Source organism: Actinomadura sp. NPDC048955 (genome assembly GCF_040649435.1).
GTDB lineage: Bacteria > Actinomycetota > Actinomycetes > Streptosporangiales > Streptosporangiaceae > Spirillospora > Spirillospora luteofluorescens.
Genome location: NZ_JBEZJI010000031.1, coordinates 1 through 56,893, shown reverse-complemented (window position 1 = coordinate 56,893; position 56,893 = coordinate 1). Strand labels below are relative to the sequence as shown.

Below are 56,893 nucleotides of genomic sequence, written 5' to 3'. Positions count from 1 at the left end.
CCTTCTGAGCGGGACTCCCCTGGGCGCCCCCTTCGTGCATGGGGCGCCCAGGGTTCGCGCGCGCCCGGACGACGACAAGGCAACGCCCCCGGCAGATTGGTGCCCGGTCGGATCCGACCGGACGACCGCCCTGCCGGGGGCGTTCGCTAACCGGGTCCTGTCACCCGCGGGCGGCTCTTCCGCGCGGCCGGCCGATGCTCGCCATGCCCACCGCCACCAGAAGAGCGGCACCGTTGAAGACCTGGCTGACCCAGGAAGGGGCACCGACCAGGGTGAGGCCGCTCACGCTGACCGCCACGAAGAGCACCCCGATGACGGTCCCGAGGACGGAGGGACGCCCCATCTCGATCACGATGGTGCTGAGGAAGACCGCCGTGAGCGCCGGGAAGAGCAGGCTCATGCCGCTGTCGGAGGTCGCCGCGCCCTGGCGCGCTAGAAGGAGCACCCCCGCCGCCGCGGCGACGAGGCCGGACAGCACGAACGACAGGAACTGGACACGCGTGACGTTGACGCCGACAAGCCGAGCCGCGTTGGCATTGGAGCCGACCGCGAAGAGATGGCGGCCGAGCGGCGTCTGGCCGATGACGAACCACACGACGGCTCCCATGCCCGCCGCCGCCAGCACGATCCTGGGAACGCCGAGCCACGTCAGCGACCCGAGGTCGGTCAGCCCCGCGGAGATGCCCTCGGTGATCTGCATGCCGTCGGTATAGGCGAAGATCGCGCCGCCCAGCAGCGTCGCCATGCCCAGGGTCGCGATGAAGGGGTTCATCGCGAAGCGCGCCACCAGGACCCCCAGCACCACACCGATCAGGACGCCGGCCGCCAGCGCGAGCGCGACGGCCACCGGCATCGGCAGGCCGAACCGGGACATCCCGGCGGCCGCGACGACGCACGCGGTCGCGCTGACGGCCCCGACCGAGAAGTCCAGGTAGCCCGCGGCCATAGGGAACAGCAGCGCCAGCGCGACGGCCAGGCCCACCGCCTGGTTGGCCAGCAGCGCCTGGACGTTCGCCGAGCTGCGGAACGCCGCTCCGGACTCCGGCAGCACCGCGAACACGACGACCATGAGGACGAGCATCAGCAGCAGGCCGTAGCGTTCGACCACGGCGACGGCGGAACGGGACCTCCGGACGCCGGGCGCCGCCCTCCTCCCCGTGCCGCTTCCGGGGGGCGTCGCAGCCGGTTCCGGGGCCACCCCCGTGTCGACCGAGCCATTGACATCGACCATCTTCAAGTCCCTTTCACGTGGTCTGGGTCGCGGCGGCGATGGCGGCCTCGGTCAACCAGTCACCGCTCAGCTCGCCGGCGTCGACGCCCTCGCGCAGGATGACGACCCGATCGCAGAGCCCTTCGAGCTCCTCGAAGTCCGACGACACCACCAGTGCCGCTCCGCCGCCCGCGACCTGCTCGCGGACGAGCGCGTGGATCTCCGCGCGCGCCACCGCGTCGACTCCCTGTGTGGGCTCGTCGAGCAGCAGCAGCCGCGGATTGAGCCGGAACCACCGCGCGAGCACGGCCTTCTGCTGGTTGCCGCCCGACAGGGCACCGAAGGCGACGTCGGGACCGGCGGCCCGGACCGCGAAGGGCCCCAACAGGGCCGCGGCGTCCCGCCGCTCGGCACGACGCGCCATCCGCCAGCCCGTCCAGTAGTCGCCGACGACGGTGGCGGACACGTTCTCCCACACCGGGCGGTCCGCGAACGCCGCGTCCCGCGCCCGGTCCTCGGGCACCAGGGCGACGCCCGCACCGATCGCGGCGGCGGCGGTCCGGTGCCGGCCCGGCGCGCCGCAGATCTCGATCCGGCCGGCGTCCACCGGCAGGACCCCGAAGAGCGCCCGGAGGAGACTGGACCGGCCCGATCCGAGCAGGCCGGCCACTCCCACGATCTCTCCCTGCCCGACGTCGAGGTCCACTCCTCGGAGCGGCCCTCCGGCGAGGCCGCGCACGCGCAGGACCGGCGTCCCGGCCGACCGGCCCCGCGGCGGATCCTTCCGCCCGCGGGCACCCCGCGCGGCGCGCCCGCGGGCCGCCTCGCCCGCCATCAGCGCGACCACCCGGGCCTCGTCCAGTTCCCCGGGCGGGGCGGTCGCCACCACCGCGCCGTCGCGCAGCACGCTGATCCGGTCGGCGATGCTGAGCACCTCGCGCAGCCGATGACTGACATAGATGATCGTCTGGCCTCGGGCCCGGCAGCGCCGCAGCGCTTCCAGCAGAAGCGAGACCTCATGGTGGGGCAGGCTCGCCGTGGGCTCGTCCAGCACCAGCGTCACGCGCTCGCCCTCGTCGACGTCGCGCAGTGCCCTGGCGATGGCGACGAGGGTCCGGTCGCTGGGACGCAGGTCGCGGACGAGGGTCCGCGGATCGAGGTCGACCTGGGCTCTGCGCAGCCGTTCCTCCGTCCGGCCGTGCAACCGCCGCCACGAGATCGCAGGTCCCGCCCACCGCGGATACCCCTCGTCCAACGCGAAGTTCTCACTGATCGTCAGGTCGGGGATGAGCCCGAGATCCTGGTGGACGAACCGCAGACCGGACGACCGCGCCACCGCCGCCGTGTACGACCCGGTGGCGTACCGCTCGCCGTGGATCGCGATCGTCCCGCCGTCGTCGGCGCCGTACACGCCGGCCAGGATCTTCAACGTGGTCGACTTCCCCGACCCGTTGCCGCCGAGGAGGGCGTGGACCGCCCCTTCTTCCACCCGCAGGTTCAGGGCGTCGAGCACCCGGACGTCGTCGAAGGACTTGGAGACGCCGGTCAGCTCGACCGCGGCGGGACCGGCTCGTTCACGAGACGCGGCGGACATCATGGCGCCTCTGCTCCGCCCTGGCGGTTCCACGCCTTCTTGTAGAGGGCGCTGTAGTCGACGGGACCGGTGTACTCGGTCCCGGGCGCGGGCATGTTGCGGGTCCTGTCGATGATCTGCAGGCCCACACCCGCGGTCGCCGGTGGGCTTCCCTGGAAAGCCCGGTCGAGCGCGTCGACGGTCGCGTAGGCCCGGTAGCCCGCGGAGGCGCCGTAGCAGATCTCCTGCCCCTTGCCGCTGCGGATGTAGTTCATGTTGTCGATCTGGCACTCGCCGCCGACCACGAGGAGGCCGGGCCGGTTCGCCGCGACGAGGGCCTGCTGGACGCCCGCCACGAAGAAGTGATCGATGTCCACGGTGACCACGTCCACCTGAGGATGCTTCAGCAGAGCGGTCTCGAACTTCTGGCGAATGCCGGGAACGTCGGCCGGCGATATCTTCACCGAATCGACGATCCGGCAGCCTCCGCAGGCGGCGATCCGGTCGGTGAAGCCCTTGGCCTGGTACTCGCCCATGGCCACGTCCTCGAACGACACGTGCAGGATCTTCGCCTCGCCCTTCGTCTTGGCGATGACGGTGTCGGCGCGCAGGCGCCCCATGCGGGTATAGAAGTCGGCGAGCGTGGGCGTGGCCGCCGAGAACCGCGCCGGAGCGTCGAACAGTGCCTTGCTGCGGCCCTGCGACGGGTCGTCGCAGTCGAAGCCGCTGAACGACGCGATCTTGACGCCGGCGCGTCTCGCCTCGACGAGCGCCTGCCGCACCGGGGCGCAGTCGACCGCCAGCAGGACGATGCCGTCGGCCCGGGCCGCGGTCGCCTGGCGGACGCAGCCGCCCCACCCGCCGTTCTCATTGTTGCGTCCGTCGCAGACCTGGGTCTTCCAGCCGAGCGAGGCGGCGGCGGCCGACACCTCCTGGCCCTGGTAGACCAGCGCGTGCACCTGCTGCCAGGCGGAGATCACCCAGATGTTCTTGCCCGAGGCCGGTCTGGGCCCGTCCGCCCCGGGCTCGGTGTAGTCGGCGGTGCCGTACGCGCGAGTGACGGCGTCGGTCGACTCCTTGAGGACCTGGGCGGAGGTGACCGTGCCCGCCGACCCCTCCGAGCGGGCGGACCCGCAGGCCGCGAGCGTGAGGGACAGCGGAAGAGCGAGCAGCACGGCCAGGAATGGCGCGCGTCTGCGGGTGGGGTGATACATGCCGTGCGTTCCTAACGTGGTCGGGGTGGGTTCAGCAGAAGTCGGCAGGGACGGTGAGGGGCCAGTTCGTCCGGGCCTCCAGCGCCGCGGCCAGCCGCAGCAGGGTCGCCTCGTCGAAGGGCGCGCCGATCAACTGCACTCCGACGGGCAGCCCGGTCGGCGCGACATGGACCGGCAGGCTGATCGCGGGCTGGCCCGTGATGTTGGCCAGGAGCGTGAAGGAGACCATGAGCAGCGCGCTGGGCTGCGCGACCGCCACGTCACGGTTCGCGTCGGCCCGCACGACGCCGAGTTCGGGCGGCTGGCAGGCCATGGTGGGGGTGAGGAGCACATCGAAGTCGCGCCGCCATTGGGCGACGATCCGGCGCGTCTCGGTTTGCAGCAGGGCCGCGGTCCGGACGTACTCTCCGGCGCTGACCTGCTTCATCCGTTCCCAGCGGTACCGGTTGTACGGCTCGGCCCGGTCGGGGTCGTCGAAGGGGTTCACATAGAGAGAGCCTGGGATGACCCGGTCGACGTAGCCTTGCGCGGCCTCGGGGCTTAGCAGCTCCGGTGAGACCGGACGCACGTCGTGGCCCATCTCGTCGAGAAGCGACGCCGCGGCCGTCGCGGCCTCGACGCATTCCGCATCGACGGGAAGGCCGGTGGGGGCGTCGACCATCAGGCCGATGCGCAGCCGGCCGGGATCCCTCCCCGGCTCGTCGGCGAAGGGCCGCGCCGGCGGCGGCGCCTGGAACCAGCCGTGCGGGTCCGGGAGGGACATGACGTCGAGCATCGCGGCGGAGTCCTGCACGTAGCGGGTGATCACGCCTTCCGTGCTGCAGTACTCCCACCAGGACTGGACGAGTTGCGGGACGCGGGCACGGCTGGGCTTGAGCCCCACGAGGCCGCACGCCGACGCGGGCATCCGGAGCGAGCCGCCGCCGTCGTTGCCGTGCGCCAGCGGGGCCAGTCCCGCCGCCACCGCCGCGGCGGCGCCCCCACTCGAACCTCCCGGCGAGCGACGAAGGTTCCACGGGTTCGCCGTCGGGCCGTAGCGGGCGTTCTCGGTGTCGGGCAGGGTGCCCATCTCCGCGGAGTTGGTTCTGCCCATGAGGAGGCAGCCCGCTTCCAGGAACCGGTCGACGACCAGCTCGTTCCCATGGCGGGGCGTGTCAGGGAACCCCAGCGACCCCATGGTGTTGGGCTGCCCGGACACGGAGGTGAGGTCCTTGATCGGCAGGGGCACACCGTGGAAAGGGCCGAGGTCCTCGCCCGACATGACGGCCCGGGCGGCCGTCTCGGCGGCGTCCATGACCCGCTCCGCGTCGTACCAGATGAACGCGTTGAGCTCGTGGTCGTAGTGCTCGATGCGCCCGAGATAGAACTCGGCGACCTCCACGGGGCTCACCTTGCGCGACCGGACCGCTTCAGCGATCGAGACCGCGGAGCTGAAGGGTTCCATGGTCCTTCCTTTCACTCGTGTCCGCTCGTGCAGAGGGAGGCGCCTCTGTAGAGCCAGGCGACGTGCCGGTAGTCGTCAGGGGCGGGTGGCGAACAGCCCGATACGGAGCGAACCCGACGGGCCACCGGCGGCTGTGTGCAGGCGGCCATGCGGTGACGAATCGGCGGCGTCCGAGGGGACGAGACTCCACTCGGAGGGCGCCCCACCCATGCCGGAGCTCGGATGTGAACCAACTGGCATAGCCGCACCATACGAGCGGAGTTCCAGATACCGGTACGGTATTCTGCTATGGAGAACAAGCCGCCCTACCCGCTCCGGTCGGTGGACAACGCCCTGCACCTGCTGCAAGTCCTGCGCGACCAGGGTGGGCTGCGCGTCAGCGAAGCCGCGGCAGAGCTGGGAACCGCCCGCTCCACGGCGCACCGGCTGTTGGCCATGCTCGTGTACCGCGGTTTCGCCGTGCAGGACGACAACCACACCTACCTGCCGGGGCCCGCCCTGTCTGCTCCCAGCCTGCTCGGCGGGCCGCGCATGCAGCGGCTGCGCCGTGCTCTGCTTCCGCATATGGAGGCCCTGTGCGACCGTGTGAACGAGTCGGTCAACCTCATGGTCCGAGTCGGCACACAGACGCGTTTTCTCGCCACCGTCGAATCCCACCAGGCTCTGCACGTGGGTGATCGGCAGGGCACGATCCTGCCCGCGCACCTGTCGTCCGGCGGCCGCGCCCTGCTGGCCGAACTCGACGATGCGCAACTCGCCTCGCTGTACCTGATCGAGGACGCGTCGAGTACCGCCGAACCTCCAGACACGTCCGCCGAGGCCGGCGACGGAAAGATCTCGACAGCCGATTTCCAGCGGCTTCTGGAGGGGCTGCGCGGCGTGCGCAAGAGCGGCTACGCGTTGAATCTCGAAGCCACCGAGGCCGGGATATGCGCCATCGGGAAATGCGCGGTCGACCGCTCCGGCCAGGTCGTCGGAGCCCTCACCATAGCGGCGCCCACGCCACGTTTTCCCCGGAGCCGGATATCTCCGCTGGCGGCAGAACTCCGCCTCACGATCGAACGCGCCCGCCAGGACATAGACCCACACATCATGTAAGGCCACCACCATCCGGCCTACAGCGGCCGCCCATTCGACGGTCATCGGACGGGGACGAGCGACGTGACGGGGACGAGCGACGTCGTCGTGCAGGATCGGCGGCCGCACATGAGCCATTGAGCGGGGCAGTACGCGCGGGCCTTCCATGGTGGGGCGGGGCCGGTGGTCGGGGCCGCGCCGCGAACGGCCCCCAAGGCCCGCCGTCGTCTGTGCTGTCCGGCGAGGTGTGCCTACGAGCGGCGCCTCCGTCCACGCTCCGGTGCTCAGGGGTGAACTGGCCGGGGCTTGGTGAGTGGGGACTGTCCTTGGTGAGCCCTCTCCGAGATGCTCCCGCGTCGACTGCGCGGCCAAAGCAAAGCAAGGACAGATCATGAAAAACAAGACTCCTCGCCTGTCCGTTGTGTCCGCCGACACGATCGCTTACTTCGCGATCGTCACCTTCATGACCGAGACCGGGCCGAAAACCTTCGCGGAGACGGTGCACCTCGACCCGAAGATGGCGGACATGAATCGGTGCCGCGCGGTGTTCTCAGCCATCCCGGGGTTCCCCGGGAGGCAGGCGGTCACGTTCTGCTCTGTGGAACCCAACCGGCTCAGCGAGGTGGACGAAGAGTACGAAGCCTTCGTGTTCTCCAGCTACGTTGCCAAGGGTGGCGGAGTCAAGTACTCCAGCAACCGGGTCACCAACTCGGATTCGGCTCCTGAAGAGAACATCCAGAGCCAGATTGCCACCTGGACCGATCACCATTCCGACGGGATAACCCGAGAGCTGCTCTACTCAGAGTTTGTCTCAAGTGCTCCCTATGGCATGGTGGCCGTTCTCGGATTCTCGATCGCCTTCAGCAAGATCGATTAGGTCGGCGACGCTGGACGGTCGACGAACCGCCGGATGCTGGGTCCTGAACAAGACACTCCTTGGTCGTGAGGCCATGGGGCTGCGCGCCGTACTGGGCGCGTTCGACTCGGGGCCCGGCAGATGCCGGGCCCCGACTTGTGTCCAGGCGACGCGTAGCAGCGCCCTTGACCTTGTTCTGGGCACCGCTCCTACCGGGGGTAGGCGCGTCCTACTGGCCGTCGCTTCCCAGGCCCCCGGGCCCAGTGCTCGTTGACGGCAGTCGTTCCCGCTCACCGCTGCGGGACAGTCCCGGCCCGAGGTCGCCGCGTATTCGGCGCGCGGGCGGTCGGGTGCTTGGGCGAGGGCGGAGTCGCCCAGCACATCCAGTGTCGCGATTCTCACCCTGCCTCGCCGGCCCTTGCTTTGCCGTGCACCGGCCGGACGGTCCCCCCGTGGCGCCAAAGCGCCACGGCAAGACACACAAACGAAAGGAACGAGAATGTCCGACATCTCGGGTGCAGGTGGAGCAGGCTCCGCCGGGGAAGGCCCGCCGAGCAGCGATCCTGAAGCGGCTCGGCAGGACCTCAAGCTGTTCCGCTCATTACGGAACCACCGCAACTACCGGCTGCTCATGCCAGCTCAGGGCATCTCCAGCATCGGCGCTTGGATGCAGATGACCGCCCAGGACTGGCTGGTGCTGGAACTGACGCACGGCAGCGGCGCCGCGGTCGGCATCACGGCCGGCCTGCAGGTACTGCCGGCGCTGCTGTTCAGCCTGTACGGCAGCGTGCTGGCCGACCGGTACCCCAGGCGCCGCATCCTCATGGTCAGCCAGGCGGTGATGGGCACGCTCGCACTGGTGCTCGGCCTGCTCACCGTCACCGGCTCCGTGACCGTGTGGAATGTGTACGCTCTGGCGTTCGGCCTCGGCCTGACCGTCACGCTGGACACCCCGGCCCGGATGGCGTTCACCTTCGAGGTGGTGGGGCCCCGTGACGTGTCCAACGCCATCGGCCTGAACAACGCGCTGTTCAACACGACGATGATCCTCGGCCCGACCGTCGCCGGCGTACTGATCGCCGCCGTCGGAACCGGTCCGGTCTTCCTCATCAACGCCGCGTCGTTCGGCGCCATGGAACTCGGGCTCTACCTCATGCGTGAGGACGAGCTGCATGTCAAAGAACCGGTGCCGCGGGCCAAGGGCCAGCTGCGCGCAGGCCTGCGCTACGTCCGGAAGCGCCGCGACCTGGTCATGCTGATGACGGTCATGCTGCTGGTCTCCGCGTTCGGCATGAACTTCGCGGTGACCGACGCCCTGATGAGCCGAGAGGTCTTCCACACCGGAGCCTCGTCCTTCGGCGTCATCACGGCGATGATGGCCGTCGGCGGGCTGGCCGGCTCCCTGCTCTCCGCCCGCCGGAGGCAGCCGAGCTTGCGGGACATGATGGCCGCGGCGGCAGCCTTCGGGGTGCTCGTGACCGCGAGCGGACTCATGCCGGTCTACTGGGCGTTCGCGGCCATGCAGCTGCCGACCGGCATGGCGATGATGACGTTCACCACGGCGGCCTACTCGATCACACAGCTGAGCGCTCCAGAGGAGATGCGCGGCCGGGTGACGGGCCTCTACCTGCTGGTGATCACCGGGAGCTCCCTGATCGGGTACCCCCTGATCGGCTGGCTGGCCGAGACCTTCGGGCCACGCTCGACCCTGATCATCGGCGGCCTCGCGTCCCTGGCCTCAGTGGTGGGCACCGTCACCCTCATGGCGCCGGTGGCCACAGGACTGCTCGCCCGCGGAACGGCACCGCGAGCCTGACCGACACCGTCGGCACTCTGCCGACTCAACACACACTCGACAAGTGATCCACAACCAAAGGCCCGGCGTCAGCCGGGCCTTTCTCATATATGAGCAGGCCGTCCCCCGTTTGGCTCGTGGACGTTGAAACGCTTCATGGGTGACGGGCGCTCGCTCAGCGGTGAGGGTTCGGGTGGGCTTCGAGCTGGACGGGCAGTGTGCTGGGGCTGTTGGTGAACAGGGAGCGGGCGTTCCGGAGTTCGCTGTCCGGGACGGCGAGCCGCATCTCGGGGTGGCGGCCGAACAGTTCGCACAGTGCGATACGGGCTTCGAGGCGGGCGAGGGGCGCGCCCAGGCAGTAATGGCTTCCGGCGCCGAAGGCGACTTGCTGGGTGTTGGCGCGGGAGATGTCGAACCTGCCGGCGGTGGGGCCGTGGACGCCGGGGTCGCGGCCGATGCCGGCGTACAGGCTGACCAGGAGCTGCCCTGGCGGGATGCTGGTGCCGCCGATGGCGATCGTGTCGGTGGTGTAGCCGGCCACCAGGTAGTTGATCACGCCGTCCCACCGCAGGGTCTCCTCCACGACGGCGCTCCAGCCGGCGGGCGGGAGCGTCCTGGCGCGGGCGAGCTGGTCGGGGTGGGTGAGCAGCGCGCGGACCGCGTTGGTGATCAGGTTGAGGGTGGTCTCGTGCCCGGCGACCACCAGGGACCACAGTGTGTCGAGCAGTTCCCGGTGCGACAGGGTGTCGCCGTCGCCGTCGCGCACGGTGATCAGGCTGCTGGTGAGGTCGGTGCCGGGTCGGGTGCGGCGGAGGTCGACCAGTTCGTCCAGCAACTCCAGACGGCCCCGTTCGAGGGCGGCGGCGTCCTCGGCCGTCTTGCCGTCGGTGTCGAGCAGCATGTCGACCAGGGCCCGGAACCGGGGCCGCATCGGTTCGGGGATGCCGAGCAGGTGGCAGATCACGCCCATGGGGATCGCGTAGGCGTAGTGGGCGCGCAGGTCGACGGCGCCGTCCGGGCCGCGGTGGCCGGGCAGGGCGTCCAGGGCGTTCCGCACGACGCGCGTGATGTCGCCGCCCATCCGCTCCACGCGCCTGGCGGTGAACACCGAGCTGATCATCCGCCGCTGACGCTGGTGCTCGGGGTCATCGAGGAAGAACATGCTGGTCAAGCCGATGAACATGCCGGCCAGCGGCCAGTCGGAGGGGACGAGGCCGTCGCGGTGGGCGGCCCAGTGCCGGTGCGCGACCCGGGACACGGCGGGATGCCGTCCGAGCTGGGCGAGCAGGTCCGGCCGGGTGACCATCCAGGCGTGCACGGTGTCGGGCAGGCCGGGCAGCACGGTCCGCACCACCGGCCCGGCGGCGCGCAGCCGGGCCATCTCGGCGTGCGGGTCGGCGCCGAGGGGGTCGATGGTGACGATCGGAACCGACGGGTGCCGGTCGCTGTGGGGAACGTCGAGTTGTGTCACGGGCTTCCTCCGGTGCTGTGGACCGGACGGCGCCCGCCGCGGGGCCGGGGCCGGGCCGGTGATCGGTTGGACGGGGCGGGCCGGTGAAGCAGGGCCGTGGCTGGCTTCACGGTGGTCCCGCCGGGGTGCCGGCCCAGGCCGGGCGCTCCAGGATGTCGATCACGGCGGCCGACCACGTGAAGCCGGCGCCGACGCTGACGAGCAGGCAGCGGTCCCCGGCGCCGAGCGCGCCGGTCAGCATCAGGTGCTCCAGCCCGGCGATGGGGTCTCCGGCGCCGAGGTGCCCGATGTGCCGGCTCCACGGCCAGGTGGTGATCTCCGGCCGGAGGCCGAACCGTCGCAGGTAGCTGCCGTTGAGCCGGTGGAGGCCGAGATGGGGAAGGACGACGCGGTCGATGTCGGTGAGCCGCGCCCCCGCCCGCGCCAGCGCCTCGGTCAGCACCGCCTCCTGCCCCGCGCTCACGCGCGCCGCCACGTGCCGCATCCCGGCGCTGGCGAGGAAGTCGCGCTGGCACGCGTCGAGGTCGACGATGGAGCGCGCGCTCAACGGAGCGGGCCCGAAGGAGTCGTCGCCGCGGTGCATGCCCTCCAGTTCCGGGTCGCTGACCGTCACGAGGCTCCGCAGCAGGGCGAACCCTCGCCGGCGGGACAGCGCGAGCGCGGTCCCGCCGTCGGCGTAGACGGTTCCCGGATCGCTCCGCCACCGGTCGAAGGCCGGCGGGCCGAACTTGTCGCCCGTCGTCACGAGCGCGGCCTCGCGGCCGGGTGCGGCGACCAGGAAGGCGCGAGCCAGTTCGACCGCGGCCATGCCTCCGTTGGACGCCTGGCGTATCTCCACCGCCGGGCAGTCGTTACCCACGGCGACGCGCTGGACGTAGGAGGCCGGGGCCCACACGTCATGGCCCTGGTAGAAGAAGTTCGCGTGCAGGATCAGGGCGATGTCCGCACCGTCGTAGCGCGCTCGGCGCAGTGCGATCCGGGCGGCCCTGCCGGCCATCTCCGGCGCCGCCTCGGCGCCGGCCACGGCGACCGACACCATTCCCGTGCGCCGGGCGAGCCTCTCGTCACACTGGCCGTCGGCGACGGCCTGCGCGACCGGCAGCAGCGGCGGCAGCCAGGTCGCGCAGGCCGTGATGTAGATGTCCGGCTCGCTCACCGAGCACCCTCTCCACGTCCGTAGGGGCGTACCGGAGGCGCGGCCCAGGCGGGCCCGTGAGGCCCCGCCTAGGCCGCGACGGCCTCGATGATCGAGTACTCCCCGAGCGTCCGTACCGGGAGGACGGTGCCGATCCGCAGGCCCGCGGCGTTGAGGATCTTCTCGAACTCCTGCCGGGTGCGTTCCTTACCGGTGAGGGTGCTCAGCATGACCAGGTCGAGCGCCCAGCCGAAGTGGGGGGTGCCGGGGTCCGGCAGGACGGGGTCGATGATCAGTACGCGGGCGCCGGTCTTCATCGCCGACCGGCAGTTCCGCAGGATGGCGGTGGCCTGCTCGTCGCCCCAGTTGTGGATGATGTGCTTGAGGATGTAGACGTCCCCGCCGACGGGGACGGTGTCGAAGAAGCTTCCCTCCTCCAGGCGCCAGCGCTCGGCCGTCTGCGGCGTGTCGAGGACGTGCTCGCGCAGCGCGCTCCGGTCGTCCTGGAGAACGCCCTTCAGCCGCCGGTTCCGTTCGAGGATCGCGCGCAGCAGCGAGCCCCGTCCCCCGCCGACGTCGACCACGGTGCCGGTGGCGGGGAAGTCGTAGGCGTCGATCACCTTCTCGATCCCCGTCTCGGAGAGCCCGACCATCGACGCGTGGAAGGTCGAGGCGGCCTCGGGGTCGGTGCCCAGCCATTCGAAGAACGGCTTCCCGTACAGCTGCTCGAACGCGCTGGACCCCTCCCGGACCGCGTCGCCGAGATGCCCGGCCGATCTCCACATGTAGTCCTCGGAGAACATGATCACGGCGCTGCGCAGGGACGGGCTCGCGTCGGAGCGCAGGAGAACGGCCGCCGGCGTCAGGTGGTACAGGCCCTGGGCGTCCTCCCGGAAGATGCCCTGGGAGGCGAGCATGCGCAGGACCCGGCGCAGCGACGCGGCGTCCATGCCGGTCATGTCGGCCAGTTCGGCGGCCGTGCGCGGCCGGTCCAGGTGGTCGGCGACGCCGGCCCTGGCCGCGACGGCGAGCGCCGCGGTCCGGTAGATCCCGACGGTCTGGTCGAGGATGACCGTCGCGGCGGCGATGTCGTCCTGGGCTGGTTCCATTCCGATCCTCCGTACTCGTCTTCTCGGATCTGCCCTGACTCGTGAGCCGGCCGCGCCCTACGGGACGGACGTGTCGATGGCGTGCCGCCCCTCCGGCGGACCGCCGGCCGGGGCCTGCCTGCGCGCCAGGACCAGGCCGTTGCAGGAAGGGGCGTCGAGCGGCCGTACTTCCGGCGCCTCGAATCCCGCCTCCCGCAGCCAGGCGCCGTACTCGGCGGCGGTGTAGTTGCGGCCCCGGGTGGTCACGAGCATGTTGAGGCTCATCAGCGCCGCGTCGGCGGGCCCGGACTTGTCGTCGTCGACGAGGAGCTCGCTGATGATCGCCTGCCCGCCGGGCACCAGCGCCCGGTGGCATGCGCGCAGGAGCCGGCGGCATTCGTCGGGCGTCCAGTCGTGCAGGATCATCGAGAGCAGGACGGTGTCGTAGCCCGACGGCAGCTCCTGGACGCGGAAGTCCCCGCCGATCGCGGTGATCCTGTCGCTCAGCCCTTCGGCCTCGATCCTGGCCCTGGCGAGCTCGCACACGGGCGGCAGGTCGTAGATGGTGATCGTCAGCTGCGGGTTCGCGGCGGCGAGCTCGATGGCCCAGGCCCCGGTCCCGCCGCCGACGTCGAGCAGCGTCCGGGCGCCCGACAGGTCGATCCGCCGGGCGGCCGAGGCCGCCGACTGCCGCGACAGGGAGTGCATCGCGTCCTGGAACCGCGACGTGAGCTCCGGGTCGACGATGTCGAAGGGGGTCTCCTCGTGCCTGCCGGACTGCCAGCCCATGGGCCGGTCGGCGCGTATCGCCTCGGTCAGGTTGGCCCATCCGGGGTAGTTGCGCTGGTCGAGATGCGCGATCCAGCCGCCGAAGTAGTACCTCCCGCCCTTGACCAGGTAGGTCTCGGCGAGCGGGCTGTTGCCGTATCGGCCCCCGTCGACGTCGAGCAGCCCGACCGCGGCCAGGGCGGTCGCCAGCGTTTCCGCGGGCCGTTCCCGCACGTCGAGCCGCCGTGCCAGGTCACTGATCGATTGTGCGCCCGTCTCGTGCAGGAGATCGAAGAGCCCGAGCTCCTGCGCGCTGGCGATGGCCTTGAACGCCCAGAACCCGGTGCAGATCTCCATCAGGTTCTTGATGGAGCCGGGCGGTGTGGTCTCCACGGTCACTGGTCCCCTCTGGTTCGCGACGTCCCGGCCGGCGTCACCGGGCGGGCGCCGCGATGTGCTGGTTGATCATGTCGGTGGCCCGGGTGATGCTGAGGTGGAGCAGTTCACCGAGCAGGGGGTCGGGGAGCTTGACCTTGTAGCGGAGCTCGATCTGCGACATCAGGTCGGCCATCGCGATCGAGTCGTATCCGAAGTCGGCGAGGCTGCGGTCGCCGGTCGTCGCGCTGTCGGCGGACGGCGCGGGCGCGCCGTCCAACGGCAGCATGGCGATGAGGTCCTTCTCGTTCAGCCGGGCATCTGGGTCCATGTCGGTGCCCTTTCTAGGCGGACGTTGGAGTGCGGGTCAGTTCAGGGCGCCGACCACGAGGGCCGAGTTGTGGCCGCCGTGCCCTCGGGCCAGGACCAGTGCGTTGCCCAGCCGGGTCTCGCGCGGGCGGTCGTAGACCATGTCGACGCCCGGCGGCCGCCGCACGCCCTCCGGCCGGGCGGTCGGGGGGATGACCTGGTGGTGCAGCGACAGGAGCGCGGCCGCGACGTCGAGGGCGGCTCCGCCCGCCCCCATCTCTCCGGTAAGGGTCTTGGGCGAGGTCACGGGCACCGCGCGGCCGTCGAAGACCTCGGCGACGGCCGCCGTCTCGACGTCGTCCAGGCCGGGGCCCGAGCCGCCGGCGAAGACCACGTCGATGTCGGCGGGATCGACTCGGGCGTCGATGAGGGCGGCGCGGACCGCGCGTTCCAGCCCCGAGTCGCCCGGCCGTGGCGCCACCGGGTCGAAGGAGGTTCCGTAGCCCTTGATCTGACCGTAGGGGGCGGACGGCCGCGGGTGCGCCGTGTCCGTTTCGAGGACGAGGGCGGCGCCCCCCTCCCCGACCACGCTGCTCGCGTCCGGGCATCGCGCGTCCGCGGCGGCGAGGTACCCGGACGCGACCTCCCGCCCGATCGGGTCGAGGAAGGAGTCGAAGCCGCCGGTCATGGCGACGCGGCCGCCCCTGCGGAGGTGGCGGCACGCCTGCGCGACGGCGTCCAGCCCGCCCGCCTGCCCGCTCACCAGCGTCCAGGCCGGGCCGTGGGCGTCGTGCCGGATCGACGCCTGGCTCGAGTTGGCGGCGTAGAACCAGGCGTAGGACAGGTAGGGCTTGACGTGCCCGGGCCCCAGCGTCCAGAGCTTCCGCAGTTCCTGCCCGACGTAGTCGGTGCCGCCGAAGGCGTTGGCGAACACGGTGCTCCGGCCTTCGGCCGGGACATCGGACAGTTCGAGCTCGGCGTCAGCCAGGGCCCAGTCCGTCCCGGCCAGTGTCATCTGGGTGACCCGGGCGGTCTGGGGCAGCAGATGGGCGGGGATGTGGGCCGCCGGTTCGAAGGAGCTGGCCAGGGTGACCTGCCGTGCGCCGGCGAGCCGGCTGGTGTCGCAGGCCAGAGCCGCCTTCCAGAAGTCGGCGTGGCCGAGACCCGTCGGGCTCAGCACACCGAGCCCCGTGACGATGATCCTCTCCTGGCGCGTCATCGGCGGCCTCCGGGAGCGCCCATCAGGATGGCCGTCTGGAGGCCTCCGAACCCGCTCCCGGTGCACAGTGCGACGTCGGTGCGGTGCTCGCGCCCGATCAGGGGCACGTAGTCCAGGTCGCATTTCGGGTCGGGGTCGTACAGGTTGGCGGTGGGCGGGATGAGGTGGTCGCGGATCGCCATGGCGCAGGCGATCAGCTCGATCGCGCCCGCCGCGCCGAGCGAGTGGCCGACCATCGACTTGATCGAGCTGATCGGGACGGTGAAGGCCCGCGGTCCCAGCGCCTGCTTGAGCGCCGCCGTCTCATGCTCGTCGTTGTGCCCGGTCGCGGTGCCGTGGGCGTTGACGTAGTCGACCTCGCTCGCGGCCACCCTGGCGATGCGCAGCGCTTCCTGGATCGCCTCGGCCAGGTCGGACCCTCGCGCCTCAAGGCCCGTCATGTGGTGGGCGTTGGCGCGGTGGCCGCAGCCGAGCATCTTGGCCAGGACCTCCGCACCCCGATCGCGGGCGCTGGCGGCCTCCTCCAGGACCAGGACGCCCGCGGCCTCGGCCACCACCATGCCGTCGCGGTTGCGGTCGAACGGGCGGCACGCCTCCGCCGGGTCGCCGTCGTGGGCGGAGGTGGCCCGGATGGCGTCCATCGAGGAGACCGCGACCGGCGTCAGGGGCGCCTCGGTGCCTCCGGCGATCACGACGTCGGCCAGCCCGTCCTCGATCAGCTGGACGCCGTGGGAGACCGCGTCCAGCCCGGAGGTGCAGCCGTTGCTCACCACGCGCACCGGTCCGCGCGCCCCCACCAGCTGGGCGACCACCTGTGCGATCACGCTCGGCTCCGCCTCGGACAGCGGCCGCCCCCTGCCGCCGGGGCCCCCGAGGGCCATGGCGAACCGGTTGGTGGTGTCGCACGCGGTCCAGTGGTCGAAGGAGCTGACCCGGCCCAGCGCGCTGCCCATCGAGACTCCGATCCGGTCCCGGGGGATCCGGTCCGGGTCGAGCCCGCTTTGGGCGATCGCCTGCCGCGCCGCGACGTGGGCGAACTGGCCCGAGCGGTCCAGCCGCCGGGCTTCGTCCGGCCCGATGCCGTGCTCCTGCGGATCGAAGTCGCATTCTCCGGCGACTTTGGAACGAAACTCGGTCGCATCGAAGGATGTGATCTTCCGAATGGCCGAGTCGCCATGGAGGATTAAATCCCAGAACGGTTTGATCCCGACTCCCGCCGGCGTCACGGCTCCCAGTCCCGTGACGACCACACGGCGGGGATGATCCCCGGTCATCGAAGCCTTCCGAAATGTAGATGACGACGCACGATCTCCTCCACTAGCCGGATGAGTCGGCAATGCCGTTGCCGTTGTCGCGTTTGCGACGATGAGAACACTAGCACTGCAAAAAGTTGCTTTGCCGCTACAAAAGCTTGTTAGATTTCGCAGGACATCGTGTCGTGTGGCAATTTGCAGCGAATATGGCGCACAAGTCATGGCGCGCGGTCGACAAAGGGCGCCTGGGCCGGGAAGTTGTGAGAATAAAGAAGAACGCCCGACTTCAGGCGCACTACTGTTCCGGATCATTGACGAATTGACGGAAATGCCAAAGTCCGCTCAGTCGACAACTCTCTGTCCGGCCACGTAATACCGGAACTCAGGCACGGGCATTACCGATCCGGCGGTCTTGCCGGCGATGGTAGTCAGGGCATCCCGGATGCGATCACCGCCCCGGAGGCGCACCTGTGAACGGCCGTGTCACCGTGTCATCGTTCGTCACGCATCTCGGTGAGCTGCCGGCTGAGCGTCTGCACCTGCAAGGCCAGTTCACGCAGGAACCGCCGGTGGTGCCTGTCCCGCTTCTTGCTGCCCTTCTTGCCGTGCCACCTGTGGGGTGTGGTGGCAGAGAAAAGCGCCGGAGGGGCCTGCACGGGCTGTTCGTGTCGGCCGCATGCGCAGCCGAGCCGGCAGATGCAGGGGGCAGGGCCGACGCTCTGCCTGTCAGCCGCTGCGCAGGCAGTTCGTGCATGGGGACACACCGCGACGCTCGCGGTCGCGGTGCCGTGGCCGGTGCGGTCGGGCTCGCCGGGAAGGTCGGCGGTGACGGTGGCGGTACAGGACAGCGCGCCCGGAGCCGTGGCCGTGGTGCGCAACTGGAGCTCGGCTGTGTTGCCCGCAGCCAGGGCCTCGATCGCCCACCGGCCGGTGGGCCGGTCATAGGACCGCGCTCCTTCGGCCGACACGAGCTCAAGGTCCGCCGGGAGATGGACGGAGACGACGACGCTGGTGGCCTCGACGGGCCCGGGGTTGCTCACCGCGAGGTGGAAGGTGATGTCCTCGCCTACGGCGGCGTACGGCGGGTCGGCGACGATCGTCGCGGTGAGTTCGGCCGCCTCCGCTTCGGTTGCGGGATCGACGGACACGTGGGTCGTGTTGGAGGTGGAGGTCAGTTGCTCACCGGCGTCGCCGCGGGCGCCCGCGTAGGTGGCGGTGGACTGATGAGCGAGCGTCCGACCGGCGCCTTCTCGCTCCACCTGGACCGCGAACTGGGCGGTGACACCGTCGGGCAGCTCGACGGTCGAGGCCAGGGTGCCGCCCTGGGCCGCGGTGGCGCCCTGCCCCAGCGGCAGGGTGAGCCGGCCGGTGGTCGAGTCGTACCAGCCGTTGCCGCTGTTCTGTCCGGGCCCCTCATCGAGTCTCAGGGATCCGGGCACGTAGCTGGTCCCTGCGGGGATGGTGCTGCACAGGATGAGGTTCTCGGCGGGGATGCCGCCGTGGTTCTTCAGGTTGACGGTGTAGGTGATGGTGTCGCCGACGGCGGCTCCGGACTCCGGTTCGGCGGCGGTGGTCACCACCACGCTGGGCGCGGTGCCGAACACGACGTCGTCCAGGAAGTTGCCGACGGTGGGGTCGCCGGTGGCGGTCGCGGCGGCCTCGAAGGCGAACCGGGTCACCGTCTGCCCCGCCGGGACCTTGTAGGAGTCGGCGTGCGGCACCCATTCGGCGGTGCCGTCGGTGAAGGTCCAGGTCTTGTTCGGCTTCCTGCCGGGCCGGCCGATCTTCACCGACATCGTGTCGTCGCCCTCGCGGCCGCGGTGCCGCAGGCTCCAGTACAGCGTGGTTCCGGGCGTGGTCTCCAGATCCTGGTACAGCGCGGCGGACTCGTTGGCGTTGAGCTCGGCGAACTGCTCTCCGTGCGCCGCGGGCACGCCCCTGCGGCTGTGCCAGATCTCGATCACGTGGTCGGAGGCCGTCGTCAGCCAGCCGGGCACCGAGCCCGCTCCGGGCTCGGAGGCGTCGTGCAGCATCTGGTTTCCACCGGCGATCTTCGGCTCCTCGAAACTGCCGTTGACCAGGGCGACCCGTGAGGGCACGTCCAGCGGCGTGGGGAACTGGGGGGCCGGCTGCTGATCGGCGGGATCGGCGCCGGTCGCGATCTGGGGGGCGACCGCGGGGGTGTCGGCGATGCGAGGGGACATGTGATCCTTCCACCGAGCGGGAGCGATGAGAAAGGTTCTCACTCAGAGTAATCGATCCTTGGCTTTGAGCAACCAGGGGGTTCGGGGCGGGCAACGGTCGGGCGGTCCGCGAACGGACGCGGGTCCTTACCGTCCGACCAGCCCTTTTGCGCCTTGCGAGTCGCATTCCTCGACGCGAGCCCGCGTGAGCGAGAGGGAAAGGGAATAGGCACGGCCGGTAAGGACGACATGGCCGCGCAGTCGGCAGGTCACCGCCAGGATCGCCGCGTCGATGACGGCGGCGGGGGCGTAGAGGTCCGTTCCGTGCCACAACGGCGGGTGGCCCGTACCGGTCGCGACCAGGCGCTCCAGAGCGGCGGCGCCCCTCGCCAGAAGGTCCTGGGGGACGCGGTGCGGCGCTGCCAGCAGCGTCTGCAGGGCGTAGGCGGTCTCCTCGGCGGTGCCCCTCCAGACTCCCCAGGACCCGTCGGGCCGCTGGGTGCCGCGAACCCACCAGACCGCACGGGCGACCGCGGAGGAGGCGCCGCGGCGACCGAAGCGGCTCAAGGCCGCTGCGGCATGGGACGTGGCGTAGTAGGGGGAGGCGTGGCGCGGATCCTCCCAGCGGCCGCTCAGCTGCTGGCGTCCGCACAGCCAGCGTGTGAGCGCGGAGATGGCGGGCGAGTGGCGCCTGAGGTGGGCGGGCCGGGCCGCGGCGTGCACCCCGAACGCCTCGAGCATGTGGGCGTTGGCGACGGGCGACCAGACCGGGTCCCCGAGCGGGCGCTGGAAGCGCGTCGCGGTCTCGAAGGGCCGCAGCATCTCCGCGGGGCACCGTCCGCCCAGCTCGCCGAGCTCGGCGAGGGTGTACAGCGCGGTGCTCACGGTCCCGTAGTCTCCGGTCGTCCCGCCGACCTGCCGTCGCAACTGCTCCCGCAGGCGTGGCGGCACGGCGGTGCCCAGCCCCGCACGGACCAGCGTGCCCGCCAGTTCCGCCTGCTCGCCGGCGATCGCCGGACCCAGGCCGGGCACGGGACCGCCGTGCCGGCGCGCCAAGCGGTCGAGCGCGTCCACGCACACCTCGTCGCGATCTCCGGCCGGCCGGCGTGCGAGCCACGCCGCGGTCGCGGCGGGCGAGGCGCCGATCGTCCAACCGTCGGGGCTCCCGGCGGCCGCCTCGCGCGCCGGGTCGGTGGAGCCTTCCCAGAGACGGCCCGCCGGGAGCGGCGGTCCCCCTGGCGGGACGGACGAGGGCGCGGTCCCCCGGGCCGCGCGGCCCGCTAGAGGGGCCCGCAGCGCGGCATGGCGCCCCAGCGGCCGCGGCACGCTTCCCCGCGAGGCGGGGGCCTCGCATCGGAGCAGCGTCCGGTTGATCTCGTCGACCAGGTACGGCACGAGCAGGTCGGCTCCGAGCGTGCGCGGCCACGGGCTGCAGGCTCGGTCGAGCAGGCGCCGCGACGCCGCGAGCCCGCGGTCGGCAGCGGCCGTCAGAAGGTCGGCGGCCTCGGTCCGGTGCTCGGCTCTGATCGGCGAACGGTCCCGAGCGCAGGCCAGATGCAGTAGTGCCTCCGTCGCGCTGAGGGTGGGAACCAGCGCGTAGAGGTCGGGCCCGCCCCAGGTGCCGTCCCGGCGCTGCAGAGCCACGAGGTAGTCGACGCGCGCGTGATGCCCCCACACCCACGGCGCCAGCCGCACCAGCCGGGCGGTCTCGTAGACCGAGAGCGACATCCCTGCCCCCGGCCCCGGGGCGGCTCGTCCCAGCAGCCGCTCGGCCGCCGCTCGGTCCGCCGCGGTCACCGCATGGGCCCCGGGTACGGCGGCGGCCACCCCGCGACCGCCCCTGCCCCGCGTCCACCAGTTGTGCAAGGACCCCGCGACGGCGCCGGCCCGGAACGCCCTATCCAAACCGCCCATGAGCGCCTTTCTGGTCGGCCAACAGTGTGTGGCCCTCAATATTTTCAGCAAACAAGTATTAATCGTGCTATTTGGGGCGAAGTGAGCTCGTCCGAGCGCGGCCCCGTTCGAAGTACGCGGTGAAGGCTCCGCCGGAGTGTTGACAGTCGGCGGGCTACCCGATGCATACTCGCATTCGACAAGGCTCCCCCGGAAAAAGATCCACGTCAATCGGCGATCTCCGCGGATTCGGAGCCGAGGCCCTACCATGTGAGAAAGGTGGCGTCGTGGCAAGAAGATCCGTCTTCGACGACATGATAAGGCGCTCCGAAAAGGCCGGAAACCGTCACGCCAAGGCCGTGCGGAAGAGTCTCGGCGTCAAGAAAAAGAAGAAGAGCGCGAAGAAGCGCGCCAAGCGGAACGAGCAGGATATCCGCGAGCTCGCCGGTCAGATCAGCGTGCTCAGTCAGCAGATCGCCGACATGAAGAAGTAGCCGGAGCCGAACACTGTGCCGTCGACCGATCACACCGGCGGGTAGGGAGAACGCGTGCCCGCAGGCAGGGCCAGCCGCACCATCAAGATCGCTTCTCGGGCGGCCGCCCAGGAGGCGGCCCGCGGCCTCCAGGCGCGGCTGGCCCGGTCGCAGGTCTCCGCCGACGGTCTGCGCAGGCAGGAGCGGGCGAGGGCGCTGCGGGCGATGCTGGAGGACCTCGGCCCGATCTACATCAAGCTCGGGCAGATACTGGCGACCAGGCCCGACATCATGCCCCAGTACCTGATGGACGAGTTCGCCAACCTCAACGATCAGGCGCGCATCGAACCCTTCCCGGTCTTCGAACCCGTCATCGAAGCCGAACTGGGCGGGCACTGGCGCTCCCGCTTCCAGGAGATCAACACCGAGCGGCCGCTGGGCGCCGCCTCCGTCGCCCAGGTCTACCGCGCCGTCTGGACCGACGGCCGTCCCTGCGTGCTGAAAGTGCAGCGCCCCGGAACCTCCGCGGCCATGCTGGGCGACATGGCCGTGCTGCGCAGGATCGCCGGCCTTCTGCACCGGGCGGCCCCGCACATGTGCGAGGTCATCGACGTCAAGTCGATGATGGAAGTGGTGTTCACCGCCATGGAGGCCGAGGTGGACTTCACACGCGAGGCCCGCAACATGAAGGACGCGCGCAAGGCCGCGCGGCACTTCAAGCAGGTCAAGGTCCCCAAGGTCATCGAGGCGACGCCGCGCGTGCTGGTCCAGACCTTCGTCGACGGCACGCCGATCAACCGGGTGAAGGACGACCAGCTGTCGGACAGGCAGCGCAAGAAGATCGCTTACCAGCTGATGGGATTCATGTTCCGCGGGTACTTCGTCGACCGCGCCTTCCACGCCGACCCCCACCCGGGGAACATCCTCATCGACCAGGACGGGAAGGCGCACGTGATCGACTGGGGGATGTACGGAAAGATCGACAGAAACGCGAGCCTGACCCTGCTCAAGGGCCTGGTCGGGATGGCCCGCGGTGACGGGGCGGCCCTGGCGAGAGACTGGATCAAACTGGGCTCGCTCACGCCCTGGAGCAACAGCACCCGTTTCGCCAACGACGTGTCGAACACCATTCCCTACTGGGCGAACGCCACCCTGGAGGAGTTGAACCTCGGGGTCGCCCTGATGTCGCTCGCCCGCTACTCCACCGAACGCGGAATCCAGGTCAGCCCGCTCGTCTCTCTGATCGGCAAGTCGATGGGGAACATCGAAGGATCAGTGCGGTCCATCTACCCCAAACTGAAGTTCGACAAAGCTTTGGGCAGGGTGATGGAGGACATCGCCCGCGAGCTCCTGGCCGACAGCCTCGGTCCGGAGAACGGGATGCAGATGCTCCTGGATTCGATCTACTCGTTCAACAACTCGTCCTCCCAGATGCAGTCCGTCCTCGGCGACATGACGACCGGCCAGCTCGGCATCAACGTCCGGACCAACCAGGCCGACCCCCTCGGCCCGAGGCGGGGGCACCGCCTGAAGCACCATGTCTCCCTCGGTTCCACCGCCGCCGCGACCGCGGCCGAGACGGTGGTCCGGCGGACACTCGGTGGTTGACCGCTCCGCGCCCCCGCGCCGCCCGACCGGAAGGAAGATCCCGCGACATGCCACCGACGAACCCGCCGACCGGTTCGGCGAGCAGGCTCCAATGGCTGGTCGACCGGGCGGCGATCAGCGATCTGCTCATCGACGTCGCCCGCGCGCTCGACGACCGGGACTGGCAGGGCTACGCGGCCGACTTCACCGAGGACGGCGTGCTCACCGTCTCACCGCTCATCGCCCAGACCATCACCCACCGCGGACGCGAGGGCATGGCCGAGTTCGTCGCCGGCAACCTCGGCCGATACGCCGGCACCCACCACCTCAGTACCAACCACGAGATCACACTGGACGGTGACACGGCCGAAGCGCGGTCCTGTTTCTTCGCCGCGCACCTGATCGACGCGAACGACCCGCGACGACACGCCGACGGAGCCGGATGGCACCACTGGAAGCTCCGCCGCACCCCCGCAGGCTGGCGCTGCTCCCACCTCACCCTGGAGATCCGCTACTTCTCCGGCGAAGTCCTCCTGTCCTAGCCGGAGTCCTGCCTTCGGGCCTCTTCCAGTTGGCCATTGTCGCGTAATCTGAGCATCAGTCGGGCAGGGCCCCTGCGTTATGCAGGGGCCCTGCCCATTCCACGGAAGAAGGGATTGCGTCATGGCCGTCGGCTCCAGGCATCCGATTTCGATGACCGTTGCCCAGTGGGGAGTCGTAGACGGTTCGACCGACAACGAAATCGACGGCGCGGTCGTGGCCGGGGACCTCAAAGGCATCGAGGCACTGGCCACCAGCATCCGCGAAGACGCCTGGGACCAGGTACTCCATAGCAAAGGCCGCCAGGACTGGCCGCCGCGAGAACAGGAGATCGTCGTTGCGTTGACGCTCCCCCAGTGGGCGTTGGCCCACGCGATCGTCGATCGCTGGGCGCAGACGGCCGAAGAAATCGGAGACACCGAAAGCGCGGACACTGAACGGCGAGTACGCGACCGCATCCAGGACGCCATGGCCCAGGTGCCTGGGTGGATGCAGACCCGGGACGGCTTCCTCGATACCGATGCCGTGCACGACTACCGTGCCCCCGGCCCCGACCTCTCTGCCATGCCGACGTTCGACACCCACGGGATCATGCTCGATCCGCGAGGACGGGTGCCGTCAACGGCGACCGACACCACCACTTCAAAGAAGCAGGACCGCTCCTGAAGTGCTTGTTCGGCTGATGCCTGGAGGCTTGCTGTCATGGAACCCGTCGCTGGGTGTCTCGCGTGCGATCTTCTTGTCGGGGTACGGCCTCTTCCCGGAGGTCGTCTGGCGGAGTCTTCGGGTTGGGTCGTCGAGCACTCGGTGGGGCCGCTCGGCCTGGGGACGCTGGTGGTCAAGCCGGTGCGGCACGTCGTCCATGTCGCCGAGTTGAGCGTGGTCGAGAGTGCGGCTCTGGGTCCGTTGCTGCAACGAGTGGCCGCAGCGGTGACGAAGGTCGTCCAGCCGGAGCAGGTCTACGTATGCCTCTGGTCCCATGCGGATGCCGTGCCGGGCCACCTGCATTTCGTGGTCCAGCCCGCGACGAAGGCCGACATGGCCCGGTTCGACGCGTTCGGCCCAGCACTGCAGATGGCGATGTTCCGTGAAGGGGCAGTGCCAGACGAGACCGAGGTGGAAGCGTTGTGTGAGCGACTCGGAGCGGCCTTGTCCCTCTCGCCTCATGGAGCGTGAGACGTCGGCAAGGGCACGGTGCCCTGAACACCGTCTCACCCTCATGAGGAGGCTGAGGCGACGGTGGCGGGGGGCGTCGCGTGGTGGGGGTCGCATCGGGCTCGTCGTGTCGGGGAAGGTAGGCCCAGAGGACGGGGTTCGTTCGGCCCGACGAGAGGGGGCTCTGATGGGGATCGTTTCGCCTGGGTTCCACGGGCGGCGGCGCGAATCCGCGGTCCAGTTGCCGCCTGGGCAGTACCTGACCGAGGACTTTCCCGTGCTGTCGGCCGGTCCGACCCCGCGGATCCCAGAGGAGGGGTGGGAGCTCACGGTGGCCACGGAGACCGGGGGCCAGTACCGGTGGACGTGGCGGGAGCTGCTGGATCTGCCGTTCGAGACACCGCACGTGGACATCCACTGCGTCACCAAGTGGTCCAAGCTGGGCACGGACTGGCAGGGGGTGTCGCTGGACGTCCTGCTGGAAGACGTGGAGACCGCGGCCGATTTCGCGCTCGTCTCCTCGTACGGCGGGTACACCACCAACCTGCCGCTTGAGGATCTGCTCAACGGCCAGGCATGGATCGTCTACCGCTATGACGGCGAGGAGCTGGCACCAGAGCACGGGGGGCCGGTGCGGCTTCTTGTACCGCATCTTTACTTCTGGAAGTCGGCGAAATGGTTGCGGGGCATCGACCTGCTGACCGAGAACGAGCCGGGCTTCTGGGAGACCGCCGGATATCACGACTACGGGGACCCATGGCGAGAGCAGCGGTACCAGGGCGACTAGCGTGGCGCGTCGCGCGGCTGGCCGAGACGCGTCGGGAGACGGATACGGCCCGCACGCTCGTCTTCGATGTGCCGGGGTGGCCGGGCCATCTGGCCGGTCAGCATGTCGATGTGCGGCTGACCGCGGCGGACGGCTATACCGCGCAGCGCAGCTACTCGCTCTCCGCGCCTGACCGGGTCGAGCTCACCGTGCAGCGGATAGCGGACGGTGAGGTCTCCCCGTATCTCACCGATGTGCTCGGCATCGGCGATCCCGTCGAGATCCGGGGCCCGGTGGGCGGCTGGTTCGTGTGGCGGCCCGATGCGGGACGGGACGTCCTGCTGATCGCGGGCGGGTCCGGCGTCGCGCCGCTGATGGCCATGGTCCGTGCTCGCCGCCTGGCCGGGAGTGGCGCGCGGTTCCGGCTGGTGTACTCCACGCGCACGCCCGGGGACGTGTTCTACGCCGACGAGCTTCGGCGTCCCGAACCCGGCCTGGATGTCGCGCACGTCTACACCCGGGTGGCACCCGAGGTCTGGCCCCGCCCGCCCGGCCGGCTGGCGGCGGCCGATCTCGGGGACGGGCCGCCCGACCGTGACTGCTTCGTCTGCGGGCCGACGGGGTTCGTGGAGTCGGCGGCCGACCTGCTGCTCGCCCGCGGTCACGACCCGCGCCGGATCAAGACCGAACGGTTCGGCTGAACGGAGGCTGAGCGAGATGAACGTGACCCGCCGGGAGGACACCTCGATGGACCATGTGGACGGCAACGCCTTGGCCGGTCCCCTGAGCGAGCTGTTCGCCGTGGACATCACGGCGGCCACCGGCCGCTGCGTCAACTGCGGCCTCACCGGCCCGATCGCCGAGCTGCGGGTGTACGACCGGGCGCCCGGCCTGGTCGCCCGCTGTCCCGGATGCGGCCACGTCCTCCTGCGCTACGTCCGGACGCCGGACTCCGCCTGGATCGACCTGACCGGGACCGTCTCCCTGCGTGTCCGGCTACCGGACGCGGACGAGGAGGAGCGCGGATGAGCGTCCAGCGGTGACGGAACGCGGAGCAGGCCCGCCCTCCGGCTCGTTCGCCGACCGGACCGCGTGGGCACGCAACCTGCGGACCCCGCTGCGGGAGTTCCTGTACACCGAGACGGGCGGCGCCGTAGTGCTGCTGGCCTCGACGATCGCCGCACTGGTGTGGGCGAACGCGGACGCCTCCTCCTATGACCGGGTGTGGGGGACGCAGCTGTCGATCCGGTTCGGTGGCGCCGGCCTCTCGCAGGATCTGCGGGGGTGGGTCAACAACGGCCTGATGACGGTGTTCTTCTTCGTGGTCGGTCTCGAAGCGCGCCGCGAGTTCGACATGGGAGAGCTCCGCGACCGGCGGCGGTTCGCGCTGCCGCTGGCAGCCGGTGTCGGCGGGATGGCCGTGCCGGTGGCGATCTACCTCGCCTTCAATGCCGGCGGCCCGGCCGCCCACGGCTGGGGCATCGCGATGTCGACCGACACCGCGTTCGCGCTGGGCGTGCTCGCGCTGGTCGGACGGGGCCTGCCCGCACGGCTGCGCACGTACCTGCTCACGGCCACCGTCGTGGACGACGTCATCGCGCTCGCGGTGATCGCGATCGTCTACAGCGGCGACATCGCGCTGCCGCCGCTGCTGCTGGCGATCGGCATCCTCGCGGTGACCGTGCTGGTGCGCGCCCTCGGGGTGCGGCAGATCCCGGTGTACGTCGTGCTGGGCGTCGCCGCGTGGGCGGCGGTCCAGTCCGCCGGGGTGGAGCCGGTGGTCGTCGGCCTGGTCATGGGACTGCTGACGTACGCCCACCCGGCGGCGCGCGACGACCTGGAACGCGCCACCGAGGTGTTCAGGCTGTTCCGGGAACAGCCCACCCCGGAGTTCGCCCGGTCGGCGCGGACCGGGGTGGCGGCGGCGATCTCCCCGAACGAACGGCTCCAACTGCTGATCCACCCGTGGACGAGCTACGCGGTCGTCCCGCTGTTCGCGCTGGCCAACGCGGGCGTCACGATCACCGCCGGGTTCCTGGGCCGCGCCTTCACCTCGACGGTGACGCTCGGCATCGTGATCGGCTACGTGGTCGGCAAGCCGCTCGGGATCCTCGGGTCCTCCTGGCTGGTGACCCGGGTGAGCCGGGGCCGGTTGCGTCCGCCGGTCGGCTGGGCCGCGGTCGGTGCCGGCGGCACGATCGCCGGCATCGGCTTCACGGTCGCCCTGCTGATCGCGACGCTCTCCTTCACCGGTGGGAGGCTGGAGGAGGCCAAGATCGGCATCCTGTCGGCTGCGCTGTGCGCCACGGTCGTGACCTGGGTCGTCGTCCGCGCGACCGCGCTGCTGCCACCGCGCAGGCGGCTGCGCGCGCTGCTCGGGACGGCGGAGAGCATCATCGACCTGGCCGCGCCGGTCGAGCCCGGTCGCGACCATGTCCGCGGTCCCGCGAAGGCGCCGGTCACCGTGGTGGAGTACGGCGACTTCGAGTGCCCGTACTGCGGGCGGGCGGAGCCGGTCGTCCGGGAACTGCTCGCCGACCACGGGGACGTCCGGTACGTGTGGCGCCACCTGCCGCTCAACGACATCCATCCCCGGGCCCAGCTCGCGGCCGAGGCCGCGGAGGCGGCCGCCGCGCAGGGCCGGTTTTGGGAGATGCACGACCTGCTGCTCGACCGTCAGGAGGCGCTGAGCCCCCGGGACCTGGTCCGCTACGCCGGCGACATCGGCCTCGACGTCGACCGTTTCCGTGCCGACCTGCGCCGGCATGCCGGTGCCGGACGGATCGCCCAGGATGTCGACTCGGCCGACCTGAGCGGCGTCTCCGGAACCCCGACCTTCTTCGTCAACGGACGGCGCCACGTCGGCGCCTACGACATCGCCACCCTCTCCGCGGCGGTCCGGGGCGCCCGCAAACGCGCGGCGATCGGCACCTGACACGAGCGGCCGCCTACCACGAGCAGGCTTACCCCGTCAGTCGAGGCTGCTTGCCGAAATTTCGGCTGGCAGGTTCGGGCGCCATCCTGCCCATGGAGTCGCGTCCACGTACTCGAGGAACAACTGGGTGAACTCGGGTCGTGCCAGCGTGGCGCCGGGTTTCATGTCGCCGAGGAAGTGGATGATCGCCGGTCGGTCGCTTTTGCGCTCCGAATAGTGATTCCATCTGCTGGGCAGCGGCTTCCACTGGTTCTGCAACACGACGTTGAAGCCGTACTGGTCGTGCTGGTTCCAGCGATTTCGGATGAGGAGGCGGTGGCGATCGATCTGGCAACGTTGGAGCACGCGTTCGCCGATCTCTTCGGCTCGCCACCGCGCCAGATCGATCACCATCACGCCGGAGTTGAAGTAGGGCGCGTCGCCGTCGAGGCCGATCTCCTGCCAGTGGCTGATGGCGTCCTTGATGACCGACACCAGATCACCGGCCGCGGCGACGGGGTTGCCGTCGAGCGGCATACTCCACAAGGGGAAAAGGTCTTCGAGGACGAGCGTGTCCGAGTCGATGTAGACGGCGCGACTCACGGTGTCAGGATAGATCTTCGGCAGGAGGCACCGGAAGTAGTGGGGATCCAGTATCAGCGGATCGGCCTCTATCCCCCACCCCCGATAGCTGGCGGGATCCATCGAAACCCAGCTTACGGCGATCTGATCGGCCAGGCTCTCCAGCCTCTCCTGATCCTGTTTGGAAACACCCTTGTGCATAATTGTCAGCTCAACTTGAGTGCTCGCACTCCGGTTGGTCGCCAGCGAATGGACCATGGCGGCGGTGTACGGCAGATAGTTCTCATCAGTCGCCGTGGCCACCCATATGACTGGATCCTTCGACCGCGTAGAGCTGTCTTCGGCAGAGGCATCACCAGTCACGGACTCTCCCCGGATCGGTGGACATTACGCGCCCATCAATGCGTCCGCATATTACATCACCATGAGTATATTTGTCCAGCAAAGGTTCGGCGACCATCGTGTCCGCCGCGCCACCCCAAGATGATGACAGTGAAGCCATATAAGGCAGGTGCGGCGCCCCCAGTTGCGGATGTCCGAAATTCGGTCGCCATTACGTGACCTGGGAACACATGGTATATCGTAGCGGCGACCAATGGAGCCTCCCAAGGGGCCGGCTGCGAGGCCGTGTCGCCGCACCGTTGATGGTATCGACCTTTCTCACGCCCCCTCCCCCAATGGTTTCTGCTCGGTTGCGGCGGAGCCGACGGCCCTTCTCATGCCAGCACGGACATCCGTTCAATGAGGCGTGACCTTAAGCGACCGGCTCCTGTTGGAGCATCGCTTCGGTAGCCGGAAGAGTTCGGCGCCAGAGTTTCTGTGCAGCCTCGATGTTGCGAGAGGAAGCAGAATGACTCGAGTACTCGTGACAGGTTCGTCCGGGTTCATCGGACGCCACGTCGTGACGCGGTTGCAGTCCGACGGTCTGGACGTGACGGGGCTGGATCGTCGAACGGGCCACAACTCAGGCGACTTCATCCACAAGGACCTGCTCGACCTCCGAGAGGACCTCCACCTTCACCATCGTCTGAAGTCCTTCACTCATGTGATCCATCTCGCCGCAGAGGCGTACGTCCCCACATCCGTCACCCATCCCGATCGATACGTGCAGAACAATGTGATCGGGACGACCAACCTCATTGAGGTACTAGCCGCAGCACCCCACGTCACCCGTTTCCTTCTGGTCTCCTCATGCGAGGTATACGGCACGACGTCCGCGCCGGTGGACGAGTCGGCGTCGCCGCGACCTGCGAGCCCCTACGCCGCGAGCAAGCTGAGTCAGGAGGCGTTCTGCCAGGCGGCCGCACAGTGTTGGGGACTGCCTCTGGTCACCGCTCGGCTCTTCAACAACTATGGCCCAGGTCAGCAGCCCGACCGTCTGATTCCAGCGCTGATTCGAGCCTGCACCGAGGGAACCGAGTTCAGCATGACCTCGGACGGAGGCCAGACTCGGGACTGGGTTCATGTCCGAGATACGGCCGACGCCTTGGCGCGCCTGCTTTTTGCAGATGACGTGCAGGGCGATATTTACAATGTGTGCGCCGAGAACGAGGTTTCCGTGCATGAGATATGCCAGCTGGTGTTCTCGCACGTGGAGGAGCCGCCAGAGGTCGTACACGCCTCAGCGATCGAGGGCCATCTGCGCCGTTCAGCCGGGATCGGCAGGAAACTGAGAAAAGCAACCGGATGGTCCCCTTCGGGTTCGCTGGACGGCCACCTGAAGGAGGCGTTCACGTAGTGAGCCTCGGGCTCATCGGAACAGCATCGAGGCAACGCCCGCCCCCACTCCGGTCACTGCTGCGTGGAGTTCGGCCCGCACGGCGAGTGAGTCCGGCGTCCGCCTCCGGCGCCTTCAGCCGGTCTATGGTCATTTCGTCGGAAACGTGCGGGAGGTCCGGGTGGCGATGGGGCGGGTTCTGGCGGCGGTCGTGCTGGCGGGTGGAATGCTGACAGCGTGCGGCCCGGGCGGCTCCGAGTCGGTGCTGGACGAGCCGACCCTGGTGGTGGGGGTGCGGCCGGACCTGCCGGGGCTGGGGCTGCGGCGACCGGACGGCCGGTTCGAGGGGTTCGACATCGATGTCGCGCGGTACGTGGCGGACCGGCTCGGGAAGAAGGTGCGGTTCGTCCAGGTGCTGGCGTCCGAGCGGATCACGGCGCTGACGTCGGGGCGCGCCGACCTCGTCCTCGCGACCCTGTCGGTCACGCCCGAACGCAAGACGCAGATCGCGTTCGCCGGGCCGTACTACATGTCCTACCAGGACGTGCTGGTCCGGGCGGACGAGCGCGGCGTCAAGGGCGTCCGGGACTTGACGGGGCGCCGGTTCTGCGCTGTCGAGGGGGCCGACCCCATCCAGCGGCTGCTGGCGGTGCACGGGATGACCGCCAGGACCGTCCCCGCCAAGAGCTATGACGAGTGCATGAGCATGATCAAGGGTCGGAGGGTGGACGCGATCACGACGAACGACGTGATCCTGGCCGGCCTCGTCCGGCGGGAGGGCCGCGGGTATCGGCTCGTCAACGCTCGGATCAGCGAGCAGAACACCGGCATCGGGCTCCGCCGCGGCGATGTCGAGGGGTGCGAGGCGCTGAACCGGGCGATCACCCGCATGTACCAGGACGGGACGGCGGCGCGGTTGATGAACCGGTGGTTCGGCGGCACCGGGCTGGACCTGTCGATCATCGAGGTGCCGCAGTTCGAGGGGTGCGTCTAGGGTCTGTCTCGTTGGCGGCGTCAGCCGGGGCCGGCGACCGCCCGGCCGAAGGGCCGGATCCGCAGACCCGGTCCCTCCGGCCCAGCGCTCACACCGGCTCGGTCAGGCGGACTCGCGGACGACCAGTTCGGTGGGAAGGATCTTGTAGCGTTCCCGGTCCGGCGGGCGCCGGCCCTCGGCCAGGGTCAGCAGCAGGTGGACCATCGCGGCGGCCTGCTCGCTCACGGGCTGGCGGACGGTGGTGAGCGGCGGTTCGCAGTAGCGCGCCGCCTCGATGTCGTCGAACCCGACGACGGCGACGTCGTCCGGCACGCGGCGCCCGGCGGAGCGCAGCGTGCGCAGCGCCCCGATCGCCATCATGTCGTTCGCGGCGAACACCGCGTCGAGCGCCGGATCGTCCTCCAGCAGCTGCCGCATCGCCTCCGCCCCGGACTCGCGCGTGAAGTCGCCCAGCGCGATGATCGGACGGCGGCCGGCGTCACGCAGGGCCTCGCGGTATCCGGCGAGCCGGTCCTGCCCGGCGACCATGTCGAGCGGGCCGGTGATGGCGGCGATCCGCCGGCGGCCGGTGCCCAGAAGATGGCGCACGGCGGCGGCCGCGCCGCCGGCGTTGTCGTTGTCGACGTACGGCAGGTCCACCGGAACCGTGGGCCGGCCGTAGGAGACGACCGGGACGCGCAGGCGCCCGAGGGCGGCGGGCAGCGGATCGGCTCCGTGCATCGACATCAGCATGACGCCGTCCACGTGACCGCCCGCCACGTACCGCTCGACCCGCGCGTGCCCGCCCGGCGACCCGGCCAGCATGAGCACCACCTGCTTGTCGGCGGCCTCCAGTTCGACGCTGGCCGAGCGGATCACGGTGGAGAACATCGGATCGTCGGAGAACACCCGGGTGGGCGGCTCGGACACCACCAGGGCGTAGGAGTTGGTCTGCCGGGTGACCAGGCTTCGCGCCGCCGGATTGGGCACGTAGCCCAGCTCCCTGATCGCCAGCTCGACGACCTCCCGGATGCGCGGGTTGACGGTCGCCGACCCGTTCACCACCCGGGAGACGGTGGCCCGGGACACGCCCGCGCGTGCGGCCACCGCCTCCAGTGTGGGCCGGCTCAATCTCGCACCCCGTTCCTGCGGATCACGTCGCGGAACCACAACGCGCTGTCCTTCACGATGCGGCGCTGAGAAGCGTAGTCGACGTAGACGATCCCGAATCGGCGCCGGTATCCCTCGGCCCATTCGAAATTGTCCAGCAGCGACCAGACGAAGTACCCGCGCAGGTCGGCCCCGGCCTCGATGGCGGCGTGGGCGGCGGACAGGTGGCCGCTGAGGTAGGCCATCCGGTCGGCGTCGGCGACACGGTCGCCGTCCGGCTCGTCGGGGAAGGCCGCCCCGTTCTCGGTGACGACCAGCGGCACCCGCGGGTGGTCGCGGGACAGGCGCGTGAGCAGCGCGGTCAGCCCGGTCGGCTCGATCGGCCAGCCCATCTCGGTGGTCACGCCCCGGGCCGGCAGGAACGCGATGCCCTCGCTGCCGGGGTGGGCCGGGTCGGCCGGTGCGCCCGGCACGGCGGCCACGTACGTGGGGTTGTAGTAGTTGACGCCGAGCAGGTCGATCGGCTGGGCGATGGCGGCGTCGTCGCCGTCCACGATGTGGCCGAGTCCGCCGTGCCTCTCCACGATCGCCCGCACGTCGGACGACAGGGCGCCCTTCAGCACGGGGTCGAGGAACTGCCGGTTGACCAGGCCGTCCACCAGCCGTACCGCGTCCGCGTCCGTCCCCATGACGGGCGAGAGGTTGAGGGTGAGGCAGATCTGCGGCGCACCGCCGGCCCGCAGGGCGGACGTGCCGAGCCCGTGGGCGAGCAGCAGGTGGTGGGCGGCTCGGAACGCGGCGGCGGGGTCACGGCGTCCGGGCGCGTGCAGGCCGGACGCGTACCCGAGGAACGCCGCGACCCATGGCTCGTTGAGCGTGGTCCAGGCCGTGACGCGGTCGCCGAGCCGCTCGTGCACGGCCGACGCGTAGTCGGCGAACCTGAGGGCGGTGCTCCGGTCGGCCCATCCGCCGCGCTCCTCCAGCGCCTGGGGAAGGTCCCAGTGGTAGAGGGTGGCGTACGGGTCGATGCCGTGCGCGAGGAGTTCGTCGACCAGGCGGTCGTAGAAGTCCAGGCCGCGCGGGTTGACCGGGCCGGACCCGTGGGGCTGCACCCGCGGCCAGGCGATCGAGAAGCGGTACGCGGGCAGTCCCAGTCCGGCCATCAGCGCGACGTCGGCGGCGTACCGCCGGTAGTGGTCGCAGGCGACCTCGCCGGTGTGGCCTCCGGCGACGGCGCCGGGCCGGGTCGAGAAGACGTCCCAGATCGACGGGCCGCGCCCGTCGTCGCCGGTCGCGCCCTCGATCTGGTACGCCGCGGTGGCGGCGCCCCACACGAATCCGGGTGGGAAGGCGAGCGTCCGGCCGGACGCGCCGGTGTCGGTGCGCGTGGTCATCCCTTGACCGCCCCCTGCATGATGCCTCCGATGATGCGTTTGCCGAGCAGGGCGAAGACCAGCACCAGTGGCAGCGTGGCCACCGCGGTGCCGGCCAGGCCGAGCGAGAAGTCCTGGACGTAGCCGCTGGCGAGGGCGGACAGCGCGACCTGGACGGTCGGGTCGTCCGGGGTGAGGACGACCAGCGGCCAGAAGTAGTCGTTCCAGGCCGTCATGAACGTGAGCATGCCGAGAACGGCGGCGGCGGGGCGCGCCACCGGCGCCACGACGTGCCAGAAGAGCCGCCAGTTGCCGCAGCCGTCGACGCGGGCGGCCTCCAGCAGCTCGGTCGGCAGCGCCCGGGACAGGTACTGGGTCATGAAGAAGACCCCGAACGCGTTGACGAGGGCGGGGGCGATGACCGCGTACAGGGTGCCGGTCCAGTGCAGCTTGATCATCAGCATGTACAGCGGGATGATCCCGAGCTGGGTCGGGATCATCATGGTCCCGACGGTCAGCCCGAGCAGCAGGGTGCGTCCGCGAAAGCGCAGCTTGGCGAACGCGAACCCGGCCAGCGTCGAGAAGAACACCACCGACAGGGTGATGGAGCCCGCCACGATCAGGGAGTTCAGCAGCGCCAGCGCGAACGGCGCGGTGTCGAAGACCTTGGCGATGTTGGCGAGCAGGTTGCCGCCCGGGACCATCGGCGGCGGCACCTCGGCCATGGCGCCGTTGTCCTGCGAGGCGACGATGACGCTCCAGTAGATGGGGAAGGCGGAGAAGAACGCCACCCCGATCAGCGTGAGGTGGGTCAGCCTGTGGGGCAGCGAACCGCGGGCACGGAACCCGGTCATGACAGGCCCCCTTTCATGCGGCGGGCGAGCAGGAAGTTGACGCCCACCGCGACCATGACGAGCAGCAGCATCAGCCAGGCGGCGGCCGACGCGTAGCCGAAGTCGAAGTTGCGGAAGCCCAGCTCGTAGAGGTAGAGCGACAGCGTCTGGAACTTGCGGCCCGCGCCGCCGGTGGCGATCGCGGCCGGGCCGACCTGGGCGCCGAAGAGCATCGGCTCCGCCATGATCTGCATCGAGCCGATGGTGGACACGATCATCGTGAACAGGAGGGTCGGCTTGATCATCGGCACGGTGATCGAGCGCAGCTGCTTGAGCCGCGACGCTCCGTCGATGGTGGCCGCCTCGTACAGCTCCCGCGGGACGGCCTGCATCGCGGCCAGGTAGATGAGGGCGTTGTAGCCGGTCCAGCGCCAGATGATCATCAGGGCGATGGCCACGTGGCTGGACGCGGTGCCGGCCTGCCAGTCGACGCGGCCGGCGCCGAGGTGGGTCAGCACCATGTTGATCAGGCCGTAGTCGCGGCCGAACAGCTGGCTGAAGATGACGACGACCGCGACGACGCTGGTGACGTTGGGCAGCAGCAGGGTGATGCGGTAGAAGGTCTGCGCCTTCAGCGGCCGGTTGAGCAGGTGGGCCAGCCACAGCGCGAGCAGCAGCTGCGGCACCGCCGACAGCACGCCGATCGACGCCGTGTTGAACGCCGCGTTCCAGAAGTTGCCGTCGGACAGCAGGGCGCGGAAGTTGTCGAGGCCGACGAAGCCCTGGTCGCCCTTGAGCAGGCTCCAGTCGTGCAGCGCGACCCAGGCCGTGTACAGCAGCGGGAACAGCCCGAACACGGCGAAGATCACAAGGAAGGGCGAGACGTAGGCGTACGGGCTGACGGCGCGGTCGAACCGGTTCCACCGCGAGCCGCCCGGCCGGTGCCGGGCGCGGGTGGGGCCGGTTCGCCGCCGGGCGGCGGAGGTGGGGAGCGGGTCGGTCTGGCGCAGGGCCATGGAAGATCCTTTCGTGAGCCGGCCCGGACGCCGCGCGGGCCTCCGGGATCGGCGCGTGCGGCCGGCGAGTCCCCGGGGGAACCGGAGACCCGCCGGTGCGCCGTCACGCCGGCGGGCTACTTGACCTTCGACACGTCGTCCAGGGCCTGCTTCCAGGCCTGGTCAGGGGACTGCCTGCCCTGGTCCACGCGGGTCAGGCCGTTGCCGATCGCGGCCCTGACCTGGCCTTCGGCCGGACCGAGGTGCTGGGGGTCGAGGCTCTTGGCCGAGTCGGCGTAGATCTTCCCGACCGGCGCCCCGTTGAAGAACGGGTTGGTGTGGTCGCGGACTTCGGGCTTGTCGTACAGCGCCGGAAGTGAGGGGAAGTTGCCGATGGCCTTGAACACCGCCTCCTGCTGCGGTGCGGCGGAAAGGAACCGCACCAGTTCGGCGGCCTCCTTCTGATGCTTGCCCTGGGTCGGCACCGTGAGGTGGGTGCCGCCCGCGCTGCCGCCGCCGCCCGGGATCGCGGCGATGTCCCACCGCCCGGAGGAGCCCGGGGAGTGCTCCTGGATGTAGGCCATCATCCAGGCCGGGCAGGCGACGGTCGCGAAGGAGCTCTTGGCGAAGCCGGTGTCCCACGCGGGCGTGAACGAGGTCAGTTTGGCCGACAGGCCGTCCGCGACCATCCGCGTCGACAGGTCCCACGCCTGCTTCACGGCGGGGTTGGTGGCCGCCACGACCTTGTCCTGCCGGTCGTACACGCCCTCCGGGGCCTGCGCCACCATCGCGCGGAAGAACTCGCCGGGGCCGTCCACGAACTTCGCGCCGGACGGAGCCTTCGCGGCGAAGCGCCGGCCCGTGTCCAGGAACGCCTGCCAGGTCGGCCACAGCGCGGAGACCTTGGCCCGGTCGGCCGGCAGCCCGGCCTTCGCGAACAGGTCGCGCCGGTAGCACAGTGCCAGGCCGCCCACGTCCGTGCCCAGTCCGATCACCGCGCCGTTCGCGGCGACGCCCTGCTGCCACTTCCAGGCCAGGTACTCGCTCTGCCGGGTGGACGCGCCGTACTTGCGCAGGTCCACGAAGCGCTGCGGCTGCGCGGTGTAGGTCCCGATGTAGCCGACCTCGATCGCCTCGACGTCGGCCGCGCCGCTGCCGGTCGCGATGTGCGCGGCCAGGTTGGTGTGGTGGTCGTCGTAGGTCGCCTGGCGTTCCTTGATCCGGACGTTCGGGTGCGCCTGCTCGAACTGGCGGTAGAGGGGCTCGAACCCGAAGTCGCCGAACAGGCCGACCGACAGCGTGATGTTCTCCTTGCCGGCGGCGGCCGATCCGCCGCAGGCTCCGGCCAGGAGCAGCGCGCCGGCGGTGATGGTCGCGGTGAGGGCACGCGCGGGCGTCCCTCCTCGCGTGCGGGGACGGGCGCGGCGGCCGCCCAGTGTCGGTCTCATGAATCCTCCGGGGCCGAGTGATCGTCTGCTAGCGAGAGAGCGCTCTCCCAAGAGATTGGGCCGTCTACTCGTCGACTGTCAACGGGTTCGCCCACAAGTATGCTGCGTTGCCGCCCCATCACACGTGTCCAGGATTCGGTGTTGACGGTGCCGGAAGATTGCGCTCTTCTGTGTGAGAGCGCTCTCTCGTCTGCGCCTTCCGCGCAGCCCCCGCCCGCCTGCCCTCCACCCACCCCCCTCCGCACGGCATGTTCACGTCCCCCGACGCCGTGCGGATCAGATCTGGGAGGCGTTAACGATGACCGCGTCCGACATGTCCCGGCCACCAGGCCGCCGGCGGCCGATCCGCGTCCGCCCGCGCCGTCCGTACCGGGCTCTGCTCGCCGCCGGCGTCGCCATGCTGATCGCCGGAGTCCTGTCCCTGGCGGCCCTCCACCCCGGCGACGCCGCCGCCGACACCATGGGTGCCGGCGGCTACACCACCACCCAGGTCGGCCCGCTGCCTTCGGGATGCGGCTCGATCTCGACCGACCCGCGCCAGTGGGTGACGGCCGACGCCCCGTCCGGCGCCGTGCCGACCAACGACTGGTGGTCGTCCATCCTGTGGAAGCGCACGAACTGCGCGTACGGCGAACCGCTGGCCGCCAACCCGCTGAGCTTCCGCGCCCAGGCCGGCGGCCTCGGGTTCTCCTACACCACGACGCCGTCGATCAGCGGCTCCGCGACCGGTCCCGGGGAGTACCACTTCCCCTACGGCGAGGACTTCGTCGCCGGAGTGGCGCAGCTGAACTCCTCCGAAGTCAAGGTCGACGGCTGGAGCGACTGGACGGTCAGCCCGTATCTCAGCGACGGAGCGCGCTCCCTGCGCGCCACGATCGGCAAGGGCCTGCCGTTCGCGTACTTCCGCACGTCCGGAGGCAACGCGCGGATCGCCGCCTCCGGCGGGGCCACCCCGACCGTCTGGTCCAACAGCGGTTCCTGGATCGGTTACACCATCAACGGCCACGACTACGCGGCCTACGCCCCGTCCGGAGCGACCTGGACGGTCAGCGGCTCGACGATCGGCTCGACGCTCGCCGGGAAGGACTACTTCTCCGTCGCCGTCCTGCCGACCACCGCGTCGAGCAGCGATGCCGACCGGAAGAGCCTGGCGACGGCCTACGGAAAGTCCGCCTATAACCACGTCACCGGCACAGCGGTCGCCTACCGGTATGACGAGGCGGAGAGCGCCGTGACGACGACCTACAAGTTCACCACCACCGCCATGGAAGGCGGCGGCACGGGAACGGTCGCGGCGCTGCTCCCCCACCAGTGGCGATACTTGGCGGCGGGCACCCCGCTGCCGCAGACGTACATCTCACCGCGCGGCTCCCTCAAGGTCCTCACCGGGATCGGCTCCTTCACCACCTCGATGCGGTTCCACGGGGTGCTCCCGGAGGTGCCCGCCGTCGCGGACTCCGGCGGATCCGACGCGGCCACCCTGCAGAACTACCTCGACGCCGAGAAGCCCGACCCGACCAGGCAGGTCAGCGACGACACGTACTGGACCGGCAAGGGGCTGGGGCGCGCCGCCCGCCTCGCGGAGATCGCCGACCAGACCGGGAACGCGGCGGTACGGGACGCGGCCCTGTCGGCGATCAGGTCGAAGCTCACCGACTGGTTCACCGCCCCGGCCGGGAAGACCGCGCACGTCTTCTACTACGACAGGAACTGGGGCACGCTCATCGGCTACCCGGCCTCCTACGGGTCGGACCAGGAACTCAACGACCACCACTTCCACTACGGCTACTACATCGCCGCGGCGGCGACCCTGGCCAAGTTCGATCCCAGTGGGCGTCCACGGAACGGTACGGCGGAATGGTCGACCTGCTGATCCGCGACGCGAACAACTACGACCGCGCCGACACCCGGTTCCCCTACCTGCGCGACTTCGACATCTACGGCGGTCACGACTGGGCGTCGGGGCACGGGTCGTTCGCGGCGGGCAACAACCAGGAGTCGTCGTCGGAGGGCATGAACTTCGACAACGCACTGATCCAGTGGGGGCAGGCCACCGGCAACACGGCCGTCCGCGACGCGGGCATCTACATGTACACGACGCAGGCGGCGGCGATCCAGGACTACTGGTTCGACACCAAGGACCAGATCTTTCCCAGCGGCTTCCCGCACCGCGAGGTCGGCATGGTCTGGAGCGACGGCGCGGCGTACTCCACCTGGTTCTCCGCCGATCCGGCCAAGATCCAGGGCATCAACCTGCTTCCCGTCACCGGCGGCCACCTCTACCTCGGCCACGACCCGGACTACGTGCTCACCGACTACAGGGACATGCTGACCAACAGCGGAACGACCCAGCCCTCCTCCTGGACGGACATCTGGTACGAGTTCCTCGCGCTCGGCGACGGGGACAAGGCACTGGCCGACTTCCGCGCGAACAGCGGCTTCACGTCCGAGGAGGGTGAGAGCAAGGCCCATACCTTCCACTGGGTCCGCAACCTGGCCGCATTGGGGCACGTCGACACGAGCGTCACTGCCGACAGCCCCCTGAGCAGCGTCTTCGTCAAGAACGGCGCACGGACGTACGTCGCTTCCAACATCACCTCGACGGACCGCACCGTCCACTTCTCCGACGGCACGACTCTCGCCGTGCCCTCCGGCAAGACGGTCGCCTCCGGGGCGAACGAGTGGAGCGGCGGCAGCGCGACCGGAGGCGGCGACGGTGGCGGAACCCCCACGCCGACGCCGACGGTCACGCCCACCGGGACGCCCTGGAAGTCGACGCTGTATCCGCAGAGCGATGGGAGCGTGCTGTCGTCCCCCGGCACGACCGGCACCGCGACACTCGCATCGGCCGGCGGGCAGAACCACGACGGGACGCCGACCAACCCAGTGACCTTTACCGCCAAGGGAGTGACCCTCAAGTACAACGGCGGCGCCACCACCTTTGACCTCGCGGTCGACGCCGGGACCGCAGTAGCGAACGGCCCCCAGGTGCGGATCTCCTACGACCGCACCGGGGACGGGACGTGGGACAGGGTGGAGACCTATCACTACTACGCCACCGACCCGCAGCCCGGCTACGAGCACTACACCCAGACCGCAGGTCTGGAGTCGGCGACCGGATCCCTGGGCGACCTGGACGGCGGCACCGTCAGGATCGAGGTCTGGAACGCCATCGGCGCCAACCCGACCACCCTCGGCACCGGCGACAAGTCCATCGTGACCCTGCCCTACAACTGACCGCACGCCCTTTGCGGGCCTTAGACGCGGCGAGGCTCCTGGCAATGCGAAGCCGACCAAGAACGACCGCACTGCCAGGAGCTCCTCCCCGGACGGTGTCTCCGTACTGAGCACGGATGTGCGTTCTGCCGGACCCTTGTCAGATGGGAGGCAAGGACACCCGACAGTTCGAGGTGAGGAAATGAGCGGTTCCGTCCGGCATCTGGTGACTCGCGCGCGAGACGAGGTACGCAACCTGTCGGTGCCAGAGGTCGCCGACGCGCTGGAAGGCGGCGATGTGACGCTGGTCGACCTGCGTGAGCCCGACGAGGTCCGGCGCGAGGGCGCCATCCCGGGCGCGATTCAGGCGCCCCGTGGAATGCTGGAGTTCTGGGCGGATCCCGCCAGCCCGTACCACCGTGAGGAGTTCGTCCCGTCCGCGCGGACGATCCTCTACTGCGCGTCCGGCGGCAGGTCGGCGCTGGCCGCGCAGACGCTGCAGGTGCTCGGCTACACCGACGTCGCACATCTCGACGGCGGGCTGGCCGCGTGGAAGGAACAGGGCCGTCCGGTCACCTTCGCGGCGGGACGGCGATGAACGAGATCGGCTTCCTCGCGGCCCCTCCCATGACCGACGAGGCGCAGCGCATGTTCGACGAGGACGTCGCCGACACCGGTCACGTCATGAACAACTCCAGGCTTTGGGCCTACCGGCCCGGCCTCGTCGCCGGGCTCTTCGAACTGCTTCGTGAGGCCGGCAAGGCGGCCGGGCTGGACGCCCGCGAACGCGGCATCCTCATCGCCGCGTGCGCTTCGGCCGCCGGCGACTCGTACTGCGCACTGGCCTGGGGATCCCGGCTGGCGGAGGAGAGCGACGCGGACACCGCCGCCGCCGTGCTCCGCGGCGCCGACGCCGGGCTGACCGCCCGGGAGCGGGCCCTGGCCGGTTGGGTGCGCAAGGTCGCCGTCATACCCCACGGCACCGCCGGAGAAGACGTCCAGGAGTTGCGCGACACCGGTTGGGACGATCTCCAGGTCTTCGCGATCACGGTGTTCGCGGCGCTGCGCATCGCGTTCTCGACCGTCAACGGCGCGCTCGGCGCACGTCCGGACGCCGCCTTCCGCGCGACCGCTCCCCCGGCCGTCCTCGACGCCGTGACCTTCGGCCGACCGATCGAGGACGAGACCTCGAAGCTCAGCTGACGCCTCGGGCGGGAAAGCGGCCGGTCACAGGGCTTCAGAGCGAGGGCAACGCGGTGAGCGGGGCGCTCCGGCCGGTGGCGAGGGCCATGGCGAAACCGGCGGGTCCGAGGCGTTCGCGGAGGACGGTCCGAAGCGGCGGCTCCGGGCTCGCGGGTGACCTCGGAGCGAGGTTCTCGGCGGCGCCCAGCAGGATCGCGGCGCGGTCGGATCGCCCGGCCGCGTGATCGGCGTCGGCGAGCAGGAGCAGGCTCGTCACCAGCACGTTCCGGTCGCCCAGGCCGACGGCGATCTCCAGGGCCTCGGCGAGGTGCCGCCGGGCGGGCCCGTGGTCACCGGCGGAGGCGACGGCGCCGCCGAGCCCGTGTAGGCACCGTGCCGCACAGCGCAGGTCACCGATCTGGCGGAACTCGGAAAGCAGCCGGGCGAACCGGGGTCCGGCGGCGGTGTGGTCCTCACGTGCCTGGTCGAGGCGGGCGAGGGCGAGTTCGGTGTGCAGGCGCTCGTGCTCGTTGCCGCTGGTCCCGGCCAGCCGGCCCGCCTCGGCCAGCCAGGTCGCGGCCTCGTCGAGACGGACGCGGTCCTCGATCGCGAGATTGGCCATGTGGAAGAGGCAGTTGGAGCGTTTGACCGGGTTGTGGAGTCGCTCGAAGAGGTCGGCGGCATCCGCCAGCCGGGTCAGGGCGGCCGAGGTGTCCGGCGCGGACAGCCCGAGGCGGAACAGCGCCAGAGCGCGATGCCAGTCGTCGCCCAGCCGCTCGAAACGGGAGACGGCCCCTTCAAGGACCTCGAACTCGCTGCCCTGCTCCACCGCCGCCGCCCTCGCCGTCCAGCCAACGGCGAGCAAGGCCAGCGCCTGGTCCCGCGCCGAGGAGTTCCCGGCGCGCTCGTACGCCTGTTCGGCGAACCTCCGCGCCCGTTCGGTGTCCTGGTAATCGAGCAGGAAGGCGCAGGTGATCGCGGCGCGGACGCCCAGGGAGCCCTGCGGGAAGGGGTGCTCGTCGAGCAACGTGCCGAGCCAGTCGAAGAGCTCGCCACGGGCGCCGAGCACTTCCCATCCGGTGCCGATGCCCGCGAGGAACTCCCACGCGACGGTCGTCTCCGGCTGCTGGAGAGCCCATTGCATCCCGGCCCGAAGGTCCGCCCAGTGGTGCCCGAACCAGCGGAGCGCGGCGGCCTGGTCGCACCCGCACAGGTCGGTCAGCGCGGCCACGCCCTGCCCCAGGTGGTGGCGGGCGTGCTGTTCCCGTGCCGCATCGGCGGTCCCGCTCGCCTGGAGCCGCCGGTGCGCGAACTGGCGGACGCTGTCGAGCAGCCAGTACTCGGTCGTCTCGTCCCGCCGCCGACGCGAGATCAAAGAGCGGTCCAGGAGGCGCGGGAAGACCTGGACGAGGGTGGCCGCGCTCAGCGGCGGATAGCCGAGGATCCGTGTCGCGGTGTCGTAGTCGAACGTGGACGGGAACACCGAGCAGCGTGCGAACAGCAGCCGCTCCTCGCCGCTCAGGAGCTCGTAGCTCCAGTCCAGCGCCTCCTCAAGGGTGCGGTGCCTGGCCGGTGCCCCGTGCGGCCCGTCGGTCAGCACCGCGAACCGGTCGTCCAGCCGGGTCCGCAGCTCCGCCGCGGAGAACGCGCGGGTCCGGGCCGCCGCGAGCTCGATCGCCAAGGGCAGGCCGTCCAGCCTGCGGCAGATCACCGCCACGTGCCGGGCGTTGTCCGAGGTGACCTCGAAACCGGGCGAGACCGCGGCGGCGCGGTCGGCGAACAGCCGCGCGGACGCCGCACTCAGCACGGCCACCGGATCGTCGCCCTCCTCGGGGACCGCAAGCGGCGGGACCTCGTAGACGACCTCCCCCGCCACCCGCAGCGGCCCGTGGCTGGTGGCCAGCACATGGAGGCCGCGCGTGGTGGCCAGCAGATCCGCGAGCAGCGCCGCCGCGCCTTCGGCCACATGCTCGCAGTTGTCGACAAGGAGCCAGTGCCGGCCCTTCGCGAGCGCGGCGCGGATCCGGGCGCGGGAACCGCCCCCTTCCCCGTCCCCGGCGACGAGGCCGAGAGCGTCGGCGAACTCCCGCTCCACGCTCTGGCCGGGCGGGACGCGGGCGAAGTCGACCAGGACGGCGGGCGGCAGGGCGGTCACCGCGTTCGCCAGTCGCAGCGCCAGCCGGGTCTTGCCGGCCCCGGCGGGCCCCGTCAGCGTCAGCAGCCGGTTCTCGCGGACGAGCCGGCGCAGGTCGTCGATCTCCGGGCCACGTCCGACGAACGAGGAGATCGGTTTGGGCAGGGCGGCGGCGTCGCGGAGCGCCCTCAGCCGCTGCGCCGCCTCGACCAGGATCCGCCGGTTCGGCGCGGCCTGCCGGTCCGGGCCGCCGAGCTTGCGGAGGAGCGCCGAGACGTGGCTTTCCACGGTCCGCTCGGACACGTGCAGGGCATCGGCGATCTCCTGGTTGTGCAGGCGGTCCCCGACGAGCCAGAAGATCTCCAGCTCACGGGGCGTCACCCCCGCCGCCCGCAGCTCGTCCGGAAAGACGTCCGATCCCACCCTTGGAGTATCCCGTCATCGGCGGACAGATCTACCCAGGTTCACCGTTCAGCGGTCGGTGACGATGAGCAGGCGCGGGCTCTGGTTCAGGCGGCGAGCTCCGATGTCGGTGCAGACGACGACGTCCTCGATTCGCGCACCGTACAGTCCCGGAAGGTAGATGGCAGGTTGGACGGACACGGTCATGCCGGGCTCGATGACGGTCTGGTCCTCCGATGTCAGGTAGGGCGGCTCGAACTGGTCGAGGCCGACCCCGTGGCCCGTCCGGTGGACGAAGAACACCCCGTACCCGCTGGCCGCGATGGCGGCGCGGCACACCTCGTCGATGTCCGCGGCGGTGACACCGGGGCGCACCGCCTCGCAGGCGGCGCTGTGCACGGCGAGCACGACGGAGTACATGGCCTCGAAGTCCTCGGGCGGTTCCGCCACGACGAACATCCGGGTGAGGTCGGAGCAGTAGCCCTCGTGCCGTCCGCCGATGTTGACCAGCACCGCGTCGCCCGGGTTGATCACCCGTTCGGTGGGCCGGTGGTACGGGTCGGCGGAGTGCTCCCCCGCCGCGACGGTGACGAGCGTGACCTCGTCGTGGCCGGTCTCCAGCAGGAGCCGGCGCAGCAGCCGCGCCATCTCCCGTTCGGTGGCGCCGGACCAGCGCAGCTCAGCGGCCATCGCCACGGCCCGGTCGGCGGCGAGGGCCGCGCGCTCCATGGCCGCGATCTCCGCGTCGGACTTGCGCATCCGGAGCGGTGCGAGGAGCGGTTCGGCCGAGGCGAACAGGGTCTGCGGGCCGAGCCGCTCCTGGATGAGCAGCAGTTCATGCGCGGGCATCTGGGGGTCGATGGCGACCCGCGCACCCACCGGGACGAGGGACGAGGCATCGGGGACATGCGCGGGCGGGCCGTCCGGCGTGATGACAAGGAAGCCGGGCCGTGCCGAGTCGGCCAGGTACCGCAGGTTCGAGGAGGGCCGCAGGACGAGGACGTCCACCCCGTGCTCGACCATGCGGGCCCGCACCCGCTCCATGCGATCGTCGCTCATCGCGGCGCCGAGTCATGGAGCCAGCAGGCCACCCCGCGTTCCTGCACCGGTTCACGCTGGGAGCAGATGTCCATGGCGTGAGGGCAGCGCGGGTGGAACCGGCAGCCGGACGGCGGCGCCGCGGGGTCCGGCACGTCGCCGGGCAACTCGGCGGGAAGCGTGCCCGCTCCGTCCGGCGCCGGAATGGCGGCCAGCAGGGCCCGGGTGTAGGGGTGTTTCGGATCCGCCCAGACCTCGGCGGTACGCCCGATCTCGACGATCTTGCCCAGGTACATGACCGCGATCCGGTCCGCGATCATCCGGACGACCGACAGATCGTGGCTGATGAACAGCAGGCCCGCCCCCGACTCGAGGGTCAGCGACCGCATCAGCCCCGCGACCTGCGCCTGGGCGGAGGCGTCCAGCGCGGAGATCGGCTCGTCGCCGATCAGCAGGGAGGGGCGGGCGGCCAGAGCGCGGGCGATGGCGATGCGCTGCCGCTGCCCGCCGGAGAACTCGTGCGGGTAGCGGGCGGCCATGTCGGCCGACAGCCCGACCCGTTCCAGCAACTCGCCCGGGGTCGGGCCGCCGCGCCGGCCGTCGGCGATCTGGCCGCCGACCCGGCGGCGCGGGTTCAGCGACGCGAACGGGTCCTGGAACACCATCTGGATCCGGGTCAGCGCGGGATCGCGGCGGCGCAGCCCGAGCGGCGTCACCGGGCGGCCCTCGAACCCGATGGAGCCGCCGGACGGTCGGACGATCCCGCAGATGGCGCGGGCCAGCGTGGACTTGCCGCAACCCGACTCGCCGACCAGGCCGACGACCTCTCCGGGCGCGACGGACAGGTCGACACCCGCCACCGCCCGTACCGGGGGCCGGTCCGGGCTGCGATGGTCGACCACCAGGTTCTCGACGGCCAGCAGCGATGTGGCGGGCGCCGGCTCGGCACCGTCCGGCAGTTTCATGAGGTGCTCCGCTCCGGCAGCGCGTCCAGCAGCTTTCGGGTGTACTGGTCGGCGGGCTCGCGCATGACCTGGGCACGCGCGCCGGTCTCGACCAGCAGGCCCGCCCGCATCACGCTGATCGTGTCGGCCACCGCGGACATCACTCCCAGGTCGTGGGTCACCAGCAGGACGGCGAGTCCGAGCTCGTCGCACAGGCCGCGCAGGAGGCGCAGCACACCGGCCTGGACGGTCACGTCGAGCGCGGTGGTCGGCTCGTCCGCGATCAGGACCTTGGGTTCGCAGGCCAGCGCGGCCGCGATCGCGATGCGCTGGCGCATGCCTCCGGAGAACTGGTGGGGGTAGCGCCGCAGCGCGCCGGCGGCGTCCGGGATGCGCACCCTCGTCAGCAGTTCGACCGCACGGCGGCGCGCCTCGGCCTTGTCCAGCTCCAGATGGTGACGCATGTGGTCGGTGAGCTGGCGGCCGATCGAGAGCATGGGGTGCAGGCTCGTCGACTGGTCCTGGAAGACCATGCCGATCTCGCTGCCGCGCAGCGCGTTCATCTTCTTGGGCGAGAGGGACAGCAGGTCGGTCCCCCCGAACAGGATCCGCCCGCCGGTGCGCGCGCCGTGCGGGAGCAGTCCCATGACGCCCAGCCCGGTCATGGTCTTCCCGGAGCCGCTCTCACCCGCCAGCCCGTGGATCCGGCCCGGGTCCAGTACGAGGTCGATCCCCCGGATGATCTCCCGTCCGCCCAGCTCGACGGTGAGCCCCTCGATGTTCAGCACGGTCACAGCGCCCGCTCCTTGATCGCCCGTGCGGTACGCGGGTCGAGCGCGTCGCGCATCGTGTCACCGAGGAAGTTGAAGGCCAGCACCACCGTCAGGATGGCCAGGCCGGGGAACACGCCGACCCACCATTTGTCGAACACGTGCGTGGCCGACGCCACCATGGAGCCCCATTCGGCGGTGGGCGGCTTGGCGCCGAGCCCCAGGAACGACAGCCCCGACAGCAGCAGGAGCTGGGTGCCGATGTCGAGGGTGGCCAGCACCAGGACCGGGCCGGTCACGTTCGGCAGCACGTCGGTGCGCAGCGAGCGCCACGCGGAGAAGCCGAGCAGCCGCCCGCTGATCACGAACTCGCGGGACCGGACGCCGAGCACCAGGCCGCGGGTGACCCGGGCGTACGCGGGCCAGGACACGACGAGCACGGCCAGCACCGCGTTGCGCAGGCTCGCGCCGAGCGAGGCCGCCACCGCCATCGCGAGGATGACGGTGGGGAACGCGAACACCAGGTCCGCCACCCGCATGATCGTCTCGTCCAGCCAGCGGCCGAAGTAGCCGGCGCACGCCCCCAGCAGCCCGCCGACGACGACGGACAGCACGACCAGCAGCAGAGTGAGGGGTATGGACAGGCGTGCGCCGTACAGCACCCGGCTGAGGACGTCGCGGCCGAGTTCGTCCGTGCCGAACCAGTGTGCCCCGCTCGGCGCCTGGAGCCGCGGGAAGGCCTGGCTCAGCGGGTCGTGCGGTGCGAGAAGCGGCGCGGCGAGCACCACGACCAGCCATGCCGCCGCGATGACGAGGCCGACGACGGCGAGCGGCTTGCGCCATGCCTCGGGCACCCTGCGGCTCACGTGTGCCTCACTCTTGGGTCGATGACGCCGTACAGCATGTCCACCACCAGGTTGACCACCACGTAGATCACGCCCACCACGAGACCGACGCCCATGACCGCGGGCAGGTCGAGGGTGGTCGCGCTCTTGTACGCGTACTCGCCGATGCCGGGCCAGGCGTAGATGGCCTCGACGAGCACGGTGCCGGACAACAGGCTGCCGAAGGCCAGCCCCGCCACCGTGATGACCGGAACCAGCGCGGCGCGCAGCGTGTACCGGAAGAGGACGGTACGGCCGGGCAGCCCCTTGGCTCTCGCGGACCGCACGTAGTCCTGGCCGAGCACCTCCAGCACGGCCGACCGCGTGAACCTGGTGAGCAGGCCGATCGTGTACGCGGCGAGCACCAGCGCGGGCAGCACGAGGTGGCCGGCGGCGCTGGCGAAGACGTCCCACTGGCCGGCGAGCGCCGCGTCCACCGTGTACAGGCCGGTGGTGCGCGGAGGGGGCGACATCGCCGGGGAGAGCCTGCCGGAGCCCGGCGCCAGCCCGAACTTGTAGAAGAAGAGGTAGAAGGCCAGCAGCGCCAGCCAGAACGTCGGCACCGAGACGCCGGCCAGGCTGGTCACCCGCAGGAACTGGTCCACGAACCGGTCCCGGCGCAGAGCCGCGATCACTCCGAACGCGACGCCGACCAGCAGCGACACCAGCAGCGCCGTGCCGGCCAGCTCGAACGTCGCGGGGACGAACTCCCGCAGGTCGTCGGCGACCGGCCGGTGGCTCTGCTGCGACTCGCCGAGGTCCCCGCGGACGAGGCCGCCCATGTAGGTCGCGTACTGCACCGGCAGCGGCTTGTCGAGGCCGTGCTCCTCCCGGAACTGCTGGACGATCGCCGGGTTGGAGATCGCCTGCTGGCCGAGGTTCGCGGTGGCCGGGTCACCGGGCACCATGTTGGTCAGGACGAAGGTGACCAGGGTGACGCCGACGGCGAGCAGGACGGAGACCGCCAGCCGCCGGGCCAGGAATCGCATCAGCGGATGCCGCGACCACCACCGGGCGCCGGGTGGCCGGCGGCCTTCGGGCGTCCGCTCGTCCGACGGGTGAGGGGACTTCATTTGCTGCCGAGCGCCGCGATCTCGAAGGTCCACACCGGGTTGACCGCCAGGCCGGTCAGCGATCCGGCGGTGACCAGGCGCTGGCTCGGCTGCATCAGCGGCACGATCGGGCCGCGCGCGTTCAGCTGGGTCTGGATCTGGTGGTACTGGGCGAACCGGTCATCGCCGATGGTGCTCGCGGCCTTGGCGCCGGCGTCCTCCAGTGCCTTGTCCGAGCCCTTCTTCCAACCGGCGCGCTCGCCGATCAGGCCGCCGGGCAGGAAGGCGAGGTAGTTGCTGGCGTCCGGGTAGTCCGGGCTCCACCACCACAGGCCCATCTCCTCCTTGCCGTCGCGGTAGCTCTCCAGCGCGGTCGCGATCGGCGCGGGGGCGAGGTCGACGGTGATGCCGACCTCCTTCAGGTTGGCCTGGATGCGCTCGGCCAGCGGCTGGAAGGACAGGCCGTTGAGCGTGAAGTCGCTGGGGAACTCCAGCTTGACCCGGGGGTTCGTGATCCCACCGGCGGCGAGCGCGGCCTTGGCGCCGGCGACGTCGCGCTTGGGCGCCTGCGCCGCGGGCAGCGAGCCGTTGATCATGGACGGGACGATGCCGGCCGCCTGCACCGAGCCCTCGCCGGCGAGTTCCAGCAGCCCCGGGTAGTCCACGCCCTTGCTGACGGCCTCGGTGAACCGGGGATTTGAGGTGATCTTGCTGACGGACGGGTTCCGGTTGGTCAGCAGGAAGAACACGTTGGCGGACGCGCCCTTGACGGTCTGCGTGCCGCCGCCGATGCCCTGGGCCTGGTCGGCCGTCAGGTCCACCGCGATCTGGCTGTCCCCGCGCTGCACGTTCAGCTTCTGGGTCTGCGACTGGACGTTGCGCAGCACGACCCGCTTGTAGACCGGCTTGGTGGCGCCCCAGTACTTGGGGTTGGCCTTGAGCACGACCTGCGTGGCGGCGTTGAAGGACTCCAGCATGTACGGGCCGGATCCGGCCGACTGGCCGTTCAGGTACTTCTCCGCCTTGTCGGCGGGGCTCGCGGCACCGCCGTTGGCCTTGACGACCTTGGAGTTGAGGATGCCGAGCGCCGGGTTCGGCAGGATGAAAGGCAGCGACGGGTTGGGCTTGGCCGACACCAGGGTGATGGTCTTGTCGTCGGTCTTCTCGACCGTCACGCCTTCGAGCAGGAACGACGGGTTGCCCTTGAGGTCGCGGACCCGGTCGAGCGAGAACACCACGTCGTCGGCGGTGACGGGGCTGCCGTCGGAGAAGACCGCGTCCTGGCGCAGCTTGAGGGTGAGCCTCTTGCCGTCCTTGGACAGCTCGTACGACTCCGCCAGCGCCGGCACCGGATTGCTGACGTCGGAGCCCTTGAAGCTGAGCAGCGTGTCATAGAGGGCCCGGTCGACGAGCAGGCCGGTCTGCTCGTACATCCGTCCCGGGTCCGCGGTCTTGAGGTTGAACGAGGTGTCGATGACCAGGGCCTTGCCACCCCCGGACGACGAGGACGCCTCGTCCCCTCCCGAGCAGGCGGTCAGGCTGAGTGCTGCGGCCACGAGGACGGGCAACGCCGCCCACCGTGTGGTTCCACTCGTGATCGGCATCGCGGCCTCCGGGGCTCCGTCAGGTCAGTTCTCTGCGTCTGGACGACGAAGTCCGATAGTGCGAGACTTCCGCCTGAACGTCTACGCAACCAGCGAAAGTCAAGATAAAGCGAGAGAAGGACACGGATCCATGGGCAAACCGTCGCACGGACCACCTCAAAGGGGGGCCGAACCTGGACAGATCCGCACCGAGCTGGACTCGATCAACCTCAAGATGCTGGAGGTCCTGCGCCAGGACGGCCGGATCTCCATCGCGGCCCTCGCCGAGCGGGTCGGGATCTCCCGGGCCAACGCCTACATGCGCTTCGAGGCGCTCCGCACCAGCGGCGTCATCGGCCGGTTCACCGTGCAGGTCGACCCCGTCCGCACCGGCCTCGGCATCTGCGCGCTGATCTTCGTCACCGTCCGGCAGCAGATGTGGCCGCAGTTCCGCGCCCAGCTGTCACTGATGCCCGAGGTCGAGTACTGCGCGATCACCACCGGCCAGCACGACGCGATGATCCAGATCCGGGCCACCGACGTCGCCGCCGTGCACCGCCTGGTCTCCGAACGACTGGCCGGCATCCCGGCCGTGAAGGCCACCGAGACCGTGCTCATCCTCGACGAGGTGATCCGCCGCCCGTTCGTGCTGCCGTCCGACTACGCCCCGGCGAAGCCGGAGGCGGAGCCCGGCCCCGGCCCGGTCGCCCTGGGACGGATGCGCTTCATCCGCGCGGACGCGGGGCGGGCCGAACTCAAAGACCTTCCCTGACGATCTCCTCGCAGACGCTGACCTGGGGCGTAGCGTCCCCCTCGAACTGGAACTCCTCCACCAGCCGGATCCGGCCGTCCTGCAGCAGCTCGATCCGGTTCGTGCTGGACCCGGCGACCGGATCCGCGCTCTGCTTCGTCAGATGCACGTAGTTCAGCCGGACCTCGCCCCCGCGCCGGGCCCCCACGAACCGGCCCTGGACCACGGTGTCGCCCTCGTAGCTGCCCCAGACCACGCCGTCGGCCTCCTCATAGGCGAACCATGTGGGCGCGGCGGGATCCACACGGCTCGCGGTGGAGCTGACCATCGCGAACCGCCGACCGTTCAGGTTGAAAAGATCATTTTCGTTCACGGTGCCATCGTGCCGGGTTCCGCGCCTCACGCAATCGCACCTGAACGCATCGTCGAGGAACCGTCCGCCTCCTGGACGAACCGCTCGCGAGACGTGACCGCCACGTCAATCCGTCTCGGGCCCTCCCCCGTGCGGACCGCACCGCCGCGCTCCGGACGCGACCATCAGGCCGCGTGCCGGGGAACACCTCGGGCGGTTCAGTCCCTGGGCATCCACGGCGTCGACCTGGTCGTCGACCCCTGCTTCCAGAGACAGCCGGAGAGCCCCGCCATCGCCGCGATGAAGGTGAAGAAGGCCCTCAGGACGGGAACATGTCCTTGGCGGCGTTCCAGATCACATCGAACCCGACGTTGCCCAGCTTGAGCACGACGAGACCGATCATGGTGATCTGGAGGAGCGTGAACCAGCCGCCCGACCGGAGGGGGCCGGGAGCCCACCACCGCTGATGCCGGGGCCGGTCACGAGCGCGCGGTCTCGTAGGCGCGTCCCGGGCGCCCTCGTCCTTCCTGTGCCTCCGCGCACGTGACGTGACCGGGCCTCCGCCGAGCCGCCACGCGCCGCACGGACGGCCGGCGCCGGACACTGCACGGATCCTAAAGCGGTGTGCATTCACCGGATAGATGTCTTATGGCGTCTCATTCAGACTTCTGAGGAAGAACTCGCTGATCCCAGAGTGGCGCGCACGAGCGCTCACCGCGAACCAGGAGGGCCATATGATTATGCGAACGGCGCGAATGCGGAAAAGAAGGTTCGCCGCGGTCACCATCGCGGCATCGGCCATGCTGCTGTCGACGGTCGCCGTCGCGCCGAACGCGTTCGCCGACCCCTACATAGGCCCCGGAGGCGAGCCGGCGATCGACGGCGTCTCTGGCCCCTGGAGGTGGATGGACCGGCCGCGCGGCGAGGAGTCTCGGGACTACCTGCCCTCGTGCGCCAAGTTCTACGTCTGCCTGTACGTGCTCTCGAACCAGACGAGCACGAGGAACTACTGGTACGTCTTCCGGCTGTACGACGAGAAGTCCTACCGCGTCCACAACTTCAACTACGACAGCAAATACCAGTGGATCATCAACAACCAGACGGGCGACGCGGACGTGCTGACGTTCGACGGGGGTGTGATCGGGAGCATTATCGCGTGCTATCCCGCCCCCGCCTCCGCGCCCGACCTCTCGCGGAATTTCAAATCCGCCAACTGGTACCCCGTCTGGTCCCTGGATACGAGCTTTCACAAGTATTGCTAGCACCCTCTACGGGTCATGACCGTGCGGCCGAGCGGGGCCGTCAGACCGAGGGGTCTGACGGCCCCCGACCGTTCCCTGCGGAACTCTGGCGGAACTGGCGAGGGGAGAGCCCGTAGGCGGCGCGGAAGGCCTGGCTGAAGTGCGCCGGACTGGTGAAGCCCCAGCGGGCCGCGACGGCTCCGATCGGGGTGGCGGCCAGCATCGGATCGCTCAGGTCGCGGCGGCACCGTTCCAGACGGCGTTCGCGGACCCAGCCGGCGACGGTGATTTCTTCAGTTCGGAACAGTTGGTGCAGGTAGCTCACCGAGATGTGGTGGGCCGCGGCGATCGCGCCCGGGGTCAGATGCGCATCACCCAGGTTCGCTCGGATGAAGGCGTGGATCTGCGCGAGCAACGCGCGCCGCCGCCCGTCCGGCGGGACGGCGCTGCGGGCGTCCAGTTCGGCGGCCAGCGCCGCGGTCAGGACGTCGAGGGTCAGGGTGGACACCCGCACCGCCTCGGCCGCGCTGAACTCCTCGAGCCGCCGGGCCAGCTCCAGCAGGTACTGGGAGGCCAGCGCACCGATGCCTCGGTCGCCCTGGATGCGGACCGCGCTGAGGTCCCGCAGACCCCGCTCGGGCATCGGCAGCATCGAGCGCGGAAACTGCAGCGAGAGCAGTTGCCCGCCCGCGGGGTCCCCCGATCCGAACCTGGTCAGGTAGGGACGCGAGCTGTCCCGGAGCATCAGATCACCGGTGCGCAGATCCGCCCGCCGCTCAGCCTGCTCCCCCATGGCGTGACCGCGAACGGCGCAGGTCACGAAGAAGGTCTCGGGGTCGGACCGGCGGATCAGCCTGGGCGTGCGCTGGATCGTCAGCGACGTCGCCGTCAGCAGGGTCGCCTGGACGGAGGCGGGCCCGCCGAGAGCGGTATGGGCCTGGAACGCTCCTTCCAGGTGCGGTTCGCAGCGCGCGTCCAGCGGCATCCACATCTTCGAGCTCATCTCGCGCCAGAAGGCGAACCGCTCTTTCACCGGGATACCGGCGAAGCTGACCACGTCCATGACCCACCAAAGCTCTGCCGCCGTGTGGCTGGATCAGCAGCATCACCCGATCGAACTCACGAACGCAACCCGGCACCTGGGCGCGCAGGGCACGGACGACGGCGTGCAGGGCGCACGGCGCCCGGCCCGCGGTAGAGGTCGCCATCCGCCCCTCCGACGCCGACCGGCTCCCTACGACGGTCACCGCCCGGCTCGTCAGGCCGTGACGCGGACGGCGCCTTCGCCCATTCGGCGGTGCTCACCGGCGGCCCGGCGTCCGTTCTTTTCCGTCCTGGGGACTGCCGTGACGCTTCTGCTGGCTTACGGTGTTGAGCACCCTTGATCCGGCGCGGAGGGCGGGCGGCATGCGGGACGACGTGACGGCGCGGAGCGGGCTGCGGAAGGTGCCGCTGAGCAGGCCCGAGCGGCGCGCGGAACTGTTCGACGCCGTCCTCGCCCTGCTCTCGGAGGTCGGGTACGAGCGGCTGACCATGGACCTGGTGGCGCGGCGCGCGCGGGTGGGCAAGGCGACGCTGTACCAGCGCTGGCCCACCAAGGCGCACCTGGTGATGGCCGCGATGGAGCGCTACCGGCCCGTGGTGTCGGGGCGCGACGCCGGGTCGTTCACCGAGGACATCCGCCAGCTGCTGATGGCCTACGTCGCCAGCTGGTCGAGCCTGGACCGCGGGCTGGTCATCGCGCTGCTGGAGGGCAGCCGCCGGGACGCCGAGCTGGCCCGGATGCGCCGCGAGCGGCTCGCCGATCCCGTGCGGCGCGCCATCGAGGCGGCGCTCGACCGGGCGCGCGAACGCGGCGAGATCCCCGGCCGGGTGGACGCCGGGCTGCTGGCGGACCTGCCGTTCGCGGTCATCCTCGGGCATGTGCTGATGCAGGACGAGCCCCCCGGCCACGACCTGGTCGATCGCTTTGTGGACGGCATCCTGTCCCCCCTACTGGACGTCCCCAACCAGCCGGAACCTCGCATATAGAACGAGTCCGTTCTATTTTCGGAGCGGATGCCGTTCGTTCGTTCCCGGCGGGCCCGCCCTGTGCCGTCCCGCCGCGAGCGGCACAGCGCGAGTCTCCGAGGAAGGGATCTCGTCCCATGCGCGTTCCGCAGCCCCCCGCCTCCGTTCCCGCCCCCGCCCCGCTGCCCACGCGGCGCGACGACCCGCTCGACCCGCCGCCGGCGCTCGGCCTGCTCCGCAGGGAGTCGCCGGTGTCCCCGCTGTCGTTCCCCGACGGCGCGACCGGCCTGCTGCTGACCCGGCACCGGGACGTGCGCGAGATCCTGGCCGACGAGCGGTTCAGCGCCGACCGGTCGTCGGCCTCCTCGCCGATCAGGCGGCCCGCCTTCCGGCCCGAGGACCGGACCGGTTCGCTGCTGTTCCTGGACCGGCCGGAGCACACCCGCTACCGGCGGCTGCTCACGCCGTTCTTCACCACCCGCCGGATGCAGGCCCTCGCGCCGCGCGTCGAGCGGATCGTCGCCGACCACCTCGACGCCCTGCGCGCGGCCGGCCCGCCCGCCGACCTGGTTCCGGCGTTCACCCTGCCGATCCCGTCCCTGGTGATCTGCGAGCTGCTCGGCGTGCCCTACGCCGACCGCGCCCGCTTCCACGCATGGTCGGCCGACCTGCTCAGCATCACCGCGGACACGGGCCGGGTGGCGGAGGCCAGGGACGCGCTGATGGGGTACATGCGGGAGCTGGTGGCCGCCAAACGGCGCAGCCCGGACGACGCGCTGCTCGGCTCGCTGATCACCTCAGGGTCCGGGCTGAGCGACGCCGAACTCGGCGGCATCGGCCGGCTGCTGCTGGTCGCCGGACACGAGACGACCGCCAACATGCTGGCACTGGGCACGCTCACCCTGCTCACCCGTCCGGACCAGCTGGACGCCTTCCGCGGCGGCGCCGAGGCCGCCGGCCCCGCGGTCGAGGAGCTGCTGCGCTACCTCAGCATCATCCAGTTCGGCGTCGTCCGGGTGGCCAAGGAGGACGTCGAGATCCACGGCCATCCGGTCCGCGCCGGGCAGACCGTGGTCCTGTCGCTGCCCGCCGCCAACCGCGACCCCGAGCACTTCGAGAGGCCCGACGAGCTGGACGTCACGCGGCCGCCGTCCCAGCACGTGGCGTTCGGCCACGGCATCCACCAGTGCCTCGGCCAGCAGCTGGCCCGCGTGGAGATGCGCATCGCGCTCACCGCCCTGTTCGACGGGCTGCCCGGCCTGCGCCTCGCCGTGCCGCCCGACGAGGTGCCCATGCGCCACGACATGTTCATCTACGGCGTCCACCGGCTGCCGGTGAGCTGGGAGCGGTGACCGCCATGCGGATCGTCGCCGATCACGACCTCTGCCTCGGCGCGGGACAGTGCGCCCTGTTCGCGCCGGAGGTCTTCGACCAGTCCGACGAGGACGGCACCGTCGTCCTCCTCACCGAGTCTCCTCCCGGGGACCTCCACGAGACGGTCCGCCAGGCTGTCCGGATGTGCCCCAACCAGGTCATCAGCCTGCACGAGGCCGCGGAAGAGGCCGACGCCGATACGACAACACCGGCGGACGCGCCCTCTCCATGACCGGGCCACCCGCCCGGCGCGCCCTCGCGAGTCGCGGGCGCGCCGGGAGCCTCCGGTTTCAGGCTGTCTTCCGGGTTTTCCTCTGTGGGGTGCCGGGAAGGACCGGGCCCGTTCGTAGCCCTCGTGACGGACCGGCAGAAGACCGGTCGCCCCGCAACCGGAGGACGCCATCATGTGATCACCGGCCGGACCGGGGTGGACCCGATCTTCCAGGGCGCGGCCGACTTCGACCTCGAACCGCCTTGGGACGGGGAGGGGCGTCCGACGCCCGGCGGGAGGCTCGGGTGAACCGGGTCAGACGACTCCGGCTTCGGTCAGCCAGCGCCACAGTTCGTCTTGCTGCACGACCGTGACGCCGAGCTTCTCGGCCTTGCCGGTCTTGGCGGCTCCGACGTTGTC

51 protein-coding genes, 1 pseudogene and 1 riboswitch (1 of these 53 cut by a window edge) are annotated in these 56,893 nt (G+C 70.5%); of the genes and pseudogenes, 23 read left to right on the top strand and 29 right to left on the bottom strand.

What is annotated here, in order from left to right; all coding sequences use genetic code 11:
- A protein-coding gene (locus AB0C84_RS26795; RefSeq protein ID WP_361071550.1) for an acyl-CoA dehydrogenase crosses the window boundary here: on the top strand, positions 1–8 show its end. It extends 1,828 nt beyond the left edge of the window; 8 of the gene's 1,836 nt are visible here — the last part of the coding sequence; the start codon falls outside the window, past its left edge; its stop codon occupies positions 6–8.
- 152 nt (positions 9–160) lie between these two features.
- On the opposite strand, the gene AB0C84_RS26790 is transcribed toward AB0C84_RS26795, so the two are convergent.
- Genes AB0C84_RS26790 through AB0C84_RS26775 form a run of 4 tightly spaced genes read right to left on the bottom strand, consistent with a single transcriptional unit; the run spans position 161 to position 5,441 of the window.
- Positions 161–1,231 (bottom strand): ABC transporter permease, encoded by a 1,071-nt coding sequence (locus AB0C84_RS26790; RefSeq protein WP_361071547.1) that lies wholly within the window; start codon positions 1,229–1,231, stop codon positions 161–163.
- Between the two features lie 13 nt (positions 1,232–1,244).
- Positions 1,245–2,807, bottom strand: coding sequence for a sugar ABC transporter ATP-binding protein (locus AB0C84_RS26785; protein WP_361071544.1), 1,563 nt, complete (start codon positions 2,805–2,807; stop codon positions 1,245–1,247).
- Positions 2,804–3,997 (bottom strand): substrate-binding domain-containing protein, encoded by a 1,194-nt coding sequence (locus tag AB0C84_RS26780; protein WP_361071541.1) that lies wholly within the window; start codon positions 3,995–3,997, stop codon positions 2,804–2,806. The genes AB0C84_RS26785 and AB0C84_RS26780 overlap by 4 nt, the downstream gene beginning before the upstream one ends.
- A 31-nt stretch (positions 3,998–4,028) precedes the next feature.
- Positions 4,029–5,441, bottom strand: coding sequence for an amidase (locus AB0C84_RS26775; RefSeq protein WP_361071538.1), 1,413 nt, complete (start codon positions 5,439–5,441; stop codon positions 4,029–4,031).
- Between the two features lie 288 nt (positions 5,442–5,729).
- Here AB0C84_RS26775 and AB0C84_RS26770 point away from each other — a divergent pair, with 288 nt between their 5' ends.
- The 3 genes from AB0C84_RS26770 to AB0C84_RS26760 all read left to right on the top strand — a co-directional run bounded on the left by AB0C84_RS26770 (position 5,730) and on the right by AB0C84_RS26760 (position 9,190).
- Entirely contained in the window at positions 5,730–6,539 is an 810-nt protein-coding gene (locus tag AB0C84_RS26770; RefSeq protein ID WP_361071535.1) for an IclR family transcriptional regulator, read from the top strand.
- A 370-nt stretch (positions 6,540–6,909) separates the two neighbouring features.
- The gene (locus AB0C84_RS26765; protein WP_361071532.1) at positions 6,910–7,395 is read left to right on the top strand and encodes a hypothetical protein; all 486 of its coding nucleotides are present in this window, start codon (positions 6,910–6,912) and stop codon (positions 7,393–7,395) included.
- Positions 7,396–7,586: 191 nt separating this feature from the next.
- A riboswitch (cobalamin riboswitch) is annotated at positions 7,587–7,693 on the bottom strand.
- A gap of 180 nt (positions 7,694–7,873) precedes the next feature.
- Positions 7,874–9,190, top strand: coding sequence for an MFS transporter (locus tag AB0C84_RS26760; protein WP_361071529.1), 1,317 nt, complete (start codon positions 7,874–7,876; stop codon positions 9,188–9,190).
- A gap of 154 nt (positions 9,191–9,344) precedes the next feature.
- Here AB0C84_RS26760 and AB0C84_RS26755 read toward each other — a convergent pair whose 3' ends face one another.
- The 9 genes from AB0C84_RS26755 to AB0C84_RS26715 form a co-directional block, all read right to left on the bottom strand.
- Entirely contained in the window at positions 9,345–10,640 is a 1,296-nt protein-coding gene (locus AB0C84_RS26755; protein WP_361071526.1) for a cytochrome P450, read from the bottom strand.
- Positions 10,641–10,746: 106 nt separating this feature from the next.
- Entirely contained in the window at positions 10,747–11,796 is a 1,050-nt protein-coding gene (locus tag AB0C84_RS26750; RefSeq protein ID WP_361071523.1) for a ketoacyl-ACP synthase III family protein, read from the bottom strand.
- Between the two features lie 68 nt (positions 11,797–11,864).
- The gene (locus tag AB0C84_RS26745) at positions 11,865–12,884 is read right to left on the bottom strand and encodes a methyltransferase (protein ID WP_361071520.1); all 1,020 of its coding nucleotides are present in this window, start codon (positions 12,882–12,884) and stop codon (positions 11,865–11,867) included.
- 57 nt (positions 12,885–12,941) lie between these two features.
- Positions 12,942–14,024, bottom strand: a complete 1,083-nt coding sequence (locus AB0C84_RS26740; RefSeq protein ID WP_361071517.1) for a methyltransferase — start codon at positions 14,022–14,024, stop codon at positions 12,942–12,944.
- 40 nt (positions 14,025–14,064) lie between these two features.
- Positions 14,065–14,337, bottom strand: a complete 273-nt coding sequence (locus AB0C84_RS26735; protein ID WP_361071514.1) for an acyl carrier protein — start codon at positions 14,335–14,337, stop codon at positions 14,065–14,067.
- A gap of 36 nt (positions 14,338–14,373) precedes the next feature.
- On the bottom strand, positions 14,374–15,534 hold the full coding sequence (locus tag AB0C84_RS26730) for a beta-ketoacyl synthase N-terminal-like domain-containing protein (RefSeq protein ID WP_361071511.1): 1,161 nt from the start codon (positions 15,532–15,534) through the stop codon (positions 14,374–14,376).
- Complete coding sequence (locus AB0C84_RS26725; protein ID WP_361071508.1) at positions 15,531–16,808, bottom strand: beta-ketoacyl-[acyl-carrier-protein] synthase family protein; 1,278 nt, start codon at positions 16,806–16,808, stop codon at positions 15,531–15,533. The genes AB0C84_RS26730 and AB0C84_RS26725 overlap by 4 nt, the downstream gene beginning before the upstream one ends.
- A 470-nt stretch (positions 16,809–17,278) precedes the next feature.
- Positions 17,279–18,991 carry a hypothetical protein gene (locus AB0C84_RS26720; protein ID WP_361071505.1) on the bottom strand — a complete coding sequence of 571 codons (1,713 nt, stop codon included), beginning with the start codon at positions 18,989–18,991 and terminating at the stop codon, positions 17,279–17,281.
- A gap of 126 nt (positions 18,992–19,117) precedes the next feature.
- Positions 19,118–20,884, bottom strand: a complete 1,767-nt coding sequence (locus AB0C84_RS26715) for a hypothetical protein (protein WP_361071502.1) — start codon at positions 20,882–20,884, stop codon at positions 19,118–19,120.
- A gap of 266 nt (positions 20,885–21,150) precedes the next feature.
- Here AB0C84_RS26715 and AB0C84_RS26710 point away from each other — a divergent pair, with 266 nt between their 5' ends.
- The 9 genes from AB0C84_RS26710 (at position 21,151) to nhaA (ending at position 28,319) form a co-directional block, all read left to right on the top strand.
- Positions 21,151–21,357, top strand: a complete 207-nt coding sequence (locus AB0C84_RS26710) for a hypothetical protein (RefSeq protein WP_179842415.1) — start codon at positions 21,151–21,153, stop codon at positions 21,355–21,357.
- Between the two features lie 54 nt (positions 21,358–21,411).
- The gene (locus tag AB0C84_RS26705; RefSeq protein ID WP_361071499.1) at positions 21,412–22,944 is read left to right on the top strand and encodes an AarF/UbiB family protein; all 1,533 of its coding nucleotides are present in this window, start codon (positions 21,412–21,414) and stop codon (positions 22,942–22,944) included.
- 47 nt (positions 22,945–22,991) lie between these two features.
- Entirely contained in the window at positions 22,992–23,465 is a 474-nt protein-coding gene (locus AB0C84_RS26700) for a nuclear transport factor 2 family protein (RefSeq protein ID WP_361071496.1), read from the top strand.
- 121 nt (positions 23,466–23,586) lie between these two features.
- Positions 23,587–24,129 (top strand): hypothetical protein, encoded by a 543-nt coding sequence (locus tag AB0C84_RS26695; protein ID WP_361071493.1) that lies wholly within the window; start codon positions 23,587–23,589, stop codon positions 24,127–24,129.
- A gap of 36 nt (positions 24,130–24,165) precedes the next feature.
- Positions 24,166–24,639 (top strand): hypothetical protein, encoded by a 474-nt coding sequence (locus AB0C84_RS26690; protein WP_361071490.1) that lies wholly within the window; start codon positions 24,166–24,168, stop codon positions 24,637–24,639.
- Between the two features lie 166 nt (positions 24,640–24,805).
- Positions 24,806–25,405, top strand: a complete 600-nt coding sequence (locus AB0C84_RS26685) for a molybdopterin-dependent oxidoreductase (RefSeq protein ID WP_361071487.1) — start codon at positions 24,806–24,808, stop codon at positions 25,403–25,405.
- Positions 25,375–26,085 (top strand): ferredoxin reductase, encoded by a 711-nt coding sequence (locus AB0C84_RS26680; RefSeq protein WP_361071484.1) that lies wholly within the window; start codon positions 25,375–25,377, stop codon positions 26,083–26,085. Before AB0C84_RS26685 ends, AB0C84_RS26680 begins: the two co-directional genes overlap by 31 nt.
- A 16-nt stretch (positions 26,086–26,101) precedes the next feature.
- Positions 26,102–26,413 (top strand): DUF6510 family protein, encoded by a 312-nt coding sequence (locus AB0C84_RS26675; RefSeq protein WP_361071481.1) that lies wholly within the window; start codon positions 26,102–26,104, stop codon positions 26,411–26,413.
- A 10-nt stretch (positions 26,414–26,423) separates the two neighbouring features.
- Positions 26,424–28,319 (top strand): Na+/H+ antiporter NhaA, encoded by a 1,896-nt coding sequence (gene nhaA, locus AB0C84_RS26670; protein WP_361071478.1) that lies wholly within the window; start codon positions 26,424–26,426, stop codon positions 28,317–28,319.
- A 36-nt stretch (positions 28,320–28,355) separates the two neighbouring features.
- Here nhaA and AB0C84_RS26665 read toward each other — a convergent pair whose 3' ends face one another.
- Complete coding sequence (locus AB0C84_RS26665) at positions 28,356–29,183, bottom strand: glycosyltransferase family 8 protein (RefSeq protein ID WP_361071476.1); 828 nt, start codon at positions 29,181–29,183, stop codon at positions 28,356–28,358.
- 547 nt (positions 29,184–29,730) lie between these two features.
- Between AB0C84_RS26665 and AB0C84_RS26660 the strand changes: the two genes are divergently transcribed.
- Together AB0C84_RS26660 and AB0C84_RS26655 are read left to right on the top strand one after the other, a co-directional pair.
- Entirely contained in the window at positions 29,731–30,618 is an 888-nt protein-coding gene (locus tag AB0C84_RS26660) for an NAD-dependent epimerase/dehydratase family protein (protein ID WP_361071473.1), read from the top strand.
- A 145-nt stretch (positions 30,619–30,763) separates the two neighbouring features.
- On the top strand, positions 30,764–31,591 hold the full coding sequence (locus AB0C84_RS26655) for a glutamate ABC transporter substrate-binding protein (RefSeq protein ID WP_361071470.1): 828 nt from the start codon (positions 30,764–30,766) through the stop codon (positions 31,589–31,591).
- A 102-nt stretch (positions 31,592–31,693) separates the two neighbouring features.
- Here AB0C84_RS26655 and AB0C84_RS26650 read toward each other — a convergent pair whose 3' ends face one another.
- The 5 genes from AB0C84_RS26650 to AB0C84_RS26630 all read right to left on the bottom strand — a co-directional run bounded on the left by AB0C84_RS26650 (position 31,694) and on the right by AB0C84_RS26630 (position 37,329).
- A complete protein-coding gene (locus AB0C84_RS26650) occupies positions 31,694–32,677 on the bottom strand; it encodes a LacI family DNA-binding transcriptional regulator (protein ID WP_258943564.1) in 984 nt (327 codons plus the stop codon).
- Positions 32,678–32,697: 20 nt separating this feature from the next.
- Entirely contained in the window at positions 32,698–34,074 is a 1,377-nt protein-coding gene (locus tag AB0C84_RS26645) for a GH1 family beta-glucosidase (RefSeq protein ID WP_361071467.1), read from the bottom strand.
- Entirely contained in the window at positions 34,071–34,907 is an 837-nt protein-coding gene (locus AB0C84_RS26640) for a carbohydrate ABC transporter permease (RefSeq protein WP_258943562.1), read from the bottom strand. Before AB0C84_RS26640 ends, AB0C84_RS26645 begins: the two co-directional genes overlap by 4 nt.
- A complete protein-coding gene (locus AB0C84_RS26635; protein ID WP_361071463.1) occupies positions 34,904–35,902 on the bottom strand; it encodes a sugar ABC transporter permease in 999 nt (332 codons plus the stop codon). The genes AB0C84_RS26640 and AB0C84_RS26635 overlap by 4 nt, the downstream gene beginning before the upstream one ends.
- Positions 35,903–36,018: 116 nt before the next feature.
- Positions 36,019–37,329 (bottom strand): extracellular solute-binding protein, encoded by a 1,311-nt coding sequence (locus AB0C84_RS26630; RefSeq protein ID WP_361071460.1) that lies wholly within the window; start codon positions 37,327–37,329, stop codon positions 36,019–36,021.
- 298 nt (positions 37,330–37,627) lie between these two features.
- On the opposite strand from AB0C84_RS26630, the pseudogene AB0C84_RS26625 reads away from it, so the two are divergent.
- The 3 genes and pseudogenes from AB0C84_RS26625 (at position 37,628) to AB0C84_RS26615 (ending at position 41,748) form a co-directional block, all read left to right on the top strand.
- Positions 37,628–40,566, top strand: a pseudogene (locus AB0C84_RS26625) (glycosyl hydrolase).
- 181 nt (positions 40,567–40,747) lie between these two features.
- On the top strand, positions 40,748–41,143 hold the full coding sequence (locus tag AB0C84_RS26620) for a rhodanese-like domain-containing protein (RefSeq protein ID WP_361071457.1): 396 nt from the start codon (positions 40,748–40,750) through the stop codon (positions 41,141–41,143).
- Positions 41,140–41,748 carry a hypothetical protein gene (locus AB0C84_RS26615; protein WP_361071454.1) on the top strand — a complete coding sequence of 203 codons (609 nt, stop codon included), beginning with the start codon at positions 41,140–41,142 and terminating at the stop codon, positions 41,746–41,748. The genes AB0C84_RS26620 and AB0C84_RS26615 overlap by 4 nt, the downstream gene beginning before the upstream one ends.
- A 34-nt stretch (positions 41,749–41,782) precedes the next feature.
- Here the strand turns inward: AB0C84_RS26615 and AB0C84_RS26610 are convergent, their stop codons facing one another.
- The 7 genes from AB0C84_RS26610 to AB0C84_RS26580 form a co-directional block, all read right to left on the bottom strand.
- Entirely contained in the window at positions 41,783–44,284 is a 2,502-nt protein-coding gene (locus AB0C84_RS26610; protein WP_361071451.1) for a LuxR C-terminal-related transcriptional regulator, read from the bottom strand.
- Between the two features lie 48 nt (positions 44,285–44,332).
- Entirely contained in the window at positions 44,333–45,322 is a 990-nt protein-coding gene (locus AB0C84_RS26605) for a M24 family metallopeptidase (RefSeq protein WP_361071448.1), read from the bottom strand.
- Positions 45,319–46,266 (bottom strand): ABC transporter ATP-binding protein, encoded by a 948-nt coding sequence (locus AB0C84_RS26600; RefSeq protein ID WP_361071445.1) that lies wholly within the window; start codon positions 46,264–46,266, stop codon positions 45,319–45,321. The genes AB0C84_RS26605 and AB0C84_RS26600 overlap by 4 nt, the downstream gene beginning before the upstream one ends.
- Entirely contained in the window at positions 46,263–47,039 is a 777-nt protein-coding gene (locus AB0C84_RS26595; protein WP_361071442.1) for an ABC transporter ATP-binding protein, read from the bottom strand. The genes AB0C84_RS26600 and AB0C84_RS26595 overlap by 4 nt, the downstream gene beginning before the upstream one ends.
- Complete coding sequence (locus AB0C84_RS26590) at positions 47,036–47,881, bottom strand: ABC transporter permease (RefSeq protein WP_361071439.1); 846 nt, start codon at positions 47,879–47,881, stop codon at positions 47,036–47,038. Before AB0C84_RS26590 ends, AB0C84_RS26595 begins: the two co-directional genes overlap by 4 nt.
- Positions 47,878–48,888 carry an ABC transporter permease gene (locus AB0C84_RS26585; RefSeq protein WP_361071436.1) on the bottom strand — a complete coding sequence of 337 codons (1,011 nt, stop codon included), beginning with the start codon at positions 48,886–48,888 and terminating at the stop codon, positions 47,878–47,880. Before AB0C84_RS26585 ends, AB0C84_RS26590 begins: the two co-directional genes overlap by 4 nt.
- 80 nt (positions 48,889–48,968) lie before the next feature.
- A complete protein-coding gene (locus tag AB0C84_RS26580) occupies positions 48,969–50,555 on the bottom strand; it encodes an ABC transporter substrate-binding protein (protein ID WP_361071433.1) in 1,587 nt (528 codons plus the stop codon).
- A 130-nt stretch (positions 50,556–50,685) separates the two neighbouring features.
- Here AB0C84_RS26580 and AB0C84_RS26575 point away from each other — a divergent pair, with 130 nt between their 5' ends.
- Positions 50,686–51,306: an Lrp/AsnC family transcriptional regulator gene (locus tag AB0C84_RS26575; RefSeq protein WP_361071430.1), complete on the top strand. Its 621-nt coding sequence runs from the start codon at positions 50,686–50,688 to the stop codon at positions 51,304–51,306.
- Here AB0C84_RS26575 and AB0C84_RS26570 read toward each other — a convergent pair.
- On the bottom strand, positions 51,290–51,658 hold the full coding sequence (locus AB0C84_RS26570) for a hypothetical protein (RefSeq protein WP_361071427.1): 369 nt from the start codon (positions 51,656–51,658) through the stop codon (positions 51,290–51,292). The genes AB0C84_RS26575 and AB0C84_RS26570 overlap by 17 nt on opposite strands.
- 298 nt (positions 51,659–51,956) lie before the next feature.
- Positions 51,957–52,241 (bottom strand): hypothetical protein, encoded by a 285-nt coding sequence (locus AB0C84_RS26565; RefSeq protein WP_361071424.1) that lies wholly within the window; start codon positions 52,239–52,241, stop codon positions 51,957–51,959.
- A gap of 130 nt (positions 52,242–52,371) precedes the next feature.
- Between AB0C84_RS26565 and AB0C84_RS26560 the strand changes: the two genes are divergently transcribed.
- Positions 52,372–52,899 carry a hypothetical protein gene (locus AB0C84_RS26560; protein WP_361071421.1) on the top strand — a complete coding sequence of 176 codons (528 nt, stop codon included), beginning with the start codon at positions 52,372–52,374 and terminating at the stop codon, positions 52,897–52,899.
- Positions 52,900–52,939: 40 nt separating this feature from the next.
- Here the strand turns inward: AB0C84_RS26560 and AB0C84_RS26555 are convergent, their stop codons facing one another.
- Positions 52,940–53,941, bottom strand: a complete 1,002-nt coding sequence (locus AB0C84_RS26555) for a helix-turn-helix domain-containing protein (RefSeq protein ID WP_361071418.1) — start codon at positions 53,939–53,941, stop codon at positions 52,940–52,942.
- A gap of 344 nt (positions 53,942–54,285) precedes the next feature.
- Here AB0C84_RS26555 and AB0C84_RS26550 point away from each other — a divergent pair, with 344 nt between their 5' ends.
- The 3 genes from AB0C84_RS26550 (at position 54,286) to AB0C84_RS26540 (ending at position 56,494) form a co-directional block, all read left to right on the top strand.
- Positions 54,286–54,909 carry a TetR/AcrR family transcriptional regulator gene (locus AB0C84_RS26550; protein WP_179842436.1) on the top strand — a complete coding sequence of 208 codons (624 nt, stop codon included), beginning with the start codon at positions 54,286–54,288 and terminating at the stop codon, positions 54,907–54,909.
- Positions 54,910–55,025: 116 nt separating this feature from the next.
- Positions 55,026–56,240, top strand: coding sequence for a cytochrome P450 (locus AB0C84_RS26545; protein WP_361071415.1), 1,215 nt, complete (start codon positions 55,026–55,028; stop codon positions 56,238–56,240).
- Positions 56,241–56,245: 5 nt separating this feature from the next.
- Positions 56,246–56,494, top strand: coding sequence for a ferredoxin (locus tag AB0C84_RS26540; protein ID WP_361071412.1), 249 nt, complete (start codon positions 56,246–56,248; stop codon positions 56,492–56,494).
- Positions 56,495–56,893: the final 399 nt, after the last annotated feature.

Excerpts from the sequence above, each read along its gene's own strand:
- AB0C84_RS26790 (WP_361071547.1), bottom strand. The coding sequence starts at position 1,231 with ATGGTCGATGTCAATGGCTCGGTCGACACGGGGGTGGCCCCGGAACCG.
- AB0C84_RS26785 (WP_361071544.1), bottom strand. The coding sequence starts at position 2,807 with ATGATGTCCGCCGCGTCTCGTGAACGAGCCGGTCCCGCCGCGGTCGAG.
- AB0C84_RS26780 (WP_361071541.1), bottom strand. The coding sequence starts at position 3,997 with ATGTATCACCCCACCCGCAGACGCGCGCCATTCCTGGCCGTGCTGCTC.
- AB0C84_RS26775 (WP_361071538.1), bottom strand. The coding sequence starts at position 5,441 with ATGGAACCCTTCAGCTCCGCGGTCTCGATCGCTGAAGCGGTCCGGTCG.
- AB0C84_RS26770 (WP_361071535.1), top strand. The coding sequence starts at position 5,730 with ATGGAGAACAAGCCGCCCTACCCGCTCCGGTCGGTGGACAACGCCCTG.
- AB0C84_RS26765 (WP_361071532.1), top strand. The coding sequence starts at position 6,910 with ATGAAAAACAAGACTCCTCGCCTGTCCGTTGTGTCCGCCGACACGATC.
- AB0C84_RS26760 (WP_361071529.1), top strand. The coding sequence starts at position 7,874 with ATGTCCGACATCTCGGGTGCAGGTGGAGCAGGCTCCGCCGGGGAAGGC.
- AB0C84_RS26745 (WP_361071520.1), bottom strand. The coding sequence starts at position 12,884 with ATGGAACCAGCCCAGGACGACATCGCCGCCGCGACGGTCATCCTCGAC.
- AB0C84_RS26735 (WP_361071514.1), bottom strand. The coding sequence starts at position 14,337 with ATGGACCCAGATGCCCGGCTGAACGAGAAGGACCTCATCGCCATGCTG.
- AB0C84_RS26730 (WP_361071511.1), bottom strand. The coding sequence starts at position 15,534 with ATGACGCGCCAGGAGAGGATCATCGTCACGGGGCTCGGTGTGCTGAGC.
- AB0C84_RS26725 (WP_361071508.1), bottom strand. The coding sequence starts at position 16,808 with ATGACCGGGGATCATCCCCGCCGTGTGGTCGTCACGGGACTGGGAGCC.
- AB0C84_RS26720 (WP_361071505.1), bottom strand. The coding sequence starts at position 18,991 with ATGTCCCCTCGCATCGCCGACACCCCCGCGGTCGCCCCCCAGATCGCG.
- AB0C84_RS26715 (WP_361071502.1), bottom strand. The coding sequence starts at position 20,884 with ATGGGCGGTTTGGATAGGGCGTTCCGGGCCGGCGCCGTCGCGGGGTCC.
- AB0C84_RS26700 (WP_361071496.1), top strand. The coding sequence starts at position 22,992 with ATGCCACCGACGAACCCGCCGACCGGTTCGGCGAGCAGGCTCCAATGG.
- AB0C84_RS26695 (WP_361071493.1), top strand. The coding sequence starts at position 23,587 with ATGGCCGTCGGCTCCAGGCATCCGATTTCGATGACCGTTGCCCAGTGG.
- AB0C84_RS26690 (WP_361071490.1), top strand. The coding sequence starts at position 24,166 with ATGGAACCCGTCGCTGGGTGTCTCGCGTGCGATCTTCTTGTCGGGGTA.
- AB0C84_RS26685 (WP_361071487.1), top strand. The coding sequence starts at position 24,806 with ATGGGGATCGTTTCGCCTGGGTTCCACGGGCGGCGGCGCGAATCCGCG.
- AB0C84_RS26680 (WP_361071484.1), top strand. The coding sequence starts at position 25,375 with ATGGCGAGAGCAGCGGTACCAGGGCGACTAGCGTGGCGCGTCGCGCGG.
- AB0C84_RS26675 (WP_361071481.1), top strand. The coding sequence starts at position 26,102 with ATGAACGTGACCCGCCGGGAGGACACCTCGATGGACCATGTGGACGGC.
- AB0C84_RS26660 (WP_361071473.1), top strand. The coding sequence starts at position 29,731 with ATGACTCGAGTACTCGTGACAGGTTCGTCCGGGTTCATCGGACGCCAC.
- AB0C84_RS26645 (WP_361071467.1), bottom strand. The coding sequence starts at position 34,074 with ATGACCACGCGCACCGACACCGGCGCGTCCGGCCGGACGCTCGCCTTC.
- AB0C84_RS26640 (WP_258943562.1), bottom strand. The coding sequence starts at position 34,907 with ATGACCGGGTTCCGTGCCCGCGGTTCGCTGCCCCACAGGCTGACCCAC.
- AB0C84_RS26635 (WP_361071463.1), bottom strand. The coding sequence starts at position 35,902 with ATGGCCCTGCGCCAGACCGACCCGCTCCCCACCTCCGCCGCCCGGCGG.
- AB0C84_RS26630 (WP_361071460.1), bottom strand. The coding sequence starts at position 37,329 with ATGAGACCGACACTGGGCGGCCGCCGCGCCCGTCCCCGCACGCGAGGA.
- AB0C84_RS26620 (WP_361071457.1), top strand. The coding sequence starts at position 40,748 with ATGAGCGGTTCCGTCCGGCATCTGGTGACTCGCGCGCGAGACGAGGTA.
- AB0C84_RS26615 (WP_361071454.1), top strand. The coding sequence starts at position 41,140 with ATGAACGAGATCGGCTTCCTCGCGGCCCCTCCCATGACCGACGAGGCG.
- AB0C84_RS26605 (WP_361071448.1), bottom strand. The coding sequence starts at position 45,322 with ATGAGCGACGATCGCATGGAGCGGGTGCGGGCCCGCATGGTCGAGCAC.
- AB0C84_RS26600 (WP_361071445.1), bottom strand. The coding sequence starts at position 46,266 with ATGAAACTGCCGGACGGTGCCGAGCCGGCGCCCGCCACATCGCTGCTG.
- AB0C84_RS26585 (WP_361071436.1), bottom strand. The coding sequence starts at position 48,888 with ATGCGATTCCTGGCCCGGCGGCTGGCGGTCTCCGTCCTGCTCGCCGTC.
- AB0C84_RS26580 (WP_361071433.1), bottom strand. The coding sequence starts at position 50,555 with ATGCCGATCACGAGTGGAACCACACGGTGGGCGGCGTTGCCCGTCCTC.
- AB0C84_RS26575 (WP_361071430.1), top strand. The coding sequence starts at position 50,686 with ATGGGCAAACCGTCGCACGGACCACCTCAAAGGGGGGCCGAACCTGGA.
- AB0C84_RS26560 (WP_361071421.1), top strand. The coding sequence starts at position 52,372 with ATGATTATGCGAACGGCGCGAATGCGGAAAAGAAGGTTCGCCGCGGTC.
- AB0C84_RS26555 (WP_361071418.1), bottom strand. The coding sequence starts at position 53,941 with ATGGACGTGGTCAGCTTCGCCGGTATCCCGGTGAAAGAGCGGTTCGCC.
- AB0C84_RS26550 (WP_179842436.1), top strand. The coding sequence starts at position 54,286 with ATGCGGGACGACGTGACGGCGCGGAGCGGGCTGCGGAAGGTGCCGCTG.
- AB0C84_RS26545 (WP_361071415.1), top strand. The coding sequence starts at position 55,026 with ATGCGCGTTCCGCAGCCCCCCGCCTCCGTTCCCGCCCCCGCCCCGCTG.
- AB0C84_RS26540 (WP_361071412.1), top strand. The coding sequence starts at position 56,246 with ATGCGGATCGTCGCCGATCACGACCTCTGCCTCGGCGCGGGACAGTGC.